The sequence below is a fragment of the Agrobacterium tumefaciens genome (assembly GCA_025559845.1).
Lineage (GTDB): Bacteria > Pseudomonadota > Alphaproteobacteria > Rhizobiales > Rhizobiaceae > Agrobacterium.
The window spans coordinates 977,672-1,035,342 of sequence record CP048470.1; the positions used below are offsets into that span (position 1 = coordinate 977,672).

Consider the following 57,671-nt stretch of genomic DNA (forward strand, 5'->3'; position numbering starts at 1 on the left):
AGGTTGAGGCGAAGCACTTCCTCGATCTGGAAGCCGACCGTGAAAGAAGGATTGAGCGAGGCAATCGGCTCCTGGAAGATCATTGTGATCTCCCGGCCGATCAGCTTGCGGCGCTCCTGCGGCGACAGGGCCAGAAGATTCTTGCCGTCGAAGGTCATTTCGTCGGCAGTGATCATCGCCGTATCGGGCAGCAGGCCCATGACGGCCAGCATCGACACCGATTTGCCCGAACCGGATTCACCGACGATCGCCAGCACTTCGTGCTTGTCGACCGAGACGTCAATGCCGTCAACGGCAGTAAAAGAACCGGTCGCGGTGGCGAACTTGACCGTGAGGTTTTTGATTTTCAGCAGGCTCATTCGTTAGCTCCGCTTCAATTTCGGGTCGAGCGCATCACGCAGCCCGTCGCCCATGAGGTTGATCGCGAGCACGGAAATCAGGATCGCGAGACCGGGAAGGGTTACAACCCACCATGCGCGCAGAATGAATTCACGCGCTTCGGCAAGCATCGTGCCCCATTCGGACGACGGCGGCTGCGCACCCATGCCAAGGAAACCGAGTGCCGCCGCATCCAGAACCGCCGACGAGAAAGACAGCGTTGCCTGAACGATCAAGGGCGCGAGGCAGTTCGGCAAGATGGTCTTGAACATCAGACGCATATTGCCGGCACCGGCCACACGCGCTGCTGTAACATACTCACGACGAAGCTCGCTCATCACCGCCGCGCGCGTCAGACGCGCAAAGTGCGGCTGGTAGACGATGGCAATCGCAATCATCGCGTTGGTGAGGCCTGGCCCGAGGATCGCAACCAGAACCAGCGCCAGAAGCAGCGAGGGGAACGCCAGGATGACGTCCATGACGCGCATTATAACGGCATCCACCCAACCACCGAAGAAACCGGCGATAAGACCAATGACAATACCGCCCACCAGCGCGATGGAAACAACGACGATACCAATGAACAGCGAATATTGGGCACCGTAGATCAGGCGCGAAAGCATGTCGCGGCCAACCGCATCGGTTCCGAAGAAGAAGCCGGCGCGACCACCTTCCTGCCAGAATGGCGGGATCAGAAGCGCGTCGCGGTACTGTTGGGTCGGATCATGCGGTGCAAGCAGCGGTGCAAAAACCGCAACCAGCACCAAAAGGATGAACACGGCAAGGCCGATGACGGCGCCGCGGTTCTGGCGGAAATAGAACCAGAAATCGGCGATCATCCGGCGGCGAATGGCGGCGTCAGAAAGCTTGACGCCCTGGGTCGTGGTCACATTGCTCATTTGTGACGGATCCTTGGATTGATGAGGCCATAGGTCAAATCGACGAGCAGGTTGACGACCATTACCATGCCCGCGATCAGAAGCAGGCCGCTCTGCACCACCGGATAGTCGCGGCGCGAGATGGAATCGATCATCCACTTGCCGATACCCGGCCAGGAGAAGATGGTTTCGGTCAGAATGGCACCCGCCATCAGCACGCCAATCTGCAGGCCGATGGTGGTGATGACCGGGATCATGGCATTGCGTAATGCGTGAATGCCGACGACGCGTGCAGGCGACATGCCCTTGGCACGAGCCGTGCGGACGTAGTCTTCACCCATCACTTCCAGCATTGCCGAACGCGTCTGGCGCGCAATGACCGCAAGCGGGATCGTGGCAAGCACGACCGATGGCAGGATCAGGTGCGACAACGCCGAGATAAAGGCGCCTTTCTGCCCGGAAATCAGACTGTCGATCAGCATGAAGCCGGTGACAGACGGGAAGAAATACATCAGCGAGATGCGTCCTGACACCGGCGTCCACTGAAGAATACCGGAGAACATGATGATGAGCAGAAGCCCCCACCAGAAGATCGGCATCGAAAACCCGACCAAAGCCGTCGTCATGGAGATCTGGTCGAACCAGGAACCGCGACGGATTGCAGCAAGAACGCCGACAGGAACGCCGATTGCGGTTGCGATGATGATGGCGACGAGGCCAAGCTCGACCGTCGCAGGAAACAGCGACAGGAACTCGGTCAGAACGGGTTTCTTCGTGACAAGCGAATTACCAAGATCGCCCTGCAGGAGACGCCCTAGAAACTGAAGGTACTGTTGCCAGACAGGCTGGCTGAAGCCGAGCTGTTCGGCAAGCTGTGCATGCCGTTCGGGCGTAATACCACGCTCGCCTGCCATCAGCAGCACGGGATCGCCCGGCAGCACGCGCACAAAGGCGAAAGCGACAATGGTAATCCCGAGGAACGTCGGAACGAGATAGAGAAGTTTGCCGAGAATGAACCGGATCATGGTCTTTTTCCTGAAAAGACGCGCGGAAGAACATGGTTCTCCCGCGCGTCCTGTTGTTTGGGATTACTCCGTGATGTCAACGGTGTCGAAAACGAAGTCGCCAAGCGGGCTCATCTGGAAGCCCGTTACGTTCTTGCGCATCGGCACGTACTGAGTGGAGTGGTCGAGGGTTGCCCAAGGAGCCTGGTCCTTGAAGACGACCTGCGCCTGCTCATAGAGCTTCGTACGTTCAGCAACGTCGCTCGTCTGCTTTGCCTTGGTCAGGAGATCGGAGAACTCCTTGTTGCACCAGAAAGCGCGGTTTGCACCGCCCGGCTGAGCCGAAGCGCAAGACAGCAGAACGCTGAGGAAGTTGTCCGGGTCACCATTGTCGCCCGTCCAGCCGAGGATGACGGCGCCGTCACGGCCCGGTTCCATCGACTTCTTCAGGTATTCGCCCCACTCGTAGGAAACGATCTCGACCTTGACGCCAACCTTGGCGAAGTCCGACTGCAGAAGCTCGGCGGTACGACGGGCGTTCGGCATGTAAGGACGCTGTACCGGCATCGCCCAGATCTTCATCGACAGATCCTTGACGCCTGCTTCTTCGAGAAGCTTCTTGGAGGCTTCCGGATCGTATGCGTCATCCTTGACGCTGTCGTTGTACGACCACATTGTCGGCGGGATCGGGTTCTTTGCGACCTGACCGTTGCCCTGGAACACGGCGTCAATGATCGCCTGCTTGTTCATGGCCATGTTGAGGGCCTTACGAACCTTCGGATCGTCGAACGGCTTAACCGTGGTGTTGTAGGCAAGGTAACCAACGTTAAGGCCGGACTGCTCGTCAAGCTTCAGGTTGGTATCGGCGCGGATGGCGTCGAGGTCAGCCGGTGCCGGGTAAGGCATCAGGTGGCATTCGCCAGCCTTAAGCTTCTGAAGACGAACAGCAGCGTCCGGCGTGATTGCGAAGATCAGGTCGTCGATCTTCGGTGCGGTGCCCCAGTAGTCGGCGTTCTTCTGGTAGCGGATAACCGCGTCCTTCTGGTAAGCGACGAACTTGAATGGACCCGTACCGATCGGCAGGTTGTTGAAGTCTTCCTTCGTGCCGGCCTTGTCGAGCGTATCGGCATATTCCTTCGAGACGATCGAAGCGAAAGGCATGGCGATGTTCGCGAGGAACGGAGCTTCCGGGTGCTTCAGGACGAACTTGACGGTGTAGTCGTCGACCTTGGTCACTTCCTTGATCAGCGACGGCATTTCCATCGAGGAATAATACTCGTAGGTGATGCCGGCGATGTACTGATGCCACGGGTTCTTGTCGTTGCCCTGGCGGTCATAGCTGAAGATCACGTCATCAGCGTTGAAGTCGCGGCTCGGCGTGAACTTGTCGTTGGAATGCCACTTCACGCCCTTGCGCAGGTGGAAGGTGTATTCCAGGCCGTCAGCGGAAACTTCCCACTTTTCAGCAAGTGCAGGCTCGATTTCGGTCGTGCCCTTCTTGAATTCAACAAGACGGTTGAAGACCGGGTGCGCCGACGCATCGAAGGTACCGCCGCCAGTGTAAGGCGCCGGATCGAAGCCCTCGGGCGAAGCCTCGGAGCAATAAACGAAGGTTTTCGCCATGGCGGGCATGGCGGAAGTGATCGCAATCGCAGAAGCGATCAGCAAACTGCGGGTCAGCGTTTTCATCTGGTGGTCCTTTCCCTCTTTATCTGAGTCCTGTTTCGGCCCGTTGACGGGCCTTTTTGCCTGGTCAGCGACAACACGTGATGCGCGTTGCCGATCGGACTTATTGCCTCCCGACCAATTACCTTGCGTCCGGCTGAAAGAGCCGGTCGAGGTTCGTTTCCGGAGCGCAGAACCACCGTGGCCCGGCCTCCGTCATATATGCGATATCTTCGAGGCGGACACCGCACTCCCCATAAACGCACAGCATCGGCTCAATGGAGAAGCACATGCCAGGTTCAAGCGGCGTCTCATTGCCTGTAACGATATATGGTTCTTCGTGAATATCCAGTCCAAGTCCGTGCCCGGTGCGATGGGGCAGTCCTGGAACGGTGTAACCGGGGCCAAAGCCCGCATCCGTCAGCGACTGACGCGCAGCCGCATCCACCTGCGAACAGGCAACACCATTTTTTGCTGCAGCAAAAGCCGCAGCCTGCGCATCGCGTTCGGCGTTCCAGATGAAACGCTGGCGGCCGGTGGCCTGACCGAAGACATATGTGCGTGTGATATCAGAGCGATAGCCGTGCAGTATTCCGCCGAGATCGACCAGAACCATATCGCCGTCATTCAGCGTCTGGGCATAAGGAACACCGTGCGGATAGGCAGTCGCCTCACCAAACTGAACAGCAACGAAAAGCGGCTTGAGGCCAAGCGCGATGTGGGCAGCATTAACGAAGTCAGCGACTTCGGTGGTTGAAACACCGGCGCGCAGGTTCTCAAAAACGGCCTTTTGCACGCCGTAGCTGGCGTCCATCGCGGTCTGGATGATGGCGATTTCCGCTGCAGACTTGATCTGCCGCTGCCTGACGATCATCGGCTGGGCTGAAATCACACGCCCTTCCAGGCGCTGCATCAAGGCAGAAGCAAAAACGAAGGGCGTTGCCGGATCGATTGCGAGCAAGCTGCCGGGACAAACCAAAGCCTGAAAGCGGTCTGCCATCAGGTCGAACGGGCTCTCGTCTTCTTCCCATACGGCAACGTTACCCGGAATACGGATCAGCGTTTGCAGCTTGGGCTCTTCGAAAGTCGGGCTGACGTAGGTCAATTCACCGTCAGCCGGCACCAGAGCACCATGAATTCGTTCAGACAATCCGAGCGACAGGCCAGTGTAATAGGTCAACGATGACGAAGCATCGAGCCAAACGGCCTTTACGTTGTTCTGGATCATTTGCATTTGCAGATTGCGGACGCGCAATCTCAATTCGTCTTCAGCGATCGGCGCAACCGCGACCGGCTGAAAGCGCTTTAGCGCTTCTATAAAGTCTGCCATTCTCTCCCCGTCGCTTTTGGGCACACAAACACCAACGTGCTGGCAACCTCCCAAGCGTTCTTTTGCACATGCATAACACACGCAATTGGCGAGGCAATGGGCCGGGAACACGGCCAGCCACAAAACTGTGCATATTTATCTAGACATAACGAAAACGTGATCGCCAGACTTCAATCCAAATGAAAGCTCGCCTTGACGACACGACAAAAATCTCAACCCCAGCCGGCGCACTACCGAAGCCGGCAGGGACAGAGTGGCTGGAGCAACCACGACAGCAAAGAGCCGGATGACTTGAGATCGCCATCCAGGCCGTAACCAAGCAAGAATTTTGGAAAGCCCTAAAAAGGAAAAAGCCTGCCGCGGGAGGAGGTGCGGCAGGCTTCAAACTTGATCGACGATTGGGAGGAGGAGTACCGTCGATCCACATCTAACGACGCTGGGAGGAGGAGTGCGCCGTTTCGATGATTTAAATATAGTCGAATTTGCGAATTTTAACAGAGCAACTCTCGCAATGCAGCAATGCATTTCTGCATGGCTGCAAAATCGCTGCACGGTTTTTCATCAACTACGTGGCGAACTGCGTCGCTCAGCTCTCGCGATAGACTTGAAAACCGGCAAAAGATTGATTGACCGGCATCAATTCGAGGCTGTTGATATTGATGTGCTTGGGCTGCGAGGCAACCCAGTGGATCGTATTGGCGATATCGTCCGCCGTGATCGGATTGACACCCTTGTAGAGATTGTCCGACGCTTCCTGATTGCCACCGGTACGCACAAGCGTGAACTCGGTTTCACACATGCCCGGTTCGATTGACGTCACGCGGACACCCTTACCGTGCAGATCGGAACGCAACCCCAGGGAAAACTGCCGCAGGAATGCTTTGGTCCCGCCATAGACGTTGCCGCCAAGGTAGGGATATGTCGCGGCGACGGAGGCAAGATTGACCACCATTCCCCGGCGCTCGATCAGCGTCGGCAGCAGATGATGGGTAATGTTCAAAAGGCCGGTGATGTTGGTGTTCACCATGGTGTGCCAGTCTTTCAGCGGCACCTGGGGTGCCGGTGAAGTGCCGAGTGCCAGGCCGGCATTGTTAACGAGGACATCGATGTCGCGGAAATCTGCCGGCAAGCTGGCAACTGCTTTCTGCATGGCATCTTCATCGGTAATGTCGAAGACTGCACCGTAAAAATTGGCACCGAGTTCTTCCGACAGTGCCGAGAGCCGTTCTGCTCGACGACCGGTGCCGACAACTTTCCAGCCTTCTGCGATGAAGCGCCGCGCTGTGGCCTGTCCGAAGCCCGATGTCGCGCCCGTGATGAAAATGGTTCCGGTCATGCAAGTGTCTCCGCTACATTCTTTCTGTCAGTATCGGGGGAATGAAGAAGCTTTTCCGCCGCGACTGCAAGACAGCGCTTGAAGGCTTCCACGTCCGTATACAATTCATCTTCCGGTGCCTGACCCACAATCACCACGCCGCCACGTCTCAAGATGCCGCCATGCAACATGAGGTTGTCCGCCATATCGAAATTCTCGATCGAAAACCCGTCCGGTCCACGAAAGCGGCCGGTTTCGTCCTGGCTCGCAACGCCGCCGTAATAAGCCGTGATGCGGCTGAAGTGACTGTCAGCGACATTCGTGTAGGCGAAGACCGGCTTTCCGAGAGCGCACATAAAGCCAAGTTCGTAGCTGGTTCCGGTATCGGCGGCGATGCCTCGAAACGGGGTCAGGTTGGCGATAACGGCATCGGCCTCAAGCATCATCTGCTCGTCGACATCGTTGATGTTGCAGCCATGCTGGATTTTCGTATCGGCAGGCGGAATCTGCAGATCCCCCGGCGAAAGTGGGATAAAACCTGCTTCCCGCGCGAGCGCGGCTTTGAGGTCGAGCATTTCACGGGCATTCGGCAGAAAGACTTCAGGCCCAGCAAGATAGATTTTTTTTGTCATCGAAAATTTCATAGGTTTGAAAAGGAAAGTGGCGGAGCCTAACCCGCGAAGGTTGCCAAAGGCAAGCATCCGGCACACGTGCGCGAATGATAAAACGGTATCGCCTTTGAGCCCTTTCGGTTATAGCCGGTACAGCAAACACGATATCTCTGGAGAAGCTAATGCCTGCGCCCATCCGTTATCACGAAGGCGATATTTCAGAAGCGGATGCCGCCCGTTACATCGGCGCAATCGCTGTTGATACGGAAACACTTGGGCTCGTACCGCGCCGCGATCGTCTTTGTGTCGTGCAGCTCTCGCCCGGAGACGGCACGGCGGATATCATCCGTATCGCGGCTGGACAGACGGAAGCTCCCAACCTCGTCGCCATGCTTGCCGATCCATCTCGGCAGAAGATCTTCCATTATGGCCGCTTCGATATTGCCGTGCTTTTCCATAGCTTTGGCGTTACCACCGAGTCGGTCTTCTGCACGAAGATCGCGTCCCGCCTTGCTCGTACCTATACCGATCGGCATGGTCTGAAAGACAATTTGAAAGAGATGCTCGAAGTCGACATCTCCAAGGCACAACAATCATCGGACTGGGCAGCAGAAAGGCTTTCTCCCGCGCAGCTTGAATACGCCGCTTCGGACGTGCTCTATCTGCACGCGTTGCGTGACAAGCTTACACAACGCCTTGTGCGTGATGGCCGCATCGAGCACGCAACGGCCTGCTTCGCGTTTTTGCCGACCCGCGCCAAACTCGACCTTCTCGGATGGGAAGACACCGACATTTTCGCCCACAGTTGATGAAGGCACACCTTAACGCCCGGTTTACCGCAATGGTCTAATCTCGGTCGCAACTTTACGTAGCGGCCGGAATTCATCGCGATGATTACCCCTCTTCAGCAGGCAACCGGGATCGGTGTCAGCGATCTCATGCGCTCCATGATCGAGACGATCGAGGACCGCCAGCGGGAAGAGCAGGAAAAAGCAAAAGGCACGAAGAAAGACGACACGGTCAGGGCCACACAACCGCAGCCGGACCAATCGCACCGTGCCGCCAACGAAAAGATCAGCTCCTATCTTTTCGGCGCCATGCGAGCCGATCCAGATGCCTTCGCCTCTTTGATGGCCCGGTTTTCCTCAGCTCTTGGCGTGACGCAGGAGAGCGACGAGACGAACCGCGCCTTCGCACAGAGGCTGAACGACGCCCTTGTTCTGACCGACAGCTTTGCGAAACGTGATTCACAGGGGAACGCCATCAAGATTTCCCTGACGTCGTTCGGTGTTTCCGAAGCTCAGGTTATCGATGTCATGAATGGCGCGGTGACCAGCGAAACAGACCCTATGGCTTCGCTCGCAGCACGCATTGCCAAAGGTGCAGGCCTTACCGGCCAGGAAGACGATTTTGGCGACCAGATGACAAAGGCCATCATGGCAGCCAGGGCAACTTTGCCCAAGAGCACCGATGACCTCGAAGAATCAACCGGCCTTAAAGCCCTTGGCATGAGCGCGAACGCAATGATTGCGGCCATCGCCAATCCCTGGGGAGACGAAGCGCGCGCTTTGAAAGACGCGCTCGATAGACAGGCCCAAAGCAATGGCCTTACCAGCCGCGAAACCTTGAAGGTCATTCAGCGCCTCGAAGATGTTGCCGACCCAAAAACCAGGGAAGTGCTGCAAGCCGAACGGGGCAGTAATCGCATCGGCGAAGTCAATGATGCGGAGGTCGCCGCCGAGCGGGAAGCCGACATCAAGACCCTTGATGCCAGCGGGAAGCTGGACGAGGTGCAGAAACTTCAGGATGCGGTGAAAGAACAGAACGAAACGGCGAAGGATGAAAATCCTGTCGAGACACAGCAGACCGGCGCTGCCAATACTGACGGCGAACTGGCGATGATTTCCATCCTGTCAGCCGTATCGAACGTCAGCGATGCCAATAAGCCTGCAGATGGCGAGGTGGATGATGCTCCAGCCGAAATCTCGGCCTCGACAGCAGCCGGCCAAGCTGACGAGACGGAACAGTTGCTCGACGCACAGGCGGTTATTACCGAAAGCCAAAAAAATATTCTGCCGATATCCATCGATGAAGATGGCCTCTATGAACTGTTGCGGAGGAAAGCCGCCTGACGGCACTTTGCCCGTGACATTTGAGCGAAACATGATGTGAGTTCAACAATGTCCCATACGCCCGGGGTATCCGGTGACGAAGGCCATGAGGCCGAAGAGAATACTGCAAGCGCCCTCCTCTCCCTGGCCGCGCCATCTTTGGCGCCGAACGACGATATGTTGACCGGAGAGGACCACCAAACCAGGACAACCGAAATGGCGTCTTTGCGGCCCGAAAGAAGCTTTCCCAAAGCAAGCTGGCTGGATGCGCTACCCTCACAAGTGACAGAGATCAATGGCTTTGAGCCAGATCGGATTTCGTCGGTCAACTCGGATGACAATGGCCTCTACCGCATGTTTATCGGCATTTCTCCGTAAACACCTGCTGAGATTGGATGGTTAGCTAAATCTTAACCTAGACGACGCAGTCTGGAGTTTGATGATTCTGTGTGCTGCAAGGCAACGGGCATTTTTCAACGTTGCGCACACAACGCTCCCGCATGAGCGGGCGAGATGACACCTGTGCATCACCGTCGCGACACTTGTGAACTCTGGCCATACCGCCAGCGCGTACTCCTCTGAATGATCAGCGGCGGTTATCGATACGAACGGAGCGCACCATGTTACCGCCTGTACCGAAAGTGCCTGCAGCAGATGCCTCGTATAATTCGACGACCTTGTCGGCCGGAAAAACGCAACCGGTCGTACGCTCTTTGGTCTCGACCACCCCTGTCGGCGATGAAAGCGGTGGCAGCCTCTTTGCCAAGACGACGATTGCGTCACTTGCCAGTGAATATCAGCTCTCTCGCAGTACCTTCATTCTGTCGGAAACTCTCGGCAAACTGATGAACCTTCCACGCAAGGATGGTGAGGCAATCGAAACCTATGTGGCACGCCTGACGGAAACTCTGCGCGCATTGCCTCCAGCCCAACGCGCAGCGCTTGAACAGCAGGTCAGTAAAGCGCTTCAGGGACTTACCCTCTCCATGCTGGCGGAGATTCTCAAAAATCCAGCCGGCCCGGATGCCGCCCGCCTGGCCCTGCTCATTGAAATGTCGCGCTACAAGGGCCTGGATCTCGCCGCAAAGGCGGTCGTCACCTCTTATCAGCAAAATAACAGGATCGACCAACCAGCTTCGCAGCCGCAACCGCCACGGATGCCAGATGCGGCAAGGCCCTCTCAAAGCGAGCAGTCAGGCAACGGTCCAGTGACCAGTCAGCCCGCGGCAAGCAGCCCGGTAAGCAGCCCGGCAAACCGCCTCGTCGCACAGGTCCTCAACCAATTCACACAACTTGCCGCTCCGATGAAGGAAGCGATCGTTGCGCGAATGGCCGCTGCGCCGGACTTGCCGTTAGTAATTGAGGCTCAGGAAGCAGACGGTCTCGAACAGCAGCCGCAATCTGGAAAAGCGGCTGCAGCAGCCGAAGTTGCAATAAGATCAGATCGGCAGCAGACACCGGCGGACGGTGTCAAAGCGGCTGCCGCACATCTGCGCCCCGACGACATCGCGAAAACGGAAACTCGGCAAACCCCGTCCCACACGCAGGCTCATGAGGCAGCAACACGGCAGCGTGTCGAAATTCGAAATGCGCTGAACGCCCTTCCAAACCAGATCGCACTCCCGATCAAGGAAACGGAAAGCTTGCTGTTCGCGGCACTGACCGGCAAGACGCTCATCGCATCGGCCGGCAACGAACAGCCCTTACCGGCTCCTCCCTCAAACGTCTTGGAACCGGCGGTAGAGCAATCCGGCGAAAAGCCCAAAGCTACGACACTCGCAGCGCAACAGCCAACAACAGAGCCAGAAACGCCGGCGCAACATTCTCATGCTCAGGTGGCAGCCAAAGCGGCGGCGGAGCTCGACGGCAAGGCCGCCTTTCTCGAACAGGCAGCTTCCCAACCGTTTGTTGCCTCTCTACTGGCAAAAGAGGGAACACCCCTGCCCTTCGTTTCCTACCCATTGGCAAAAGACGAGCCGGAATCGGAGACCCCGCATCGCGGCCACGGGCCTTTCTCGGAGGGCGAGGCGGAAGATGAACCACCGGGCCAGGGGACCGAGGATGATCTCGAAGAGCGCGCTGCGGCAAATGACGAAATGCAAGCGGCTCCCGAAGACGATGATTCCGGCGGAGTGCGCGACGAGACTGCCGAGGCCTACTATCTACGCATGGGCGGCATTGTATGAACTGGTTTTGAACCTGAAAATCGACCCAACAAAAAACCCGCCGGATTGCTCCGGCGGGTTCTTCATTTCAAGCGGTATGACGATTATTCGCCGCGGTTCTTCAGAGCCGCGCCGAGGATGTCGCCGAGCGAAGCGCCCGAATCGGACGAACCGAACTGAGCAACGGCTTCCTTCTCTTCCGCGATTTCCAGAGCCTTGATCGAAAGCATGACCTTGCGGTCTTTCTTCGAGAAGTTGACAACGCGAGCGTCGACAACCTGGCCAACGGAGAAGCGCTCAGGGCGCTGCTCGTCACGGTCACGGGAAAGGTCAGCGCGACGGATGAACGAGGTGAGGTCTTCGTGGTTTACGAGCTTCACTTCGATGCCGCCATCGTTGACGCCGATGACTTCAGCGGAAACAACTGCGTTCTTGCGCAGGTCGCCGGTAGCCGCGGCTTCGCCGACAGCATCCTTGCCGAGCTGCTTGATGCCGAGCGAGATACGCTCCTTCTCGACGTCAACGTCCAGAACGACAGCCTTGACGACGTCACCCTTGTTGAACTCTTCGATGACCTGTTCGCCCGGACGGTTCCAGTCCAGATCGGACAGGTGAACCATGCCGTCGACATCGCCTTCGAGGCCAATGAACAGGCCGAATTCGGTCTTGTTCTTGACTTCGCCTTCAACTTCAGTGCCGGCCGGATGGCTGTAGGCAAATGCCTGCCACGGGTTTTCCAGCGTCTGCTTCAGGCCAAGCGAGATACGGCGCTTGGACGGATCGACTTCGAGAACAACAACGTCAACTTCCTGGCTCGTGGACAGGATCTTGCCGGGATGTACGTTCTTCTTGGTCCAGGACATTTCGGAAATGTGGATCAGACCTTCGATGCCCGGCTCCAGCTCAACGAATGCACCGTAATCAGTGATGTTCGTGACGGTACCGGAGATCTTCTTGCCAACCGGGTACTTGGCGGAGATGCCATCCCACGGATCGGACTCGAGCTGCTTCATGCCGAGCGAGATACGGTGGGTTTCCTGGTTGATGCGGATGATCTGAACCTTGACCTGCTGGCCAATGTTGAGGATTTCCGAAGGATGGTTGACGCGGCGCCATGCCATGTCGGTGACGTGCAGCAGGCCGTCGATGCCGCCGAGGTCAACGAACGCACCGTAATCGGTGATGTTCTTGACGACGCCGTCAACAACCTGGCCTTCTTCGAGGTTCTGAACGATTTCAGAACGCTGCTCAGCACGGGACTCTTCGAGAACCGTACGGCGCGAAACAACGATGTTGCCGCGGCGCTTGTCCATCTTGAGGATTTCGAAGGGCTGCGGGTTGTGCATCAGCGGGGTTACGTCGCGGATAGGACGAATGTCGACCTGCGAACGCGGAAGGAAGGCAACAGCGCCATCCAGATCGACGGTGAAACCACCCTTGACCTGGTTGAAGATAACGCCTTCGACGCGCTCGCCAGCTTCGAACTTGGCTTCGAGCTTGACCCAGCTCTCTTCGCGGCGAGCCTTCTCGCGCGACAGAACGGCTTCGCCGAGAGCGTTTTCGATACGCTCAACGTAAACTTCGACTTCGTCGCCGACCTTCAGCGTGCCGTCCTTGGACTTCGCACCGAATTCCTTCAACGGAACGCGGCCTTCGACCTTGAGGCCGACGTCGACGATAGCAACGTCCTTCTCGATTGCCGTTACGATACCTTTGGCAACATAGCCTTCGGCGAGATCGTTAGAGGCAAAGGATTCTTCGAGGAGGGCTGCGAAATCCTCGCGCGTGGGGGTAGATACTGACATGAAATCTCCTGAGTGCATCCGATTTAACGGATACAGAAGCGCCGGTGGGCTAGTGTTGATAATACCCGAACCCATGCCCGCCTTATCAAAAGGCTTTCCGGCGCGAGGACATGTCTTCGGGCAATTCCGGTATGAACGCGAAACGAACGATGCGGTTCGCGAGGAATCTATTTCTTCAAAGCTACATCGATGATCGATTTCGCAGCTTGAAACGCCGCTTCTATACTCATTTCCGACGTATCTAGCAAGTGCGCGTCTTCAGCCGGTTTCATTGGGCTGTCGGCCCGCCCCATATCGCGTTCATCGCGCTTTTTGACGTCGGCGAAAACCCCGTCGTAATCAGCCGCGCCGCCATTGGCGATAATCTCGTCGTAACGTCGCTTCGCGCGCACTTCGGCAGAGGCGGTCACGTAGAGTTTGACGGGAGCGTCGGGACAAACAACCGTGCCGATATCACGGCCATCGAGCACCGTGCCAGGCTCGGTCTGCGCAAAACGCTGCTGCGCTTTGACCAGCGCACGCCTCACCGCCGTCATGACGGCCACCTTGGAAGCCGCCTCACCAATATCATGCCGCGACAGCACCGACCGATCGAGACCGCCGAGATCCAGTTCCAAAGCGATCTTTTCCGCCACAGCCTCGTTATCCAGCGGCAAACCCGCATCGATCAAGGCTTTCGCTGTGGCACGGTAGGTCAGACCGGTGTCGAGATGGTGGAAACCATAGGTCTCGGCAATCCGGCGCGAGAGCGTTCCCTTGCCTGCTGCTGCAGGGCCGTCAATGGCGATCGTAAAAGTCATGAAACTGCCTTGCCCAATCATGGATATATAAAGAATGTATCGAGATGCCTTCATGTCACATCCACGATTGCCTTGGCGGCAAAGGATGCGGCAAGATGAAAGCATCGGAAGTTTGTCTTTGACACGAAAGACCGCAACGATTAAGGGGACCGGCTATAAATTTTACCGTCTATGCCGGTTTTACGGCGTACACACCGAAACTCATCCGACAATTTGAGGCTTAGACAGTGGCAAAAGCGGAACTTGGTACCAAGCGTACAGACCCAGATACCGGCAAGAAGTTCTACGACCTGAACCGTAACCCGGTCGTTTCTCCCTACACCGGCAAGTCCTGGCCGCTCTCCTTCTTCGAGGAAAGCACCGCACAGGCAAAGCTCGAGCAGGCTGAAGAAGAGGACGTTGCAGAAGTCGACACCGAAAACACGGAAGTCGAACTCGTATCGCTCGAAGACGCTGATGGCGACAACAGCGGCGACGAGATCCCGGATATGGGCGATGACGACGACGTCGAAATGGACGACGACGACGACACCTTCCTCGAAACCGACGAAGACGATGACGATGACGACATGTCCGGCATCATCGGCGTAACGGGTGACGACGAAGAAGCTTGATTTTGTTAATAAAAACAGCCCGACGACAAAAAAATGACGTCGGGCTGTTTTTTTGGCTTGCGCTCTTCGGAAAGCCGAAGTACTAAGCCGCCACCGAACGGAACAACAACCGCTTCGGTTCCCGGAACCGGATGAAAATGCCGGAACCCTTATGGGGCTATAGCTCAGCTGGGAGAGCGCTTGCATGGCATGCAAGAGGTCAGCGGTTCGATCCCGCTTAGCTCCACCAATACCTTCATGACGATTGATAATTCTTTGGAAACAGAGCCTTATGGGCAACCAAGGAATTTTGAGTACTCATAAAAGCACCATCAATCTCAGCTGGATTTGCAGTAGTGGCCCAGATCGGGACGCCTCCTAACCTGTTGCGGGCGGGGCTGGTGAAAGTCAGAAATCGATTTCCCTTGCTATTCCACCGTAAAGAGCGGTTATCTCTTCCTTCAAAGAGGAGATTCGAATGGCCAAGGGACAAGTTAGAAGCAACAAAGAAATCCGCAAACCTAAGAAGGATAAGGTTGCACCGGTCGCAGCCGCTCCTACTCTAGGCGCAAAGGTTGTAGAGGCCATCAAGCAGAAGAAGCCCAAATAGCCATAAGCCGCCTTTCCAACACGGTAACGGAACCAGGCTTCCGCTATAACTGCTTTTCCATTTTTGCCAGTTTCTGCGAAAACTTCTGGTCCTACACTGACTCAAAAAAGCGTTAGAAGCCTCGCCCGGGCTTCTATTTCGGCGGCAACAAGAAAGAGATTTCTTTTGCCGGTTGGACTGACTGGAAAAAAGCCGGAACGGGGATTCTGCGTTCAACTGAGCCCGACGCAAGGCAACCTCGGCATGTACGCGGTGCGTCCTAATTCGCCTCAGTCTAAAATTCCGTTCCGGACACCTCGCTCCCAAAAAACGCCTGCGGCTCAAAAAGCTCGAAACCTTCAAACGACGCGGTAGTGACACCCGTTCGTTTATGAGTTGAAAGAGATCAGCCACCAGCACACGGGACGAAATGGCGAAGAACGCTCCTTCAATTTAAAATTCATCTCAACTGCTACCACCCAGCTAAAAGCGTGCCTTTTTTCACGGACTGCGCCCCGTTAGAAACACGATCTTTGATCAATGCGCTTGCCAACCGTGTAGACCTTGTCGGTTTTGGAATCTGCGTTGAAAACAACATAGCGACGCTGCGGGCAGAAAACTTCCATCGATGTTTTGGTACACTCGAGCACATTGGTCTTGCGGACGACGTTGTTGGATAGCACCGAAACGTTCTGCCGGATGTGCTCGTTGCATTCGAAGCCTTTTTGTTCGGCGACTGATCGGGCTTCTGTCAGGCCTGAACCGATAACATTCAGTTCGCTTATGTCTCTGGCATGGCCCTCATCGGAAACACGCGTCAGCGCGCATCCGTTGAGCGCCAAAGAGGTTATCACCAGCAATGAAATGCGACGCACGAAATTTTCCTTGGTGCCCTTAGGCGTGGGCGGAAGAGATAACGTTCCACACGCCAGCGCACAATGGGCTGTGCGGCACGAAATCTGGATGCTTTCGACGAAAGCAGTCGACAATTCATAACGCGCCCGCGCATGCCCTAGCCGCAATGGTGCATGGCCAAACGATCCCCAGCAGGAGCGGGAGCGCGCGCTGCCATGAACGGGCACCTGCTTATTTCAAATGGCCGAGACTCATCATCCCGGCGCTTTGCCTACACGAGTTGCAGGTCGAGCTGGGGATAGAGCTTCTTCAGGTTCGGAAGTGACTTCGTCTGCCAAGGATACTGGCTCGTCCCCTTGATCACCAACTGCACTTCGGGTCGCTTGCGAGCCTCGATCGTCAGCTTCGCAAGCAGGTTGATGCCGGAAGAGTTGAGGAACTCGAGGCCGGTGATGTCGAAGATCACACGATTATGTTGGCCAGCCAGAATGCCGGAAGCCAATGAATAGATCGGAGCATATGCGTCTGGTCCGGCCAGTCTCAAAACGCCGTCGAAGAAAACCTCGCCTTCTTCCGCCCAGACCCTGAAGTTCTCGTCGCTGATTTCCATTTTTAAACTCACGTGTTGGAGGCCATCGGAATTGAAATTGCCGCGGTGGTCGTCAGGATGACACTGCTGTCATCGATATCATTAAATTCCCACGCCATGCGTGCACCATAGTCACTGAGAAGCGTCAACAGCCCAAGACCGGACCCGTTGCCGTCGGAAATGGCATTTTCCTCGATCTGCTGTATCAGCAGCTCGCCTGGATCGCGGTCGAGTATGGTGCGGAGCTTCCGCTGGAATGCCGCTGACGTCTCGGCATCGACGGCGTTCTTGACACGCACGACCACAGTGGTTGCGGCCAGGCAAGCCTCGATAACGATCTCAGATGGAAGGCGGAATTTCACAGCGTTTTCAATAAGCTCGTTGGTGAGATAAGCGATGCTGTGATGCACGACGGCATAGTCGCTTTTTTTGACTGCGTAAGGCATCGACATGACTTCCGCGATGAAATCCGATGTGAGACCGGAATGCCGCCAACCGATCTGGAGGGGGCCGTCGCTCAGGACCAATTGAGCACCACGCTCGAGATTGGCGTCCACCAGGTCTTCAGCACCATAAACAGCTCTGGCCATAACTCACCTATGCCGCAATACAAGAAGGGTAATGTCGTCGTGAATTTTCTGCGTACCGACATATGCCATCAGGGCGTCTACTATGCCCGCAACAACACCATCGGCATTCTTGCCCTTTAGACGCGCCGCCTCAGCACACAGTCGATCAATGCCAAAGAGCTCTCCGGCACTGTTTTCCGCTTCCGTCACACCATCAGTGTGCAGGAGAATATAGTCCCCTTTCTCAAAGGGAATTCTGCGGGAATGCACGAAGGGGGCGATGTCCGGCTCAAGGCCGATCGGCAGCCCGAGATCGATGGTATCGATCCGCTCCAGCTTCCCGTTTGATCGCAGCACGATGACCTCTTCATGCTGACCGGACAGGATCATCTCTTTCCCATCATAGTCGAGGAACGCCAGGGTCATATGCTTGTCGATCTTGGTGCGCTCGATGTTCTTGAACAGGGCACTATTCAGATCGGTCAAAAACTTCAGCGGGTCTGTGTTTCCAGCTTCCTGCAGCGCGCGGGCGACAGACTGCACCATCAACATCAGCACACCACTCTCAAGGCCATGCCCGGTCACGTCACCAATGCCGATTTTCAGCCGGTTGCCACTCTCCAGAACATCGTAGTAATCGCCACCGACCTCTTCTGCAGCTCTCATATAGGCTGCCACTTCCAGCCTCTGCGCAGACTGCAGTTCTGAAGCCAGCGGAAGAACCATCATCTGTATCCGCTCAGCAACCGCCAGTTCAGTTCCCAGCCGCCGATTCTCTTGCTCAAGCTGGGCATTAAGCGCGGAAATCTCCTCCTTGGCCTCTTCGATCTCGGCAGTACGCTCCTTGACCAGTTTCTCGAGGTTCTCGGTATGATAACTGATGTCCTCGGCCATCTTGTTGAAGGCTTCACCCGCTTCACCAACTTCATCCCGGCTGGTGACCGCAACACGAACAGAATAATCCTTGTCCTGAATACGCTGCGCGGCGTTAGCAAGTGCACTAATCCCGCGCGTAATGCGCTTGGACGCGGCGAACACGGCCACAGCCACGATCAGCAATGAAGCGAGAATGGCAAGGATCTGGTAGGCAACGATGCGGTTGGTCGCCTCGCTGATTTTGCCCTGCGCCGCAAAAAGCGACGCATAAATTTCCTGCTCCGGCACGACGATCCCGAGCGACATGGTATCTGCCCGCACTGGCCCCATCGACCAGAGATTGCTTGGCGGCAGCTTCTTCATGATGACCAGGAACGGCACCTTGCTGCCTTCCATGTCGAGCATGATGTGCTTGATGCCTTCCTGCCCGTCGGCAAGCTTGGCGATTTCCGGCTGGCGGCTTGCCTTCAGCGACCGCTCAACACCCGTGACACCGCTACCTGTGCCCCCACTTGCTGAATTCAGCCCGATTGTGCTCTCACCCGCCTTGTTGATGGCTATGACATTACCATCGGACATGGCGAGAAAACCGAAGCCGGACTGGGCAACCTTTACGTTTTCAACGATTTCGGCCAGTTGGTCGAGCGTGATATCGGCGCCGACTGTTCCGGCCACGCCCTTGCGGTCCGCAGTCCAGAGCGGATGAAAGAAGCTGACGATCAGCTTGCCGGTAATGGCATCGGTGTAGGGCGCAGTCTGGGTGACATCTTCCGCGACCGGGCGCCGTGTCGGGTCTTCGGCCCAGCTTTGCCAGGATTCATAAACGCCGGGAAAAAAGAAGTCCCAGAAATTTGCGTCGTTGTGGCCCGGATAAAGCCGGTCGAATGTCTGCGCCTGATCGGTATAAGGTGCCGTTCTGAAAATCGGCCGCTCTTTGGGACCGATATAATACATCTGCAGCTTGGCAGAACCGCTCTTGAGCAAGCTAGGCGCCACGACATCCAGAATGGCGCTGGCTTCGATATCGGTCTGAACATCGGGTCTTGGCAGTTTGTCCGGCCCGAGCAGGTAACCCCAGGCGCTGACAACAGATGCACTGCCGGGCGCATTTTGCGCCCAGCGGCCGGTCGGATCGTAAGCGAGACTCACGCTGTTCGGCGAATGCCGCGCGACGGATGCGCCAATATCCGCGCCGCGAACAGGGTCATCGATCTCCGATTGCAGGACGCCCGCCAGCGTGCCCACATCGCTATGGACCTGCCCGAGAAGCAGGGAAACCTGCGCTGCCGTGGAATTCGCGTAGGTCTGAATATAGTCCTGGCTGGCAGTCTCCAGACCGTGACCGACCTCGGTGGCAGCATCACGTGACAACCGCTGTACGTTCCAGAGCGCCAGGCCGCCGCTGACAAGAAGATCAAACAGCACGGCTCCGCCGACGAGTAAAATAAACTTGGCTCGAAAGGAGCGCCAACCCATGGGTCGATTTGAGACGGTTTTCTCCATCAATATGGCTTCCGTCCCGATGCGGCCCAGATCGGCCAACCCGCATAACCCTTGGGATGCAAGGCCGCCAGCACATGATCCTTGAAGCCTTGGCGAAATTTGCGGATAAACTCTGGCGTGTCACCCCTGCGCACAGCCATCACGCCCGCATAGACATTTTCCCACGCCTCTATCACATCGGCAAAGTCGCGCGGGTCGCCATCCAGATTGGTGACCATGAAACACTCGACCTTGATGTCTTCAAAGCCCGCGTCGGTAATCAGACGGCGACTTTTCGGACCCAGTTCAACATCCATGTCAAAATGATCGAAGAGTTTGGCCACCTCATTATAGGTCCATTTGATCGTTTCCGAGTGCGGCTCACCAAGGCAATGGGAGTTCTTCTCGTTGGTGATGTAGACCCTGCCTCCCGGTTTGCAGATACGTTTGAGTTCGGACAGCAACACATCAGGCCTGTCGAAAATCTGCAGTGAGTGCCGGCAGGTGACGAAATCGAAGTGATTGTCCTCAAGCAGCATCTGCGAGGCGTCGCCATAGGTATATTCGATGGATTTCAGCCCGAAATCGTCGGCCACGCGCCGCGCATATTCAAGGCTGCGCTTCGAATGATCCAGGGCTACCAATCGTGTCGGACTGAACTCCTTCTGGATCAGGGTGGCAAAATCCCCGATCCCGCAGCAAATATCGGCAACCGCGACGCCACTCTTCAACCCATGGCGACGCAGAATTTCCTGCTCATGCCGCCAGGTCATCTTCGTCTGCGTTCGCAGGATCGGAATGAAGCTTTCATCTTCCACGAAGGTTTGTCCGGGGTAGAACGCGGAATCATAGACCTGCACGTCGAGGTTCGGCGCTCGCGTCGTCAGGGTTTCGAACAGCTTGACCGACCAGGCAATGACGCTCGATGTCACGATGACAACCTTGAGGTCGGGCCGCTCACGGCAGCCGGAAAGGAGCACATCGCTCAACGCATCGAATGCCGTACGGTTGATATGGGTTAATCGCTTGACGTTCAGATAGACCACACCGTTGCAGCCGATGAGGCTGTCTTTCACGACGGTCAGGACTTTTCCCAAATCCGATGAGAGGCGCGGCCTCATTCTGCCAACCAGGGCGATTTCCTGGTTTGTCGGGTCGAATTGCGCGGTCAACTGGCTCACTGCAGCTCCTCGGTCCGGCGAAATGCTGCCGAGATAACGATGCGATCAGACAATTCCGTTCGTGCACTCAAGCCCACACGGCATATTTCAGCAAGTTCCACGACTCGGGAAACATCGTCCATGACATGGCCCACAGGAAGGTGCGGCTCTTTTTGCCTCACGCCTCTGCGAATCGTGTGGATCATCGCTTCGCGGAGCGCGTCGACACAGGAAAAGCTCATGTCGACACGGACATGCTCATCATTCTGATGGACCTCAAACTTAACCGCCCCTGAATCGGGAGAGGTGCGATAGGCAAGCTCTATGAGTTCGTTCACCGTCACGGATACAAAGTTTGCGTACCGCGCCGCATCAGAATGCGATTGACCAGCAATACTCGACAGATACTCAGCCACCCTGTCGCACAGCGACCATTCGGATTTCAGCAGGGTGGCATTGATCTCCAGCGCCGCCATAGGTTCGAATGCATTGTCCTGAGGACTGACCGCCGCAACATCCATATATGACTCCGACCATAAAAGACCACTCAGCCCGTCGACCGCTTTCGCGTGACGCGCATATTCACCTCATCATCACAAAAAGAGAAGTCCCTGTTGCGTTTTTGGAACTTTCAGGAAGGTCTTGATGGCATCCCCTGTCAATGGCTCACTGATAAGATATCCCTGGAGCCGGTCACACCCAAGGTTTCGAAGCCATTTCGCCTGGGCATCCGTTTCGACACCTTCTGCCGTTATCTGCATGCCGAGATCATGCGCGAGTGTGATAACGGACCGGATGATCGCCCGGCTTTTCGGATTGGCTTCAAGATCGAGGATGAAATATTTGTCGATCTTCAACGTGTCGAATGGGAAATTCTTCAGATAACTCAAGGAGGAATACTGCGTTCCGAAGTCGTCGAGCGCGATGCGAATCCCCAGAACGCTCAGCGTGTTGAGCGTGTCCAGGTTGTTCACGGTCCGCTCGAGAAGAACGCTCTCGGTTATCTCCAGTTCAAGGCGGTCTGCTGGGAGGCCTACTTCGTCAAGCGTCTGCGATATCCGGTCCGTGAGACCATTGGACAGGAACTCGGCAGGAGACACGTTGACCGCAACGATGAAATCCGACGGCCAGTTCAAGGCTTCCCGGCAGGCATGCTCCAGAACCCACAAGCCGATCTCGGGCATCAGGCCGTCGGCCTCTGCCATGGGAATGAAGACTGATGGTGGAATGGTGCCGAGCAGCGGATGCTCCCACCTTAAAAGCGCTTCGAAGCCGACAACACCGCTGGGTTCGACAATTGGCTGATACTCGATCAGGAATTGCCGGGTTTCCAACGCCATCCTCAAGCTGCGTCTTAAAAGCTCGCGCTGCTCGATGATGTAGAGCATCTTCGCATCGAAGGTACTGGCGCGCCCCCTGCCCTCGGTCTTCGCAGCATAAAGCGCGATGTCAGACGCCTTCATCAGCTTTTCCGGATCGGCCCCGTCACGCGGCGCAATCGAAATCCCCACACTGATACCCACGAAAACGGCAATTCCGTCCAGCGTGAACGGTTCCTTGAAGGCGTGGACCAGTCGGTCTCCAAGCTCCCTGCTGCGTGCAGGATGACCTTCTCCGCGTGAAATGACAGCGAACTCATCGCCGGCGAGGCGATAGGCCTGGTCCTCACCGGTGATGCAGCTTTTTATACGGCTGGCGGCGAGTTGAAGAAGCTTGTCTCCTGCCGGGTGGCCAAGCGTGTCATTGACAGGTTTGAAATCATCAAGGTCCAGTTGCATCAAAGAAATGACATCATCACCCGCCTCGATATCCCATAAGGCATCCGAGAGATCGCTGCTGAACTGACGACGGTTGGGCAGACCGGTCAGGGGGTCGTGGGTCGCCTGATGCAGCAGCGTTGCACGTTCGTGATCGTCAGGGCTCCGGTAGGATTGCACCATCCCCAGCATGTCGCCGATCGAATAAAATGTCAGAACCGTAAAATGGCCATTGCCGAGGTCATGGGTGAGCCGCAAAGGGTCCGGGTCGCCAGACCAGGCGTGGTTCATGACGATCGAAAGATCCAGATAAGGGTGCAATTGCCCGAGAGAGATACCCTCATTCAAAACATGCGCGCCCGCGACGGAACGGGGCTCGATCAGATTGAAATATCGGTCGAAGAGGAAGAGCTTGTCTGTCGAAACCTCAGGCGCTGGCGGGGCACGCTTTGAACTGTGCAACGTAGATTGGGGACTTCTCATGCTTCAGGCCCTCTGGTCGGCTCCAAGCTTGAATCAGAATCTCAAGGCAATCGCGTAGCAAATATTAGTACCGGCTTTTTAAGAATGTGAAAACGAAAATTCACAAATGCCTCCGTTGAGAAATCATCGTTGATTTTCATGGATAATTGGCATTTCCGAATGTTTCTGCCGCTCCCACATCAACCGTCCGGCAATCAGCCGGAGAGCATGATGACATGCGCCTATTCAGCGCTTGCTAGAGTGAACGCAAAACAACGAATAGAGTTGCAAACCTGAAACCTATCGTTGTTCTCTGGTCATTGCCAACAGGCAAAAAATAGGCGGAGAAAACCGCTATCAAAGACAACGCCAGTGGCAGCTATCGTAGGCGCCCCGATCGCGTCCCGCAGATCGTCATAGAAACCGATACGGTCAGAAGGCATGTCATCTGCGGCAAGCTGCCCAGCCGCGCGAAACAGGTAATAGTCCTCGACCATCGTCCGCAATGGCAGTGACGCAACTTGCGGCCATTTCTCCAATACGCCAATTGCCAAGGCAGCACCGCCGAGAACTTTTTCAATCGGCTCGCCGAGATTTGCCAAGAATTCCGTAGGCCAGTCGTTCGGCAGGTGTTTTGCGACGATCAGGTTTTGCAGATGTGCCAGCAGGAATTCGGGATATGTTTTTGCAGCCAGGGATGGCAAAAATCGATTGCCTTCGCATTCCAGGCTCTGCGCGTGATAGGCATGAAAGGCGACATCGAAACCCTGAACGATGCCTAACCGTACAGTCTCGATAACAATCTCATCGCTGTCTGCCGACACCACGACGTATCCGCCAGGATAGGCAACCGGCGACGGAACCGCGACATTGACGAGACCGGAATGTTCAACTTTCCCGGCAATATGCATGTGCCCACTGAAATGCCATTTCAGGCCGGCTGCCGCCAGGCAACGGCTACTTTCCGGAGACGGCATGCGCTTTTGCCAGTCGGGCGTACAGGCGGCACTGATCTCTCCGTCCGCTCTGGTAAATGCCAAAGGCAATGCAGGGTAATGGGAAAAGGCAAGCAACGTCTTCCTGCTTGCGGTAGCCCGCCGGGCAACATCCTCTATCCAGTCAATCAGATAATCTCTGTTTGCGATTATGTGATCCCAGGCTGCATCCGCTTTCAATTGCCAGCGATCGTCCGCAGGTTCGAAGTGATTGGCATCGAGCAGCAGCAACCACAGTCCGTCCTGTGGCTCGACCAGATAGGATGCATCGAGTCCCGCCATGGCATCGCCTCTCCTTCGACGCGCATCCAGCCTGGGGCGGTCACCAAACGGCGTTTCCCAATGCAGCACATTCTCTGGACGGTCGACACCGTAGGGCGCCATGGCATTCATCGCCTCGAGCGTCGACATTCCCTGCATATCCCTGCAAACAACAGTGTGCTGCGACACACCACCATCGCTTGAAACCCAAACCGGGTTCAGCCCATCTGCTTCCGTCAGATGCTTGCCCTGATGAAGCGGCTGCGGTCCGAAACTATCGTGATTGCCGAACGTCGTGAAAAACCGGAGGCCATACATGTTCTCATAGGATGACAGGACGGCTTTGACCGCGTCCACCGCACCGGGCTGCCCGTCGTCGGAATAATCTCCCAACAACACAACATCGCGAATGCCGCGCTGGACGATATCGTCCAGCACCGCCAGAAACGCAGCATGGCTTTCGTTGAAGACACGCGTGGAAGCCATAGTGTCCACAAGCGTGCGAAGGGCAAGTTCACCACTGCCCTTCTCCACAAAGCCGTAGCCGCCATAAAGATCGTGCAGGTGGATATCGGCGACTACGGCGATTTGCATTAGGCAGCAACCCCGCGCAAGGCGTTACGGGCTACATTGAACAGGTCGGGGCGATCGAGATTGATGTAGTCGACACCGGCATGCGCGATCTCGCGGTGAACTGCCATGTCGTCGCCGCCATAATAAACCATCACCTCCAGCCCGGCCTTGCGGCATGCATCCAACAGACCGGGGCGGCGCATCTGCTCCGGTGTGATCTCGATGAGCGAAGCATGGTGAACGGCACCAACAAGCGACGGTGACTTGGCGATGTTGAGCGTCATCATCTTGCGAAATTCCGGGGCGATGAGTTGCAAGTCACGGCGCATATCTTCGGAAAACGAGAAATAAAACGTGTCGCGGACCATACCGAGGCTACGCACAAGCGCAACCACTTTGGCCGGGTCGCAATATTTCAGTTCAATGTAGACACCGCAGCGACCGCGCAGATGGTCGAGATAAGCATCGAGCCATCGGCTGACCGAACGCTACACACTCACGAATTGACTGAGATAACCCCGGAAACAAATTTGCCAGCGCCCCGCTTACACGAGACGCTGGCAAAAAAGTTTCAGACCTGCCAGTCGATCAGTGCATCTTCACCGGTGTGCTGAAGCGACTGGAGTCGATGACAACGGCACCGGGCTTGAAGCTCGCCGCGGTCGCAGAAGCCGTATCGTGGCTCAGCATACGGTTGGCGACGACACGCGGTGCCTTGACGGAACGTGCTGTTGCGCCCTTGCTCTGGTTAAGCGCCCAGTCGGAAATCAGGTCCTGTGTCAGGCGACCGCCACCAACCATGGCCTGCTGGGAAACCGCAGCATCTTCCTTGTTGGGACGACCACCCTTGGCAGGCAGACCTGCACTCAGACCACCCGCATTGGCTGGCTTCGGATCGAAAGCATCGCCAAAGCCCTTGGCAGGTTCAGCCTTGGCTACATGCGCTGGAGCAGCAGAAGGCTTGTGGCTGTTTGCGGTCGGGAATGCCGCAGCGGTCGGAACCGATGCAGACTGGATCTGTGTGCGGGCAGCCTGGCTGCTCTGCTCGAGAGCGGCAACAACCGTCGGCGACAGCGTATCCTCTGTCGTTTCAGCGAGATCGTCCTGACCTTCCGGATCGGCGTTCGCGGCAGCAAGCAGTGCTTCTGCGACGGCAGGGCGATTGGCCGGAACTGGCACAGCCGCAAGCTCGCCGGTCGTCGCCGGCGTCGCGCCATCGGCGGACGCCGTCATCACACCTTCCGCATCACCCTTCATGGCACGTGGGCCAAGAAGGGTCGGAACGGGAACAGAGACCGCAGCAAGATCAGCAAACTGCTGACGATCGGCCGGAGCCGAGGTCGGGGTCGGCGTGGTCGCAGCCTGCAGAGCATCCTGCGCGGCATTACGCGCCGGAGAATAGAGCGCTGTTGCAAGACCATTATTGGTCGGTTCGTTGCCAAAGGCAGGACGTGCGGTCGGCAGCGGTGCACTCACACCTGGAAGCTGCTCGGCAGACGCCACGGCAACGGGTGCCTCAACTGCTGGTGCTGCGGGTTCCGGAGCGGCCGGCCGGGCAACGGCCGGACGTTCTGCCGGAGCAGGCGTTGCGATGCTATCGGGATCTTCATCCTCGTCGCCGCCACCAAACAGTGTCTGAAGCAGGTTCTTGCGTTTGCCGCCACCGGAGGATTCAGCCGGTCCGGCACCGGCACTGGATGCGACCTGAACGGAAGAAGAGCTGACGCGCTTCTTGTAATCGGCAAGCGCCTGCTCGTAGCCCGGCAACGGTTTGCCGTCAGAGGGAACGTGCAGCGTATTGCCTTTCGGGAAGATGCGAACAAGTTCCTGGCGGCTCATGCGTGGCCAGGCGCGAACCCCACCGACATCCATGTGCACGAAAGGAGAACCGGAGGTCGGATAAAAGCCGACGCCACCAATCTGCATCTGCATGCCGACTTCACGCAGGCGAGAAAGCTTCACGCCCGGAATGTAGAAGTCCATGGCCTTACCGAGCATGTGCTGGCTTTTTTCTGCCACACCCTTGGTGCGCGAACGCAGCAGACCGTTGGTTTCAGGAGAACGGAAGGCGGAAACGACGTGGATGTAGTCCGTCGCGCCACTACGGCGATAGACTTCCCAAACAAGGTCAAAAAGGCGAGGGTCCATGCGCGTTGGCTGATTGCGACGCCAGTCACGCAGGAATCGGTTGAGTTCCTGCAAGCCCTTTTGATCATATTTGCCATTGCGCTTGAAGGTGATGACCGCCTTCTCGCGTGTATGGATGTAGTAGAGTTTGAGGCTACGCGTCTCGGCGGCGGCTTCCGTCGCCGAAACTCCTACGACAGGCATTGCGGCGAGCATCAGGCAGGCAAAGGTGACAGCGCGTGCCGACAGCTTCGTGCATATATCCTTGATCAAGCCGCGCGCGATCTTGCCTGAAAGCGCGATATTCCGATGCAGATATGGCAATTCGATCCCCGCCTGGAAGACAATTTCTGTCACATTGCCTCAAATGAACGTCAAATACGGTGACACGATGGCAAAATTGCCACACATAGACAACCTTCCTCTATATAGTGAATCGCTCACTAACAAGTGGTTTATAGACGGTAAGCGGATATCCTTGACCAGAAGTTAACGAATCTGCCGTTCAGCCCGCAAACGCAAGTTTTGCGGGATCAAGCGACATCTCGTAGCGGATCATCGGGGTCAATGCCATAATCCTTCAACTTTCGGTAGAGAGTCGAACGGCCGATACCCAATTTTCTTGCCACCTGGCTCATCTGGCCTCGGTAGAAGCGCAGCGCGAAACGAATCAGCTCTTCCTCGATTTCCGCCAGCTTGCGGACGTTGCCCGTATCATCGGTACTGGAGATGAGCGTTCCACCGCGATAGATCGTGGTTGATGCTTCTGCTTCATCGATATTGTCGTCCTGGGGCATGTGGTGACTTTCAGCGACGGCCGTTGTCTGGGCAGAACGTGCATCTCTCAACGATGAACTGGGTACGAGACGCAAAGGCTCGTCGAACTCGCTCTGGGACGCAAACTCGGGGACCTGGAAAGCGATCTGAGGGAAATCTGCATCCGTCAGCTCGTCGCCCTGAGAAAGGACGACAGCTCGGAAAACCGCATTTTCGAGCTGGCGGATGTTGCCGGGCCAATCGTAGGCGGTCAGCAGTGCCAAGGCACTGGCGCTGAGACCAATCGGACGTGACAGCTTCTGTTCGATCGAGAAACGCTCTGCAAAAACACGCGCCAGGTGCGGAATATCTTCCTTGCGACGGCGCAGCGCCGGAATGGTGATGGGGAAGACGTTCAGGCGATAATAGAGGTCCTCGCGGAACCTGCCTTCTTTCACCTCGTCAATGAGGTTCTTGTTCGTCGCCGAAATCAGCCGAACATTCACCTTCTGGACCCGTGCCGATCCGACCGTTTCGATTTCACCTTGCTGAACGGCGCGCAAAAGCTTGACCTGAACCTCAAGCGGCAGATCGCCAATCTCATCGAGAAACAATGTACCGCCATCGGCTTCCATGAATTTGCCGACATGCTTTTCGGTCGCGCCGGTGAAGGCACCTTTTTCGTGGCCGAACAGAATGCTCTCGACCAGATTGTGCGGGATCGCTCCGCAATTGACCGTAATGAACGGCTTGTTGGCACGGTCGCCAGCCGACTGGATGGCGCGTGCCACCATTTCCTTGCCAACACCGGATTCACCTTCGAGAACAACCGGAATGTTCGATTGGGACGCACGATGCGCCAACTCGATCACCCGCAGCATTTCCGGGCTGGCGGAGACGATATCGGTAAAATTCACGGCATGGCTCCGGCTGCGACGACCGCTGCGGGCTTTCGCCTCGCGCTGGTCGAGCTTCAGCGCGTTGGCGATGGCCGCGCCTATTCTCTCCGGAGAAACAGGTTTGACGACGAAATCGAAGGCGCCGGCGCGCATGGCCTGAACAACCGTGTCGATACCACCCTGGCCCGTCTGGACTATAACCGGGACATCGGAGCCAAGCTCACCGATTGCTTTGAGAAAGCCGAGGCCATCCATTTCCGGCATCATCAGGTCGAGAACAACGACGTTGATCTCACCGCTATGCTGCTTGAGAAGTTCAAGCCCCACCTTGCCGTTTTCGGCCAGCATGGGAGCGTGTCCATAACGTTCCACCGCATTCTTGAGCAGGCGGCGCTGAACGGGATCATCGTCTATAACGAGAACATGCGCGGTCATTTTTGGCTCCGGTTTCCGGTTTATGGCCCTGCTTCATGCAGTCCCTTGTGCCGCACACTGGCACACGAGACTTGAACATCCAGTTTTGAGAATTGCTTGCATTTTAGTCATCGCTGCGGGAAACAAGAGGCCCATATGCTTTGCAGGCATGACAAGAAGGACATAAGCCAATGACCCTCGACCATCCGATCCGCCAACCGCTCTTTTCCATTGCGGAAACCTCCAATCCGGCGCTTGGCGACCTGCCCGGCTGGAAGCTCTCGGACCTTTATCCGTCTGCGGAGTCGGCAGAGTACAAGGGGGATCTGGAGAAGGCCGAGGCTCTGGCAAAAACTTTCGAAAGCAAATGGAAGGGCAAACTCGAGGCTGCAGCCAAGACATCGGGAAATGACGGCATCGGCGCGGCCCTGAAAGAGTACGAAGCGCTGGACGATCTGCTTGGTCGCATCGGCTCGTTCGCCGGCCTCACATATTTTTCCGACACATCCAATCCTGCGAACGGCAAGCTTTATGGTGACGCACAGGCAAAGCTGACCGACATTTCCGCCCACCTGCTGTTTTTTGCACTGGAACTCAATCGTATTGACGACACGGTGATGGACACCTGCATGACAAACGATCCGCTGGCGGGGCATTACCGGCCGTGGATCGTCGACCTCAGGAAAGACAAGCCGCACCAGCTCGACGATCAACTCGAGCAGCTCTTCCTCGAAAAATCGATGACGAGCGCCGCCGCCTTCAATCGTCTGTTCGATGAAACGATGGCAGATCTTCGTTTCGACATCGATGGTGCGAGCCTGCCGCTGGAAGCAACGCTCAACATGTTGCAGGACCCGGAGACGGACATCCGTAAAAAAGCGGCTGAAGCTTTGACCGCGACGTTCAAGGACAATCTGCGGGTTTTCACCCTCATCACCAACACGCTTGCCAAGGATAAGGATATTTCCGACCGCTGGCGCAAGTTCGAAGACATTGCCGACAGCCGCCACCTGGCAAACCGTGTTGAGCGCGAGGTCGTCGACGCCCTCGCCGCCGCAGTGAAGAATGCCTATCCGCGCCTCTCCCACCGTTATTATGCGATGAAGGCGAAGTGGCTGGGTATGGAGCAGATGGAATTCTGGGATCGCAATGCGCCGCTTCCGGATACCTCGAACACGGTCATTCCATGGGAAGAAGCCAAAGACACGGTTCTTTCCGCTTATGGCGCATTCGCACCTGAAATGGCCGATATCGCCCGTCGCTTCTTCGACGAACAATGGATCGATGCACCGGCCCGTCCAGGCAAGGCACCCGGCGCTTTTGCGCATCCGACAGTGCCATCGGCGCACCCCTACGTACTCGTCAATTATCTCGGTAAACCCCGTGATGTCATGACGCTCGCCCATGAACTTGGCCATGGGGTTCATCAGGTGCTTGCCGGCAGCCAGGGCGCGTTGATGTGCGCGACGCCGCTGACACTTGCCGAGACCGCCTCGGTGTTCGGCGAGATGCTCACCTTCCGAAAACTGCTTGATGACACGAAGGACCGGAAAGAACGCAAAGCCATGCTCGCCCGCAAGGTCGAAGACATGATCAATACCGTTGTCCGTCAGATCGCGTTCTATGAATTCGAGCGCAAGGTTCATACTGCCCGCAAGCAGGGCGAACTGACGTCAGAACAGATCGGAGAGCTGTGGCTCTCCGTTCAGGCCGAAAGCCTGGGGCCCGCCATCCGCATTTCCGAAGGTTACGAAAGCTGGTGGACCTATATTCCCCACTTTATTCACTCGCCCTTCTACGTCTATGCCTATGCCTTTGGCGACTGCCTCGTGAACTCGCTCTATGCGGTTTACCAGAACGCCGAGACCGGTTTTCAGGCCAAGTATTTCGAACTGCTGAAGGCTGGTGGCACCAAACATCACTCCGAGCTTTTGAAGCCGTTCGGCCTTGACGCCACCGACCCGTCCTTCTGGGACAAGGGGCTTTCCATGATCGAAGGTCTGATCGACGAACTCGAGGCTCTGGACAAGCAGGACTGAGCGCCAAATTGCGAACCGGCAAGGCTATCCTATTTCGGACAAGCTTTGCGGGTTCAAATAGCGGCAATACCACCTGACATGGACGCCGAGCCAACGGATGAAGCGCAAACCTGCTGATCTGACTTTGAGAGAAACGATACGATGGGAACCGCAAAGCGGGTTTCAGCGCATCGACCAGCATATGCGCCGCCTCCTACGCTCCGCCGATGCGCTCGGTTTTCGCCCGCCTGCCAACGCGATCAAGGCGCTGGAAAAAGAGGTGAGCGGAGAAATACCGCTCTGCGTCAGGATCGTCATGAACTACAAGGGCGAACTCGATATCGCCACCACCCCGTTCGAGCCTTTGCCTGCCGATACAGTCTGGCGGGTGCGCATTGCCCAAAGCATCCGTCTCGACTCCACCGACACGTTCTATCGGCACAAATCATCCCGCCGTGAGCCTTATGACGCGGCACGTGCCGAATTCTTGGCGACGGACGCGGACGAGGTTCTGCTTCTCAATGAACGCGGAGAACTTTGCGAAGGGTCGTCAACAAGCCTTTTCGTGGAGATGCCGGGTGGGCAATTGCTGACACCACCCCTCGATAGCGGCATATTGCCGGGCGTCCTGCGCGCCGACCTCATCCGAGAACGCAAGGCGCGTGGACAGGTCCTGAAGGCCGATGACCTCGTCGGCAAACGCCTCTTTGTCGGAAACTCTCTCAACGGCCTCATTGCGGCTGAGCTTGTCTAGGCCGCAATGATCGTGCGGCGTTGCCAGCGTTACGCCGGAGTGGACAAGAGACGGTTACGGCCTTTCTGTTTTGCCTCGTAAAGAGCCCTGTCCGCACGCACGAAAACATCGTCAGCCGTATCGCCTGGCCTGGACACAGTCATGCCAGCCGAACAACTATAGGAAAACTCGGGGACAGCGGCAAAGGGGCGCGAAGCCCGCACCCTCTCCAGCAGTCTTTCAACGATCGCATTACCTTCAACAATCGAACAGCGCGGCATGACGAGCATGAATTCTTCACCGCCGATCCGGCCAAAGCAGTCGACCCGTCGTATGACCGAATGCGCTGAACGAACGAAATCGCGCAGTACCGTGTCCCCGGCCTGGTGCCCGAAGCGGTCATTGATCTGCTTGAAGAAATCGATGTCCATCGTGCAGAGACAGAACGAACCTTCAAGTCCTGCCCGGAAACGCTCGATCTGCATATCCAGTTTGGCGAAAACGAAGCGCCGGTTTGCCGTACCGGTCAATTCATCGGTCTGTGACGCTCGGACCGCCAGATCGCGATCCTGCCGCAGGGTACGATATCCCTGCCGCAATTCGGTAACATCGCTGGCCACGCACAGCATCCAGCCGTCCGTCTGCACCGTCTCTGTCATCCAGAACCAACGGCCATCATAGAGATCCATTTCGAATGCCCGGTAAGACAACTTACCGCGCCGCGATTGCGCGGAAAGCAACCATCCTTCGAAATTGGCATTCTTGATAACGACACCAGATCGCATGCGATGGTTCATCCGCATGATCTCCGCCCAAGTGGGAAAATCCTCTGCTTCAAGCTGGAAGGTGTCGCGGAACGCAGGATTGGCGTGCCTCAGCCGATCTTCGGCATCGTACAAAGCAATGAGAACAGGGGTCGTGTCCTGAAGCGCGGCAACACGCTCAATAAGACTATCCAATCGGCAAGTCTCCAATGAAGAGGCACTCGAAGACACCTCCTGATTTGTCCCCACCCCCAGTTCGGTGACATCTCATGGCCGTATCCGCTTCTGATTATAAACGTAGCGTCTAAAATGCGAAGCGCCAGAATGACTTCCAAACCACAAAAACATCCATCGTCATATCGCCGTCATCCCTCTCCCCTTTATTGTGGCGGAATTGTATGATCTAGCTTACCCATTGGCTGAAAAGGAAAAATCACGAATGGCGGAACCAGCTTACCCGATCTATGGCGATATTAGCGGCCCCATCATCATGATCGGCTTTGGCTCTATCGGCCGCGGCACGCTTCCCCTGATCGAACGCCATTTCAATTTTGACCGATCACGTCTTGTCGTCATTGACCCCCGCGAAGACATTGCCGGCTTTCTGGCCGAAAAAGGCATCCGTCATATCCGCACCCATTTGACCAAGAAGAACTACAAGGAAGTTCTCCTTCCCCTCGTCAAGGACGTCGAAGGACAGGGGTTCTGCGTCAACCTCTCCGTCGATGCCTCGTCCATCGATCTCATGAAGCTCTGCCGCAAACACGGAATGCTTTATGTCGATACGGTCGTAGAACCGTGGCCCGGCTTCTACTTCGACAAAAATGCCGATAACGCATCGCGCACCAACTATTCCCTGCGCGAAACCATGCTGAAGGAAAAAGCGGCCAAACCGGGCGGCACGACAGCCATTTCCACCTGCGGCGCAAACCCTGGTATGGTGTCATGGTTCGTCAAACAGGCGCTCGTCAATCTGGCAGCGAATATCGGCCTCGATTTCGACGAGCCTGAGGCAACCGACCGGGAAGGCTGGGCAAGGCTCATGAAACGCATCGGCGTTAAAGGCGTACACGTTGCCGAACGCGACACGCAACGCGCCAGAGAGCCTAAACCGTTCGGCGCCTTCTGGAATACCTGGTCGGTGGAAGGGTTTATCTCCGAAGGTCTGCAGCCGGCTGAACTCGGTTGGGGAACGCACGAAAGATGGGCACCCAAAAACGCCAGGAAACATAAGAAGGGCACCAAGGCAGCGATCTACCTCGATCAGCCGGGGGCCGCAACGCGGGTGCGGACATGGTGCCCGACGCTTGGCGCCCAGTACGGTTTTCTCGTCACCCACAATGAAGCCATTTCTATTTCGGACTACTTCACTGTCCGCAACAGCGATGGCGATGTCGTTTACCGTCCGACGTGTCACTACGCCTACCATCCGTGCAACGATGCAGTCCTTTCACTGCATGAAATGTTCGGTAATGGCAGCAAGCCGCAGGCTGTTCAGCATGTGCTTGGTGAAGATGAACTGGTCGATGGTGCCGATGAGCTCGGTGTTCTGCTGTTTGGCCATGAAAAGAACGCCTACTGGTATGGCTCTCGGTTGACCCTCGAAGAAGCGCGAACTCTTGCGCCGTACCAGAATGCGACCGGCTTGCAGGTGAGCTCGGCGGTGCTGGCCGGCATGGTCTGGGCGCTTGAAAATCCAGCCGTTGGCATCGTTGAAGCGGACGAAATGGACTATCGCCGCTGCCTGGAAATTCAGCGCCCGTATCTCGGCCCGGTCGAAGGACACTATACGAACTGGACACCGCTCGACGGCCGCCCTGGTCTGTTTCCCGACAATATCGACATGTCCGATCCTTGGCAGTTCAAGAACATCCTTGTCCGCTGAAAAAGGTATTTCTCGTGATCGTGACCGTCGAGCTTTCGGATTCGTCTGTGGAACCTGTGCGATACATCAGCGTTGCCTTGAAATAACAAAAACTTCACGGCATGGTCGAACAACACCGGCTTTACCGAATCGCAGGAGAACAGGCCCATGAACTTCAAGACGAGCGCTGCTTTGCTTTGTGCCGCAATTGCGGTGTCATCGTGTGTTGCGCCGGGACCCTCCTCGCAATCACCGAGCATGCCATCCGTTTCGCGGGGACCTGCGGTGGACGGCCGATGGATTGACCGTAACGGCATTATCTCGACATTCCAGAACGGCTCGTTCTCCACGCGTTCAAGCGACACGAATACACTTCTGGCATCTGGTACGTATGTCACGATCTCGCCGACGCTTTATGAGATCAACATGACATCGCTGGTGCGCAACACACAGTCGCGCGTCAACTGCGCACTGGTCTCACCGTCGCAGTTGAACTGCACGACGGACACCAACAGTCAGTTTACCCTGAACCGCGAGGGCTGACCCTACTTCCATTTCTGAATATTCGAAAATGCACGCTTAACGCGTGCATTTTCTTTATTTCATCCCTGTCACATTTTCTCTTGCCGTCCCGCGCCGCAGATGAAAACATCGCTCGCGGAAAGACTGACATACTTTCGCGTTAGACAATGAGCACGAACATGCGCGGACAGTGATCGAGCCGCCTCGTTCCGCGTGAAAAACAGGAGAGGGACTATGAAGCGATTTTTGAGACTGGGGATGCTGAGCGTATCGGCGATGACGCTTTCGGCCGGAGCTGCTTTTGCCGATTACGAACTCAATATTCTTCATATCAACGATTTCCACTCCCGTATCGAAGCGATCAACAAGTTCGACTCGACCTGCTCGGCGGAAGAAGCAGGCAAAAACGAGTGCTTCGGCGGCGCTGCGCGCCTGCTGACCGCGATCAACAAGACACGCGACGCGCTCAAGGCTGACGGCAAGAACGTTTTGCTTCTGAACGCCGGTGACAATTTCCAGGGATCGCTGTTTTACACCACCTATAAGGGTACGGTGGAAGCAGAAATGCTGAACGCCATGAAGTTCGACGCCATGACCGTCGGCAACCATGAATTTGACGATAGCGAGGACGGCCTCGCAGGCTTCCTCGACAAGGTTCAGTTCCCCGTCGTAACTGCCAACGTGGTTGCCAGCGCCGCTTCGAAAATTGGCGATCGGGTCAAGCCCTTCATCGTTCTCGATGTTGGTGGTCAGAAGATCGGCATCGTCGGCGCCGTCGCAAACGACACACCGGAACTTGCAACACCCGGTCCAAACATCACCATCGCCGATGACGTGGCGAAAATCACCGAAGAAGTGGTGAAGCTCAAGGAACAGGGCGTCAACAAGATCATCGCTCTGACCCATGTCGGCTATCCGCGTGATCTGGAATATATCGCCAAAATCCCCGACATTGACGTTGTTGTCGGTGGCCACTCCCACACGTTGCTGTCAAACACCGATAGCAAGGCGGAAGGCCCCTACCCGACCCTGGTCGACAATCCCGGCGGCTACAAGGTTCCAGTCGTTCAAGCTGGCCAGTACAGCAAATATCTTGGTGACCTCCGCGTTCTCTTCGATGACAACGGCGTCGTGAAAGAAGCCAAGGGCGACCCGATCCTGGTCGACGCCTCCTTCACGCCTGACGAAGCCATTACCAAGCGGATCGATGAGCTGAAAGCACCGATTGAAGAGCTGAAGGCCAAGGTTGTCGGCTCCTCCGAAGGCGCAATTGAAGGCGACCGCAAGATTTGCCGCGTCAAGGAATGCTCGATGGGCAACCTCGTTGCCGATGCGACCCTGGACCGCGTCAAGGATCAGGGCGTCACGATTGCTTTTGCCAATGCAGGCGGGTTGCGCTCGTCCATTGACGCGGGCGACGTGACCATGGGCGAAGTTCTGACGGTTCTGCCCTTCCAGAACACCGTCGCAACTTTCCAGTTGAAAGGCGAAGACATCAAGGCCGCACTTGAAAACGGCGTCAGCCAGATCGACGACGTCGCAGGACGCTTCATGCAGGTTTCTGGCATGAAATATTCATTCGACCGCTCGAAGCCGGTCGGTGAACGCGTCACCGACATTCAGGTCAAGGACGGCGAAGGCTTTGTAGCGCTCGACCCGGCCAAAACCTACACCGTTGCGGCCAACAATTACGTCCGCACCGGCGGCGACGGCTTCAAGGTCTTTAACGATAAGGCCATCAATGCCTATGATTTCGGACCAAATCTCGAAGAAGCCGTTGCGGCTTACGTGGGCAAGAACAGCCCTTACAAGCCTTACACGGACGCTCGCATTGCTGAAGTAACACCGGCCGGCTACGTCGCTCCCGCCAAACCGGCGGCACCCGCCGCCGCTCCTGCGGCAACGGCGCCTGCGCCCGCAGCAACGGCGCCAGCTGCAACCGCACCGGCTCCTTCCGCTCCAGCAGCAGCACAGGCCGCGGCGAAGTATGTCGTCGAAAAGGGCGACTCGCTGTGGAAGATCGCGACCGAAAAATATGGCAACGGCGCTCTCTGGACGAAGATTGCCGGTGCAAACGCGCTGAAACGTCCAAACCACATCGAAATCGGCGAGGAGCTGGAGATTCCGGCGAACTAAGCCGAACCTTACTCACAGGGCAATTTGCCGCAGACAAGAAAGCCAGTCCCAAGCGGGGCTGGCTTTTTTATTTTATCATAAAAATCATTATCTTACGCAGCACACCTCGGCGAGGATCAGCCCACCCGCCGTGCAACCCGAGGAAATCGCAGCCGCAGATGGTTCAATCCTGAAAAATTTAGTCTAGAACACGATGAACCATTCGACGGCAAAAACGTAGTGCCATGCAATTCGAGTTTCAGGGTATTCTTCATGGTGGCAAACATATCCGCACTTCCCGCAAACCATCCTGCTGTTTCGTTCGGCAAGGTCGGTGTCCTCATCGTCAATCTGGGAACACCTGACGGCACCGATTACAAATCGATGCGGCGTTATCTGGCGGAGTTTCTGAGCGATAAGCGGGTTATCGAATGGTCACGACTGTACTGGTATCCAATACTTTACGGCATCGTCCTCAACAAGCGTCCGCAGAAGGTTGGCAAGGCTTATGAAGAGATCTGGAACCACGATCTGAATGAAAGCTATCTCCGGACCTATACGCGCAATCAGTCCGATCTGATGGTCGATCTCCTCAAGGATCTGCCGAATGTGGTCGTCGACTGGGCGATGCGCTACGGCCAGCCGTCCATCGCGTCCAAGATCGATGCGCTGAAGGAACAGGGCTGCGAAAAAATCCTGCTTTTCCCGCTATATCCGCAATATGCGGCATCGACGACGGCGACCGTCAACGACAAGGCATTCGAACATCTCATGAAGCTGCGCTGGCAGCCGGCACTCCGCACCGTGCCGCCTTATCATGATGACCCGGCCTATATCGACGCCCTCGCAACCTCCGTGAAAAAACATCTGGCGACGCTCGACTGGGAGCCCGAGATGTTGATCACCTCGTTCCACGGCATTCCCCAGTCCTATTTCCAGAAGGGCGATCCCTATTATTGCCACTGTCAGAAAACTGCCCGCCTGCTGCGCGAGGCATTGGGACTGACGGACAAGAACTTCATGATTACCTTCCAGTCGCGCTTCGGACCGGAAGAGTGGCTGCAGCCTTACACCGACAAAACCGTCGAGAAACTGGCCTCGGAGGGCATCAAACGCATCGCCGTCATGAACCCCGGCTTCGTTTCCGATTGTCTTGAGACACTCGAAGAAATCGCTGGTGAGGCCGGTGAGATTTTCCTGCACAATGGCGGCGAAAAGTTCACGCATGTCCCTTGCCTCAACGACAGTGTGGAAGGCATGAATGTTCTCGAAAAGGTTGTGCGCCGGGAGTTGCAAGGCTGGGTATAATCCTGCCATAAGCAATCAAGGGTGCGAACTCCGAACGAAACGGATCGCGGAGGAAATGCGATGATTGAATTGGGCGGTTTCGATATCGTCGTTCTGGCGGCGGTGGTGCTGGTTATTCTTGTGCTGTTTGCCGGCATCAAGACCGTGCCGCAGGGTTATCGCTACACCGTCGAACGGTTTGGCCGTTATACGCGGACACTGGAGCCCGGCCTCAACCTGATCGTACCGTTCTTCGAGCGCATCGGTGCGCGCATGAACGTCATGGAGCAGGTTCTGGACATTCCGACCCAGGAAGTCATCACGCGCGACAATGCCAGTATCGCGGCCGATGCCATTGCTTTCTACCAGGTTCTGAATGCCGCTCAGGCAGCCTATCAGATTTCCAACCTGCAGATCGCTATCCAGAACCTCACCATGACCAACATCCGCTCGGTGATGGGTTCGATGGATCTCGACGAATTGCTGTCAAACCGCGATACCATCAACGAACGGCTGCTGCGCGTTGTTGACGAGGCCGTCGGACCGTGGGGTATCAAGGTCACGCGTGTCGAGATCAAGGATATTGCTCCACCCAAGGATCTTGTCGATGCCATGGCGCGACAGATGAAAGCCGAGCGTGAAAAGCGCGCGCAGGTGCTGGAAGCGGAAGGCTCGCGCAACGCGCAGATCCTGCGCGCTGAAGGCGCCAAACAATCGGCCATCCTCGAAGCGGAAGGACAGCGAGAAGCTGCGTTCCGTGACGCAGAAGCCCGCGAACGTCTGGCTGAGGCTGAAGCAAAAGCAACTCGTGTGGTGTCCGAAGCCATTGCTGCCGGCAATGTTCACGCCATCAACTACTTCATCGCACAGAAATACACCGAAGCTCTTTCCGATATCGGCACGGCAAAGAATGCCAAGATCGTCTTGATGCCGATGGAGGCGTCCTCCCTGATCGGCTCGCTTGGTGGCATTGGCGCGGTTGCGAAGGAAGTGTTCGGCGACAAGAGTGACGCCGCTGCAACACCTTCAACTCCGGCTCCATCGCGCTCCGTTCCGCCAAGCGGAAGACCGGCCGGCCACACCATCAATGTGAGCGTGCCGGGCAATCCGTTCGGCTCGTCATCGGAGAAGTAAAATGCTGCAACGGCTTGCCGCAGAGCTTGGTCCCTGGAGCTGGTGGATCGTCGCCTTCATCCTGCTCGCGGCGGAGCTGATTGCGCCGGGTGTGTTCCTGATCTGGATCGGTCTAGCGGCACTGGTGATTGGCGCGCTCTCGCTGTTTCTGTGGGACGCGGCTGTCTGGGCATGGCAATTGCAGTTTGTGCTGTTTGCAGGTCTGTCGGTCGCGTTTGCCCTGCTGGGCAGACGCTATTTCGGCAAGAACCGTGACACCAGCGACGAACCATTCCTCAATCAGCGCGAAGCAAGTCTTGTCGGCCGTACGGCCACATTGCAGGAGCCGATCGTCGAAGGTCGAGGCCGTATTCGTCTCGATGACACCTGGTGGCCGGTAGACGGCAAGGACATGCCGGCAGGAACACGGGTTCGGATCGCCTCCGCCCGTGGGCGGACCCTGACGGTGGAAGCCATCGAATCCTAGTTAGCTGTTGTTAAGCCACGCCGATCCGCAAAAGATCGTGGAAGTGCACTAGGCCGACAGGGCGATTTTCTTCGTCGACGACAATAAGCGCGCCGATATGAAATTTCTCGAGGACCGCGAGAGCGCTCGTCGCCAACACCGATTTTTTGACCGTTTTTGGCGTACGGGTCATGATGTCGTCAACGGTCAGTTCGGCGAGATTGCGCGAAAGATTGCGCGCCATATCGCCCTCCGTCACGATGCCGCAGAGCCGTCCATCCTCATCCAGAACGCCAACACAGCCGAAGTGTTTGCGCGACAAGACGCTGACGGCATCGGGCATTGGCGTGCCCTTATTGACGAGCGGCACACGTTCACCGGTGTGCATGATGTCGCTGACAAGCGTCAGGCTCGCGCCGAGCTTTCCACCCGGATGGAATACCTTGAAATCGCCTGCGGTAAAACTGCGTGCTTCCAGAAGTGCCACGGCAAGCGCATCACCGAGCGCCAGTTGCATCAAGGTCGACGTCGTCGGCGCAAGTCCGAGCGGACATGCTTCTTGCTCATTAGGAACAAGCAGCACGATATCCGATGCCTTTGCCAGAGATGACGTTTCCGAGCAAGTCAGGGCAACAAGCGGGATCGAGAAACGACGGGTATAATTGATGATGCTGCGCAGCTCCGCGCTCTCACCACCCTTGGAAATTGCCAGCACGACATCATTGCCGCCGATCATTCCAAGATCGCCGTGATTGGCTTCAGCCGCATGCACGAAAAAAGCAGGTGTTCCGGTCGATGCAAAGGTCGCTGCAAGCTTCGCGCCGATATGCCCGCTTTTGCCGACGCCGGTGATGATAAGGCGTCCTTCTGACTGGCCGATTATCTCGATGACCTTGCAGAAGGGTTCAGCCAATCCGTTGGTCAGAGCCCGCTCAAGGGCGGCAAGGCCTTCACGCTCCATGGAAATCGTCCGCAGCGCGGATTCGATCGCATTGTCTTCGACCAGGTTCACAGCTCTCGTAATCATGGCCGACTGTTACTCTTTCCCCCGAAATATGTCCACTGCCTCGAAGATAACCGCAGGGTGGCGTTGTCGACACGAAAGGTCAGTGGCGCAGCACAGGTGGAGACAGTTCCTCGATCGTACCCAGACGCTTGAACGGAACCTTCTCTTCATCGAGCAGATATCGCCCGACTGTCCGCACGCGGGAGCGCGAGCCGTCATCGTGCCGTACCGAATATTCCTGCGAATAGAAGGCCCCTGTTTTCAGCGTCGTCAGTGCTGTTTCAATGACACGATTTCGATCCGCCAGGTCTATTCTCTCAAGCATCTTGAAGATGCTGACGCCTTGCTTGGCTTCAGCCAGCGGGATGCCGAATATATCTGCGCAGACATCATCCAGGTAGAATTTGTCGTTGGTGATGTCCCAACAATAGAAGCCGATCCGGTTCATATTCGACATGGGAGTCATAAAAGCACGGTCACTCAGAGGAAAACAAACGGGTTTTCAAATTCTTCAAACAAAATCGGCCTGGCGTTTTCGAAACATTGGCGACCCCTTGAAAGCGTCCCATCCATACACGCAAGCATAGAGTTACCGCGTTGGGCGATCGCGACCCTCATCTGTCGCAAAAACGTCATGTCGGCCCTTAGTTGGAATGTCGTTATTATTCCAGCCATTCGCCCAGAAAAAGAGTTCCCTTCCCGATATTTATCAAGTGTTAACCATAAAAACCCTATTGTTTAACCAATGTTAAACATGCGTCGCGTGAGTGAGTCTGCCAATTCCAGTAAATGCCCATAATGCTCGGCTTGCCGGCATGGGAAACGGAAATGACGGACCTTGGAGCGCGCCGCGATCGAAACTCGCCGGGTGAAAGAAGCATGGTCTTGAGAGGCACCGCAAAACGTCCGCTGACGTCGCGGAAAGCAGCAGCAATGCTGCTTGCCTGCACCGTTCTTTTCACGGCGGAAGTAGCGTTGGCGCAGGACGCTGTGACACCCGTACCCGTTACGGCTCCTCAAGGCACTGCCCTATCTGCCGGCACTACAGACACCGATACGCCGGCGAACACGGCGACTGCCGCGACCCCGGCACCACTATGGCGCCCCTCCAATAATCCAGGCGATCCGATATACGAGCAACAGGACGACAATGAGCGTCCTTATTCCGAGACAGAAAATCCCTATGAACCCACTGTCGACGGAGGTGAGAATCCACCCCCGACCGGTGAGCCTGGACAAACGCCAGGCATCCGTCTTGGAACATTTCTGCTGCGTCCGTCGCTCAGCCAGACGATCAACACGGAGAAACAGAGCAATACGGGCGGCCCTTCGCGCCGCAACTATCTGACGACCGGCATTCGCGGCACGCTGACCAGCGATTGGTCGAGGCATGCGTTGACGGTAACGGGTGACGGCGCTTGGGAGAAAAATTTCGGAAGCAAGGACGGAGAAGAACCCCGGGCAAAAATCGATGCGGATCTTCGCCTTGACCTTGGCGGTGACACCACAGCCAATCTCAAGGCTGGATATGAATTCAGTCGCGAAGACACAACCGACCCGAACGCGTTGACCGGCGCGTCCGTCCAGGGCGGCGAACATCAGTTTACGACTGGCGCATCCATCGAACGAGATTTCGGGAAATTGCGCGGTCTGGCGGCGCTCGATCTTTCCAGAACCGTCTACACCGACGCCAAGGGCCTGGATGGCAACGCGATCAGCCTGAGTGACCGGGACCGCAATTCCGCCAACCTGCGTGGACGTGTGGGTTACGAACTGTCACCTGCCCTCATCCCCTTCCTCGAATTGAATGCCGGAGCAAGCCGGTATGACGAAGACCGGGACAGCTCGGGCTATGCGCGCTCGTCGAATTCCTACGGAGCGAAAGTCGGTGCGGAGATCGATCTGGGCGAAAAGACCCGAGGCGAAGCGGCGATTGGCTATCTGCGCAAACAATATGACGACGATCGTCTGGCCTCCATTGGCGCATTGACCCTGGACGGGGATCTGAACTGGTCGCCGCAGCGCGGCACCAACGTCAACTTGGGCTTGAGAACAACGATCGAAGATTTTGCCGGCGGCCCACAGGGCGGCTGGATTTCCTACCAGCTCGATACCAGCCTGACCCACGAGTTGCGCAACAATCTCGTTGCCCGTCTGACAGGCCAGATTGTCCGCCGGACGTTCCCGTCATCGTCCGACATGGAGGACGTCATGGAATACACCGCTGGGGCAGGACTGACCTGGGGCATCAACCGCTACCTCGATCTGACGGCCGACGTCAGCTATCAGTGGACTCCGGTTTACGACAGCGACGAGTTGCGCGTTGGCGCTGGGCTTGTGCTCAAGCGCTAGATCGGACGCTGCCGGCACCAAAATCTCAAACAAAAATCCCGGCACAAGGCCGGGATTTTCATGTCGTGTTCCGTGAGATTACTTCAGGCCGCCGATCAAGGCCTTGATTGGGTCCTCAATCGAAGAGCGGATGTCGGCACGTTCCAGAGCAAAAGCGACGTTTGCAAGAATGAAGCCGTCCTTTGCGCCGCAATCGAACGTCTGGCCACGGAAGTGATAACCCGCAAATTCCTGCGAATCCGCCAGCGTCAGCATGCCGTCCGTCAACTGAATTTCGTTGCCTGCACCGCGTTCCTGATTTTCGAGAATGTCGAAAATCTCCGGCTGCAGAATGTAGCGACCGTTGATGTAGAAGTTCGACGGCGCGGTACCCTTGGCAGGCTTCTCGACCATCTGGGTGATCTTGAATCCTTCGCCGACAGCGTCGCCAACACCGACGATGCCGTATTTGTGGGTCTGATCCGGTTCGCATTCCTGCACCGCAATCACGTTGCCACCGGTCTGGTCGTAAAGATCAACCATGCCTTTGAGGCAGCTTTTCTGCGAGTGCATGATCATGTCAGGCAGCAGAACCGCAAAAGGCTCGTCGCCGACGATATCGCGTGCGCACCAGACCGCGTGGCCAAGACCAAGCGGAACCTGCTGACGGGTAAAGCTTGCCGTACCCGCCTTTGGCAGAAGGCCGGCCAGCAATGTCAGCTCGGCATTCTTGTTGCGCTCGCGCAGCATCTGTTCGAGTTCAAATTGAATATCGAAATAGTCTTCGATCACCGCCTTGCCGCGGCCGGTGACAAATACAAAGTGCTCGATGCCCGCTTCCGCCGCTTCATCAACGACGTACTGAATGACCGGCTTGTCTACGACAGTGAGCATTTCTTTCGGAACCGCCTTAGTAGCGGGCAGGAAACGTGTACCGAGGCCTGCAACCGGAAATACGGCTTTCCGAATTTTCTTCTGTTCTACCACATATCCCTCCTGAGAGATAACAACTGGGTCCCATTCCCTCACGCAGTTGTTATTTCAAAAACAACAACGTTTTGTAAAGGTCGACGCTACCATCTATTAATGGTAAAGAATTTGTTGACGTTCTTTTGGTATCCATCGTGAAGCCCGATGCGTATCTCGCTATCGAAATGACATTCGAGAGAACGAAAGACCGACGATGACAAAGATGATCCTTTCAGATGTCCGCAAATTCGGCTGCATGGTGTTTGCAGGTTTGGCAATCACCCTGACGCCATTCTCGGCACATGCCGATGCTGGCTTCAGACAGTGGATCAACCAGTTTTATTCAACAGCCGCCAAAGAAGGCATCAGCAAGGCGACCTACCAGAAAGCGTTCGCCGGCGTGACCGAGCCCGATCCTGACGCGCTGCGCAAGGCCACCTATCAGCCGGAATTCACGACACAGGTCTGGGACTATATCGACTCGCGTGTCAATCCGTACACGGTCCGGATCGGCCGTGAAATGAAGGCACGCCACGCCACGACCCTGAACTGGATCGAGCGCAACTTCAACGTCGACAAGCATATCATCCTCGCCATCTGGTCGATGGAATCGAACTATGGTGCGGTACTCGAAAAACCGGAGCGCCTGCATAATATCCCGCAGGCCCTGGCAACCCTTGCCTATTCTGATCCAAAGCGTGGAAAGTTCGCCCGTACGCAATTGATTGCCGCCCTGAAGATCCTTCAATCGGGTGACGTGACGCCGAAACAGCTCACCGGGTCCTGGGCGGGCGCCATGGGCCACACGCAATTCATTCCGACCAGCTATCTGCTCTACGCCGTCGACGCGGATGGCAACGGCAAGCGCGACATCTGGCACTCTGTGCCGGACGCACTGGCAACGGCCGCCAATCTGCTGGCAAAGAATGGCTGGGAACCCGGCCGGACCTGGGGTTACGAAACCGCGGTTCCGCGCGGCGGCGCCCGATATGAAGGTCAAACAAAGACCATTGCGGAATGGGCAAAGCTCGGCTTCACCCGTCCAAACGGCAAGAATTTCACCCGTGGTTCTGACCGCGCCATGCTCAAATTGCAGGGGGGTGCCAATGGTCCGGGCTTCCTGATGATGAAAAACTTCTTCACCATCAAGAAATACAACGCATCCGACAGCTACGCGCTGGCCGTTGGTCTGCTGGCAGACGAGATCGCCGGTTACGGTGGTATGCAGCAGAAGTGGCCGCGTCCTGACGGTACGCTGGACATCAAGGAAAAATTCGAGCTCCAGACCCGGATGAAAGAGCTCGGTTATTATGATGGCGAAATCGATGGTAACTTCGGCTCCGGTTCGAAAGCGGCAATCAGCGCAATCCAGTCCCGTATGGGAATGGAAAACGATGGCGAACCATCGCAGAGACTGCTGAGAGCCTTGCGTAACTGATAAGATGTGCCGGTCGGTTCAGGCAGTCGCGAAGACTGCCGGCGGACCGCCCGGAAAGGTCGATGTCATGAGTAAGAAGCCCGCATCGCAAAACGGAATCATCGGACGGCGCATCTGCGCCGTCATTTTGTCCGTTGCGATCTGCGTGCCACTCGCCCCATCTGGCGCCATCGCGCAGGAGCAGCGTCGGACCCTGTTCGAAATGTTGTTCGGCAGACCTGTTGGTAGAGAAGCACCGGCTGACCGTGAATATCAGCCGCGCAACCGACGCGATTTCCCCTCAGCGCCCTCGTCGCGCAACCGATCAGTCAGCAGACCGCAACCGGCGCGCAAGACACCATCCGTTGTCCAGATGCGTACCACAAAACCGGAACCGGCCGCAAAACTCGAAAATGCGCGGCGCGTTCTCGTCGTCGGCGACTTTCTGGCCGGAGGCATGGGTGAGGAGCTTGTCAACGCTTTCGCCAGTTCCCCGGCCATCACCGTCGACGTGCGTGCAAATGGCTCGTCGGGCCTGGTGCGAACAGACTATTACGATTGGTTTGCCACACTTCCCGAATTCATCAAGGAGACGAGCCCGGCAACAATCGTCATCATGATGGGGTCCAATGACCGCCAGCAGATGCAGATCGGCGATATCAAGGAAAAATTCGGTACAGATGTCTGGTACAAGGAGTATGAGCGTCGGATTGATGCGCTGCTGGCCATCGCCGAGCGCCAGAAAGTTCCACTGTTGTGGGTTGGCGTGCCCGCGTTTCAATCCCCGTCATTGACGGCCGATCTTGCTGGCTTCAACCGCCTTTACCGCAGCCACGTCGAAAAGCACGGTGGTGAGTTCGTCGATGTCTGGGACGGTTTCGTCGATGAAGCAGGCAAGTTCGTTATCACCGGTTACGACATGAACGGTCAGCAAGCCCGTCTTCGCGAAGCCGATGGCATCGGCATGACGCAGGCCGGCAAGCGAAAACTCGCATTTTACGTCGAAAAATTCGTGCGCCGGCATCTGGACAGCGCCGGCCCCGATCTGGTGAAGCTGGACGGTAGCAATCTGCCTTCACTGACCTCGCTGCCGGCACTTGGTATCGATGCCGGACAGGTCCGAACGCAGCCTATCAGCCTTACAGATCCCGATCTCGATGGCGGCGAAAGACTGCTGGGCGACCAGCCTGTCAGAACATCTGTCGTCGAAACGCCGCGTGAGCGGCTGACAAAACGCGGTGAAATGAGCGACGCACCACGGGGACGCGTCGATGATTATCGCGTGTCCACACCGGACGAAACGGCAACGAAGTAGCCTTCTCATGACGCTCGTTCGAGCACCCTCATCATCACGATATGTTAAAGTCGGAACGCGCTTCGACCTTGGTGGTTAACGCGGAGTGCGGAGCAGGAACGCATCCGCTAATAACGATGATATGAGGAGTAAACATCATGCCCCACCAAGGTGGTACACACGACCCGCATATGAAGACGGGTCAAAAATCCGGCAAGGGCGGCAACGACAAAACCCGCAGCGCGTCATCAATGGAAAACAAGGCCCCCATGAAGGACACCACGCGGGATAAGTCGATGAAGGGTGGCCAACAGGGCCATAAAAACAAACACTAACGCGCTGTTTTACCCCAGGTCTGGAACAAAAAAGGCGACCAGATGGCCGCCTTTTCAGTGATTAGCGTGGCAGCACCGAACTGCCCATCAAAGCTTCGTCGATGGCGCGTGCAGCCTGACGACCCTCGCGGATAGCCCAGACAACCAGAGACTGACCACGACGAACGTCGCCAGCTGTCCAGAGCTTGTCGACCGAGGTCTTGTAGTCCTGGTCGTTGGCAACAACGTTGGTCGAACCACGGCGGTCGGTGTTGAGCTCCAGCTTACCTTCCAGGTCCTTCAGGACGCTGTCGGTGAACGGGCCGGAGAAACCGATCGCGATGAAAGCAAGGTCAGCCTTGATGATGAATTCCGTGCCGGCGATCGGCTTGCGCTTCTCATCGACCTGGCAGCACTTAACACCGGTCAGAACGCCGTCTTCACCGACAAATTCCAGCGTCGCAACCTGAAATTCGCGCACAGCGCCTTCAGCCTGTGACGAGGAGGTGCGCATCTTGGTTGCCCAGAATGGCCAGACTGCGAGCTTGTCTTCCTTTTCCGGCGGCATCGGACGAATGTCGAGCTGCGTGACCTTCACGGCACCCTGACGGAATGCAGTGCCGACGCAATCCGATGCCGTGTCACCACCGCCGACGACAACAACGTGCTTGCCACCGGCCAGGATCGGATCGGCAGGCCAGCCAACGCTGTCGATGTTTTCGCGACCGACGCGGCGGTTCTGCTGAACGAGGTAAGGCATGGCATCATAAACGCCGTGGAAATCCGCGCCGCCGATACCTGCCGGACGCGGCGTTTCGGAGCCACCGCAATAAAGAACCGCATCGTGGTCGGCGATCAGCTTCTCAGCAGAAATGTCGACACCGACGTTGACGCCATAATGGAAAGTGACACCTTCGCCCTTGATCTGCTCGACACGACGATCAATGAAGTTCTTCTCCATCTTGAAGTCCGGAATGCCGTAACGCAACAGGCCGCCTGCCTTGGATTCGCGCTCATAGACGTGAACCTCGTGACCGGCGCGGCCGAGCTGCTGGGCAGCGGCGAGACCAGACGGACCGGACCCGATGATCGCGACCTTCTTGCCTGTGTGAACCGTGGCCGGCTTTGGCACGATAAAGCCCAGTTCGTAGGCCTTGTCGGCAATTGCCTGTTCGACCGTCTTGATCGCAACCGGCGTATCCTCAAGGTTCAGCGTGCAAGCCTCCTCGCAAGGCGCGGGACAGACGCGACCGGTAAATTCCGGGAAGTTGTTGGTGGAGTGAAGATTGCTGATCGCCTGTTCCCAGCCGCCGTTATAAACCAGATCGTTCCAGTCGGGGATCTGGTTATGGACGGGACAGCCCGTCGGACCATGACAGTAAGGAATGCCACAGTCCATGCAGCGTGCCGCCTGCTTCTGCACTTCGGCATCCGACATGGGAATGGTGAATTCCCGGAAGTGACGGATACGGTCTGAGGCGGGCTGGTACTTGCCAACTTGCCGGTCGATCTCCAGAAAACCTGTTACCTTACCCACGTTTATATCCTCATATCAAAGCGGAGCGCCGGTCGGGCCCCAGTACCAGTAGGCGAAACCAAAAACCGCCCCCAGCACGATGAACTCAAACCCGATCTCGCCGTTTGCGCAGTAAACCGCCGTTGGAACGGCGATTGCGACGATCAGCGAGATCAGTCGATGAAATTTCCCCACGCGGCGGATTACTCCGCCGCCACACCCATGCGCATCCGTTCCATTTCCTCAAGCGCACGTCGGTATTCAACCGGCATGACCTTGCGGAATTTCGGACGGAACTCACTCCAGCGATCAAGGATGTCCTTGGCACGGGACGAGTTGGTGTAGTGGAAGTGGTTCGAAATCATCTGGTAGAGGCGCTCTTCATCATGGCGCGTCATGTCTTCGGAAACGTCCACGCGTCCCTTGTGCATGAGGTCACCGCCGTGATGATGCAGCTTTTCAAGCATGTCGTCTTCTTCCGGAACCGGCTCGAGCTCGACCATGGCCATGTTGCAGCGCTTGGCGAAGTCACCCTGTTCATCGAGAACGTAGGCCACACCACCGGACATGCCGGCTGCGAAGTTACGGCCGGTTTCACCGAGAACGACGACAATGCCTCCCGTCATGTATTCGCAGCCATGGTCACCCACGCCTTCGACAACGGCAACAGCACCGGAGTTGCGCACAGCAAACCGTTCGCCTGCAACGCCACGGAAGTAGCACTCACCGGTAATGGCGCCGTAAAGCACCGTGTTGCCGACGATGATCGAGTTTTCCGCGACGATGCGGGTGTTCTCCGGCGGACGCACGATGATGCGGCCACCCGAAAGACCCTTGCCAACGTAGTCGTTACCGTCACCCACCAGATCGAAGGTGATACCGCGTGCCAGGAACGCGCCGAAAGACTGACCGGCCGTGCCGCGCAGCGTCACGTGGATCGTATCGTCCTTCAGGCCCTTGTGGCCCCAGCGCTTGGCGAGCGCACCCGACAGCATCGCACCTGCCGAACGGTCGACGTTCTTGATCGGAACTTCAAAGACAACCGGTTCGCGGTTTTCGAGCGACGGCATCGACTTTTCTATCAGCTTGCGGTCGAGAACGTCTTCGATCGGATGGTGCTGCCGCTGGGTCCAGAAAGTTGCTTCCTTCGGCGCATCGACCTTATGGAAGATACGGCTGAAATCGAGACCCTTGGCCTTCCAGTGCGCCAGCATTTCTTCCTTTTCGAGCAGTTCGGAAGCACCGATGATCTCGTCCAGCTTGGTAACGCCAAGCGAAGCAAGAATTTCTCGGACTTCCTCGGCTACGAAGAAGAAGTAGTTGATGACGTGTTCAGGCGTGCCCTTGAAGCGCTTGCGCAGAACAGGGTCCTGCGTAGCAACGCCGACCGGGCAGGTGTTCAGGTGGCACTTGCGCATCATGATGCAACCGGCAGCGATCAGCGGCGCGGTCGCAAAGCCGAACTCGTCCGCACCGAGCAGTGCGCCGATAATGACGTCGCGGCCAGTTTTCAGACCACCATCGACCTGCAGCGCAACGCGTGAGCGAAGGCCGTTCAGCACCAGCGTCTGCTGTGTTTCGGCGAGGCCGATTTCCCACGGAGAACCGGCATGCTTGAGCGAGGTCAAGGGCGACGCACCCGTTCCACCATCGAAACCGGCAACGGTAATATGGTCGGCGCGTGCCTTGGCAACACCGGCAGCAACCGTGCCAACGCCGACTTCGGAAACGAGTTTCACGGAAACATCGGCTTCCGGGTTGACGTTCTTCAGATCGTAGATGAGTTGCGCCAGATCTTCGATCGAATAGATATCATGATGCGGCGGCGGCGAGATGAGACCGACACCCGGGGTCGAATGGCGGGTCTTGGCAACCGTGGCATCGACCTTGTGACCGGGCAACTGACCACCTTCGCCGGGCTTGGCGCCCTGCGCGACCTTGATCTGCAGCATGTCGGCATTAACGAGATATTCCGTCGTCACACCAAAGCGGCCGGAGGCAATCTGCTTGATTGCAGACCGTTCCGGATTTGGCTGGCCGTTCAGAAGCGGCATGTAACGGTCGGATTCTTCGCCGCCTTCACCGGTGTTCGACTTGCCGCCGATCCGGTTCATGGCGATTGCAAGCGTTGTATGCGCTTCGCGGCTGATGGAGCCGAACGACATCGCACCTGTCGAGAAACGTTTGACGATTTCAGCAGCGGGCTCGACATCATCCACGGAAACAGGCTTGCGGCCAAGCGCTTCCGCACCCTTGATCTTGAACAGACCACGGATGGTGTTCATGCGCAGCGCGGTGTCGTTCACCATGCCGGCAAACTCGCGGTAGCGATCCTGGCTGTTACCACGAACCGCGTGCTGCAGAGAGGCTACGGCGTCAGGCGTCCAGGCGTGGCTTTCGCCGCGCATACGATAGGCGTATTCGCCGCCGATATCGAGCGTGTTGGCGAGGATCGGGTCCTTGCCGAAAGCCGCCGTGTGACGGGTCACGGTTTCCTCGGCGATTTCCGTCAAACCGACACCTTCGATGGAGGTCGCTGTACCGAAGAAATACTGTGCGACGAATTCCGACGACAGGCCGATGGCGTCAAAAATCTGCGCGCCGCAATAGGACTGGTAGGTGGAAATGCCCATCTTGGACATGACCTTGAGGATGCCCTTACCGACCGCCTTGATATAACGGTAGACAACTTCGTCTTCCGACACTTCCTTCGGGAAGGCGTTGTGCTTGTGCATATCAAGCAGCGTGTCGAAGGCGAGATAAGGGTTGATCGCTTCCGCACCGTAACCTGCCAGCAGACAGAAGTGATGGATTTCGCGTGGCTCGCCGGTTTCGACAACGAGACCGACCGAGGTACGAAGGCCCTTGCGGATCAGGTGATGGTGCACGGCAGCGGTTGCAAGCAGAGCCGGGATAGCAATGCGATCCGGTCCAAGCTGACGATCCGACAGCACGATGATGTTGTAGCCGCCACGCACGGCGGATTCGGCACGCTCGCACAGGCGGTCCAGCATGTCAGGCATGCCTTCGGCGCCACGCTCCACATCGTATGTGAAGTCGAGTGTCTTGGTATCGAAACGGTCTTCCGTATGACCGATGGAGCGGATCTTTTCCAGATCGCCATTGGTCAGGATCGGCTGGCGAACTTCGAGACGCTTGGCGCGGGCTGCGCCTTCGTGATCAAGGATGTTCGGGCGCGGACCGATGAAGGACACTAGGCTCATCACCAGCTCCTCGCGGATCGGATCGATCGGCGGGTTGGTGACCTGTGCGAAGTTCTGCTTGAAATAGGTGTAAAGCAGCTTCGACTTTTCCGACATTGCCGAAATCGGCGTGTCCGTACCCATCGAACCGATCGCTTCCTGACCGGTTGTCGCCATCGGCGACATCAGGAGCTTGGTGTCTTCGCTGGTGTAACCAAAGGCCTGCTGACGGTCGAGAAGCGATACGTCGCGGCGCAGCGCACGCGGCTCTACCGGCTTCAGCTCTTCCAGAATGAGCTGCGTGCGATCCAGCCAGGTGCGGTAAGGATGCTTGGCAGCCAGCTCGTGCTTCACTTCCTCGTCGGAAATGATCGAGCCCTTTTCCATATCGATCAGCAGCATCTTGCCGGGCTGCAGGCGCCATTTCTTGACGATGCGCTCTTCCGGAACCGGCAAGGTGCCAGCTTCCGAAGCCATGATGATGCGGTCGTCATCGGTCACGAGATAACGGGCTGGACGCAGGCCGTTACGGTCAAGCGTCGCGCCGATCTGCTTGCCATCCGTAAAGGCCACGGCGGCCGGGCCATCCCATGGCTCCATCAGAGCGGCATGATATTCGTAGAATGCCTTGCGTTCAGCCGACATGGACTGGTTGCCCGCCCATGCTTCCGGGATCAGCATCATCACGGCATGCGCCATGGAATAGCCGCCACGCACGAGGAACTCGAGCGCGTTGTCGAAGCAGGCGGTGTCCGACTGGCCTTCATAAGAGATCGGCCAGAGCTTGGAGATGTCGTCGCCGAACAGAACGGAAGAAACCGACGCCTGACGCGCAGCCATCCAGTTGACGTTACCGCGCAGCGTGTTGATTTCGCCGTTATGGGCGACCATGCGGTACGGGTGAGCCAGCTTCCACGACGGGAAGGTGTTGGTCGAGAAACGCTGATGGACGAGCGCCACGGCGGATTCGAAACGCGGGTCCGAAAGATCCTTGTAGTAGGCGCCAACCTGATAGGCCAGGAACATGCCCTTGTAGACGATCGTCGAAGACGACAGCGATACAGGGTAGAAGTCCTGCGCTTCCTTGCCACCGCCCTCATCATAGATGCGGTTGGAAATGACCTTGCGGATCAGGAAGAGCTGGCGTTCGAACTCTGCGTTCGTCGCAGCGTCGCGGCCAGCGCCGATGAACACCTGAACATGGTGCGGTTCGGTCGCAGCGATATCGGGCGCTTTGGAGAGGGAGGAATTGTCGACCGGGACATCGCGGAAACCGATGAACTGCTGGCCTTCCTCACCGATGACGTCGATGATGACTTTCTTGTAGTGTTCGATACGCGATGGGTCGCGCGGCATGAAGATATGACCGACGGCGTATTCACCCGCCTTTGGCAGGGTGACGCCCTGCTTGGCCATTTCTTCACGGAAAAAGCGGTCGGGGATCTGCACCAGAATACCGGCACCATCGCCCATCAGCGGATCGGCGCCGACAGCGCCGCGATGAGTGAGGTTTTCGAGGATAAACAGGCCGTCCTTGACGATCTGATGGGATTTCTGCCCCTTCATATGCGCGACAAAACCGACGCCACAGGCATCGTGCTCATTTGCCGGGTCGTAGAGACCCTGCTTTTCCGGCAGACCACGCGGAGTGACCTTCGTCACTGCAACGGAAGCGGCCCCGGCCGCGGTGGGACAGTCAGTGGTCATGATGGCGGCAGCGTTATCCGCCAGCGTCTTGTTCGTCATTGTTCGTCCCTCCTGCAAAGCACTTGCACGGTCTCGCACAAAGAACCGGTTCGACGCGGATTTTCACTGAACATGAAACCCGCCGTCATTCCGGCTCGTTAAAATTTAGGACAGCATAGCTGTCTCAATTCTCAAGAATTTTGGCAGAAATGGGCTCGTTTAGCAAGGCGCATGTTCAATTTATAAAACCGGACTTTTGCAGCGAAGTTTCCAGAGACGTCGATCCCGCGAAATTTTCTTTTGAGAAACAGCCCCTCACTGTTGCTTTCATTACCCTATTTGCCATTTGCGAAGTGAGGTCATAAAACTTTGCGAGTCATCCCGCAGACTGCCCGCACAAACAGATACCATCCATCGGAAAGCCCCAAAGATGTTTTTTGCTTCAGACAATTGGGCTGGTGCCCACCCTGCCATCAACGACCGGCTCTCGAAGGAGTCCACCCGTTTTGCCGCAGCCTACGGCACGAGCGAATTGGACCGCTCTATCGAAAGCCGCTTCAACGAGTTGTTCGAACGTGAGGTGGCCGTCTTCTTTGTTGCCACAGGCACTGCGGCAAATTCTCTTTCCCTCGCCAGCATTGCACGCCCGGGCGGTCTGACCTTCTGTCACTCGGAAGCCCACATCATTGAAGACGAATGCGGCGCACCGGATTTTTTCAGCGGCATGCGCATGGTCGCCGTCGAGGGCCCGAACGGTAAAATGCTGCCGGAGAATCTTGTCGAGCGCATCGCACGCTATCCACAGGACGCCATCCATCACGGACGCGCAGCTGCCGTCAGCATGACGCAGGCAACCGAGGTGGGAACCGTCTACACGCTGGATGAAATCGACGCCATTTCCAAGATCGCCAAAAACAACGGCCTGCCATTGCACATGGATGGGGCCCGCTTTGCAAACGCTCTCGTTTCGCTGGGAACAACACCCGCAGAAATGACCTGGAAACGCGGCGTCGACGTGCTGTCATTCGGTGGCACGAAAAACGGCTGCTGGTGCGCAGAGGCAATTGTGTTCTTTGATCCGACGCTTGCAAAAGACTTCGCGTTTCTGCGCAAACGGACTGCCCAGCTTTTCTCCAAGTCGCGATTCATTGCCGCCCAGTTCGACGCCTATTTGCAGGACGATCTCTGGCTCGGTCTCGCCAGCCACGCCAACGCCATGGCCGACCGGCTGCGCGCCGGCTTTGGCTCGCTCAACAGCGCGCGTCTGGCATGGCCGACATCGGCCAACGAGGTCTTCGCCATTCTTCCCAAGGCATCGGCAGATGCCGCGACTGAAAAAGGCGCAAAGTTCTACGACTGGCTTGTTCCACGCGATATGCCGGAAAAAGTCGCAGACGACGAAATGCTGATCCGCATGGTGACGAGCTTTGCAACGACAGAGGCCGACGTCAACGAGTTCCTGTCGATCTGCGGCGCAGCCTGACATCACCAAACCCCTCAGCCGTCATTCGCGTTTTGCACGGAATGACGGCCGAAGGCTTTAATTTGCCTCGCCCTCATCCGAAGACGGAAAGAAACGATTGGCGGGACGGCGAAGACCGAGATGGTCGCGCAGTGTCGTGCCGTCATATTCGGTGCGGAACAAGTTACGTCTTTGCAACTCCGGTACCACCAGTCTGGTGAAATCATCCAGTCCGGCCGGCAGGAAGGGAAACGAGACGTTGAACCCGTCCGAGCCTTCCTCATGGAGCCAGCGCTCCATATCATCGGCGATCGTCGCCGGCGTGCCGACGAAAGCCAGCCCCGCATAACCGCCAAGACGCTGGGCCAGTTGGCGCACCGTAAGCCCCTCGGTCCGGGCCAGTTCAATCACCCTTTCCCGGCTTGATTTGCTGGCGTTTGTCTCAGGGATATCCGGCAACGGCCCATCTGGATCGAATGTCGAGGCATCATGGCCGAGGGCTATGGAAAGCGAGGCGATGGCGCTGTCATAGTGGACGAGACTGTCCAGCCTCGCACGCTTCGCGCGCGCTTCTTCGACGGTGTCGCCAACGACGACGAATGCACCCGGCAGAATGACGATATCATCGTAAGAGCGGCCCGCCGCAACGGCGCGATCCTTGACGTCCTTGTAGAAGGACTTGCCGGCAGCAAGATGGGCAGGCGCTGCGAACACAACCTCAGCCGTTTCCGCCGCCAGTTGGCGACCAGGCTCGGACGCGCCAGCCTGCACAATGACAGGCCATCCCTGAACGGGACGTGCGATATTGAGCGGACCCTGCACGGAAAACTCACGCCCCTTGTGATGCACCGCATGCATCCGGTCAGGATCGAAGAAAATTCCGCTTTCGGTATCACGAATAAAAGCGTCATCGGCAAAAGAGTCCCAGAGACCGGTGACGACGTCATAAAACTCGCGTGCCCGCGAATATCGCTGCGAATGGTCGGGCTGCGTTTCGCGTCCGAAATTCAATGCTGCATCCGGGTTGGCCGTGGTCACGATATTCCATCCCGCCCTTCCACCGCTCAAATGGTCGAGCGAGGCGAAACGCCGTGCAACGTGATAGGGCTCGTCAAATGTTGTCGAGGCTGTTGCCACCAGTCCGATGCGGCTGGTGACAGCCGCAAGCGCCGATAGCAGGGTGAATGGCTCGAACGATGTGACCGTATGGCTTCGTCGCAAAGCCTCGACCGGCATGTTGAGGACAGCAAGGTGATCGGCCATGAAAAAGGCGTCGAACTTGGCAGCCTCAAGCTGTTGGGCAAAACGGGTGAGATGGGCAAAATTGAAATTGGCATCCGGCCATGCGCCCGGATAACGCCAGGCACCGGTGTGAAGGCTTACGGGTCGCATGAATGCACCGAGGTGCAGTTTGCGTTCAATTCCCATCAAGGATTCCTTTCGTCCTGAAATACATGATCGCAAAACAGACCGCTGCTGACCTTGGTCATGACGTAGCGGTGGAACCGGACCTGAAAATTTGTGACGCATCTCGCGTCAGGACCGGCTCCTTTAGCTATATGGAACGGCCGGGCGGAAATACCAGTCCTCGAGACGATCGCAAGAGCGTGGATCGAATGACGGGTTGAGATAGGGCCCGGCAGGAGGTATCAGGTGCTTCAATTCAAGGCGGACCAACCGCAAACCTGCCTCTCAAAACCCAAAAGGCTTATCCCGACATGATCCCGGATTTCCTCGTCACCCATTCCGGTGGCTTCCATGCCGATGAACTGCTGTCCAGCGTCATCCTCACCCGGCTCTTTCCAGAAGCCCGCCTTGTTCGCAGCAGAGCACCGGAATGGATCACGCCCGGCGAAGACCGGATCATCTACGACGTCGGCGGCGCCTATGATGAGGCGAAGGGAATATTCGATCACCACCAGCGTGGCGCGCCGCTCAGGGACGATGGCCAGCCCTACAGCTCCTTCGGCCTGATCTGGAAGCACTATGGTCGGAATTATCTCGCAGCATTGGCGATCCCGGCAGAGCACATCGAAGCCGTCCATGCCTCTTTCGACAGCGGCTTCGTGCTGCCGGTCGATCTGGTCGACAATGGTGCGCTGAGCCCCTCCACCGCGGGACAGTTGGCGGGACTGACGCTGCCCGCACTTCTCGAAATCCTGAAACCGGTTTTCGATGAGACCGATCCCGAAGCAGAAACGCGGGCATTCCATGCAGCGCTCGACATCGCCCGCAGCTTCGTCGAAGCCAAGATCGCGAAAAGTGCCGCAAAGCTTCGTGCCGAAGCACTTGTGAACAAGGCTATCGTCGACGCCGGTGCAGGGTATATTCTGGAACTGCCCCTCGGCATGCCGTTCCGGCCGGCGATTGTCAAAGCAGGCGCAGATCATCTTCTGTTCGTGGTCCATCCACGCGGCAACGACTGGTGCCTGACCGGAATTCGACGTGCAGACGAAGGGTTCGAGTTGCGGGCTGACCTGCCTTTGGCATGGGCAGGCCTGACCAATGAGGATCTTGAAGCCGCCTCCGGCGTTAAAGGAGCAAGCTTCTGTCACAATGGTCGGTTCATCGC

General features: G+C 56.9%; 45 protein-coding genes, 1 tRNA gene and 2 pseudogenes (2 of these 48 running past the window's edge). 20 read left to right on the forward strand and 28 right to left on the reverse strand.

Annotation, left to right across the window (positions count from 1 at the left end; genetic code table 11):
• The 7 genes from FY156_20860 to FY156_20890 all read right to left on the reverse strand — a co-directional run.
• A protein-coding gene (locus FY156_20860) for an ABC transporter ATP-binding protein (GenBank protein ID UXS03971.1) crosses the window boundary here: on the reverse strand, window positions 1-359 show its beginning. 481 nt of this gene lie to the left of the window's left edge; 359 of the gene's 840 nt are visible here — the first part of the coding sequence; the start codon lies at window positions 357-359; its stop codon lies off the left edge, out of view.
• A gap of 3 nt (window positions 360-362) precedes the next feature.
• Window positions 363-1,277: an ABC transporter permease subunit gene (locus FY156_20865; protein ID UXS03972.1), complete on the reverse strand. Its 915-nt coding sequence runs from the start codon at window positions 1,275-1,277 to the stop codon at window positions 363-365.
• On the reverse strand, window positions 1,274-2,281 hold the full coding sequence (locus tag FY156_20870) for an ABC transporter permease subunit (GenBank protein ID UXS03973.1): 1,008 nt from the start codon (window positions 2,279-2,281) through the stop codon (window positions 1,274-1,276). The genes FY156_20865 and FY156_20870 overlap by 4 nt, the downstream gene beginning before the upstream one ends.
• A 63-nt stretch (window positions 2,282-2,344) precedes the next feature.
• Window positions 2,345-3,949, reverse strand: a complete 1,605-nt coding sequence (locus tag FY156_20875; GenBank protein UXS03974.1) for an ABC transporter substrate-binding protein — start codon at window positions 3,947-3,949, stop codon at window positions 2,345-2,347.
• Between the two features lie 118 nt (window positions 3,950-4,067).
• Window positions 4,068-5,255 carry an aminopeptidase P family protein gene (locus FY156_20880; protein UXS03975.1) on the reverse strand — a complete coding sequence of 396 codons (1,188 nt, stop codon included), beginning with the start codon at window positions 5,253-5,255 and terminating at the stop codon, window positions 4,068-4,070.
• Window positions 5,256-5,841: 586 nt separating this feature from the next.
• Window positions 5,842-6,591, reverse strand: coding sequence for an SDR family oxidoreductase (locus FY156_20885; protein ID UXS03976.1), 750 nt, complete (start codon window positions 6,589-6,591; stop codon window positions 5,842-5,844).
• A complete protein-coding gene (locus FY156_20890; GenBank protein ID UXS03977.1) occupies window positions 6,588-7,202 on the reverse strand; it encodes a nucleoside 2-deoxyribosyltransferase in 615 nt (204 codons plus the stop codon). The genes FY156_20885 and FY156_20890 overlap by 4 nt, the downstream gene beginning before the upstream one ends.
• 161 nt (window positions 7,203-7,363) lie before the next feature.
• Here FY156_20890 and FY156_20895 point away from each other — a divergent pair, with 161 nt between their 5' ends.
• From FY156_20895 to FY156_20910, 4 genes are all read left to right on the forward strand, one after another.
• Window positions 7,364-7,990: a ribonuclease D gene (locus FY156_20895; GenBank protein ID UXS03978.1), complete on the forward strand. Its 627-nt coding sequence runs from the start codon at window positions 7,364-7,366 to the stop codon at window positions 7,988-7,990.
• Between the two features lie 81 nt (window positions 7,991-8,071).
• Entirely contained in the window at window positions 8,072-9,313 is a 1,242-nt protein-coding gene (locus tag FY156_20900) for a hypothetical protein (protein UXS03979.1), read from the forward strand.
• Between the two features lie 48 nt (window positions 9,314-9,361).
• A complete protein-coding gene (locus tag FY156_20905) occupies window positions 9,362-9,670 on the forward strand; it encodes a hypothetical protein (GenBank protein UXS03980.1) in 309 nt (102 codons plus the stop codon).
• Between the two features lie 242 nt (window positions 9,671-9,912).
• Window positions 9,913-11,478, forward strand: a complete 1,566-nt coding sequence (locus FY156_20910) for a hypothetical protein (protein ID UXS03981.1) — start codon at window positions 9,913-9,915, stop codon at window positions 11,476-11,478.
• Between the two features lie 83 nt (window positions 11,479-11,561).
• Here the strand turns inward: FY156_20910 and rpsA are convergent, their stop codons facing one another.
• Both rpsA and FY156_20920 read right to left on the reverse strand, forming a co-directional pair.
• Entirely contained in the window at window positions 11,562-13,262 is a 1,701-nt protein-coding gene (rpsA, locus tag FY156_20915) for a 30S ribosomal protein S1 (protein UXS03982.1), read from the reverse strand.
• A gap of 167 nt (window positions 13,263-13,429) precedes the next feature.
• A complete protein-coding gene (locus FY156_20920) occupies window positions 13,430-14,062 on the reverse strand; it encodes a (d)CMP kinase (protein UXS03983.1) in 633 nt (210 codons plus the stop codon).
• Between the two features lie 227 nt (window positions 14,063-14,289).
• Between FY156_20920 and FY156_20925 the strand changes: the two genes are divergently transcribed.
• Together FY156_20925 and FY156_20930 are read left to right on the forward strand one after the other, a co-directional pair.
• Window positions 14,290-14,676, forward strand: coding sequence for a TIGR02300 family protein (locus FY156_20925; protein UXS03984.1), 387 nt, complete (start codon window positions 14,290-14,292; stop codon window positions 14,674-14,676).
• 153 nt (window positions 14,677-14,829) lie between these two features.
• Window positions 14,830-14,905, forward strand: a tRNA-Ala gene (locus tag FY156_20930).
• An 857-nt stretch (window positions 14,906-15,762) separates the two neighbouring features.
• Here the strand turns inward: FY156_20930 and FY156_20935 are convergent.
• From FY156_20935 to FY156_20985, 11 genes and pseudogenes are all read right to left on the reverse strand, one after another.
• Entirely contained in the window at window positions 15,763-16,119 is a 357-nt protein-coding gene (locus FY156_20935) for a hypothetical protein (GenBank protein UXS03985.1), read from the reverse strand.
• Between the two features lie 251 nt (window positions 16,120-16,370).
• Window positions 16,371-16,709, reverse strand: a complete 339-nt coding sequence (locus FY156_20940; GenBank protein UXS03986.1) for a hypothetical protein — start codon at window positions 16,707-16,709, stop codon at window positions 16,371-16,373.
• An 8-nt stretch (window positions 16,710-16,717) separates the two neighbouring features.
• Window positions 16,718-17,278 (reverse strand): hypothetical protein, encoded by a 561-nt coding sequence (locus FY156_20945; protein UXS03987.1) that lies wholly within the window; start codon window positions 17,276-17,278, stop codon window positions 16,718-16,720.
• A gap of 3 nt (window positions 17,279-17,281) precedes the next feature.
• Window positions 17,282-19,639, reverse strand: a complete 2,358-nt coding sequence (locus FY156_20950; protein UXS03988.1) for a SpoIIE family protein phosphatase — start codon at window positions 19,637-19,639, stop codon at window positions 17,282-17,284.
• Complete coding sequence (locus tag FY156_20955; protein UXS05180.1) at window positions 19,636-20,736, reverse strand: methyltransferase domain-containing protein; 1,101 nt, start codon at window positions 20,734-20,736, stop codon at window positions 19,636-19,638. The genes FY156_20950 and FY156_20955 overlap by 4 nt, the downstream gene beginning before the upstream one ends.
• A gap of 56 nt (window positions 20,737-20,792) precedes the next feature.
• Complete coding sequence (locus FY156_20960; protein ID UXS03989.1) at window positions 20,793-21,296, reverse strand: hypothetical protein; 504 nt, start codon at window positions 21,294-21,296, stop codon at window positions 20,793-20,795.
• A 72-nt stretch (window positions 21,297-21,368) separates the two neighbouring features.
• Entirely contained in the window at window positions 21,369-23,015 is a 1,647-nt protein-coding gene (locus tag FY156_20965) for a bifunctional diguanylate cyclase/phosphodiesterase (protein UXS03990.1), read from the reverse strand.
• A gap of 296 nt (window positions 23,016-23,311) precedes the next feature.
• On the reverse strand, window positions 23,312-24,844 hold the full coding sequence (locus FY156_20970) for a metallophosphoesterase (protein ID UXS03991.1): 1,533 nt from the start codon (window positions 24,842-24,844) through the stop codon (window positions 23,312-23,314).
• Window positions 24,844-25,293, reverse strand: a pseudogene (locus FY156_20975) (glycerophosphodiester phosphodiesterase). The gene FY156_20970 and the pseudogene FY156_20975 overlap by 1 nt, the downstream one beginning before the upstream one ends.
• A 118-nt stretch (window positions 25,294-25,411) precedes the next feature.
• On the reverse strand, window positions 25,412-27,307 hold the full coding sequence (locus FY156_20980) for a DUF882 domain-containing protein (protein ID UXS03992.1): 1,896 nt from the start codon (window positions 27,305-27,307) through the stop codon (window positions 25,412-25,414).
• 176 nt (window positions 27,308-27,483) lie between these two features.
• Window positions 27,484-29,040, reverse strand: coding sequence for a sigma-54-dependent Fis family transcriptional regulator (locus tag FY156_20985; GenBank protein ID UXS03993.1), 1,557 nt, complete (start codon window positions 29,038-29,040; stop codon window positions 27,484-27,486).
• A gap of 170 nt (window positions 29,041-29,210) precedes the next feature.
• Between FY156_20985 and FY156_20990 the strand changes: the two genes are divergently transcribed.
• The gene (locus FY156_20990) at window positions 29,211-31,058 is read left to right on the forward strand and encodes a M3 family oligoendopeptidase (protein UXS03994.1); all 1,848 of its coding nucleotides are present in this window, start codon (window positions 29,211-29,213) and stop codon (window positions 31,056-31,058) included.
• 97 nt (window positions 31,059-31,155) lie between these two features.
• Window positions 31,156-31,791 carry a hypothetical protein gene (locus FY156_20995; GenBank protein UXS03995.1) on the forward strand — a complete coding sequence of 212 codons (636 nt, stop codon included), beginning with the start codon at window positions 31,156-31,158 and terminating at the stop codon, window positions 31,789-31,791.
• 29 nt (window positions 31,792-31,820) lie between these two features.
• On the opposite strand, the gene FY156_21000 is transcribed toward FY156_20995, so the two are convergent.
• Window positions 31,821-32,729 (reverse strand): diguanylate cyclase, encoded by a 909-nt coding sequence (locus tag FY156_21000; GenBank protein ID UXS03996.1) that lies wholly within the window; start codon window positions 32,727-32,729, stop codon window positions 31,821-31,823.
• A gap of 244 nt (window positions 32,730-32,973) precedes the next feature.
• On the opposite strand from FY156_21000, the gene FY156_21005 reads away from it, so the two are divergent.
• From FY156_21005 to FY156_21030, 6 genes are all read left to right on the forward strand, one after another.
• On the forward strand, window positions 32,974-34,419 hold the full coding sequence (locus FY156_21005; GenBank protein UXS03997.1) for a homospermidine synthase: 1,446 nt from the start codon (window positions 32,974-32,976) through the stop codon (window positions 34,417-34,419).
• Window positions 34,420-34,566: 147 nt separating this feature from the next.
• On the forward strand, window positions 34,567-34,941 hold the full coding sequence (locus tag FY156_21010; GenBank protein UXS03998.1) for a hypothetical protein: 375 nt from the start codon (window positions 34,567-34,569) through the stop codon (window positions 34,939-34,941).
• A 213-nt stretch (window positions 34,942-35,154) separates the two neighbouring features.
• The gene (locus FY156_21015; protein ID UXS03999.1) at window positions 35,155-37,056 is read left to right on the forward strand and encodes a LysM peptidoglycan-binding domain-containing protein; all 1,902 of its coding nucleotides are present in this window, start codon (window positions 35,155-35,157) and stop codon (window positions 37,054-37,056) included.
• Between the two features lie 252 nt (window positions 37,057-37,308).
• Window positions 37,309-38,343 (forward strand): ferrochelatase, encoded by a 1,035-nt coding sequence (locus tag FY156_21020; GenBank protein ID UXS04000.1) that lies wholly within the window; start codon window positions 37,309-37,311, stop codon window positions 38,341-38,343.
• 60 nt (window positions 38,344-38,403) lie between these two features.
• Complete coding sequence (locus FY156_21025; GenBank protein ID UXS04001.1) at window positions 38,404-39,456, forward strand: SPFH/Band 7/PHB domain protein; 1,053 nt, start codon at window positions 38,404-38,406, stop codon at window positions 39,454-39,456.
• A 1-nt stretch (window position 39,457) separates the two neighbouring features.
• The gene (locus tag FY156_21030; GenBank protein ID UXS04002.1) at window positions 39,458-39,922 is read left to right on the forward strand and encodes an NfeD family protein; all 465 of its coding nucleotides are present in this window, start codon (window positions 39,458-39,460) and stop codon (window positions 39,920-39,922) included.
• A 10-nt stretch (window positions 39,923-39,932) separates the two neighbouring features.
• Here the strand turns inward: FY156_21030 and FY156_21035 are convergent, their stop codons facing one another.
• Together FY156_21035 and FY156_21040 are read right to left on the reverse strand one after the other, a co-directional pair.
• Window positions 39,933-40,928, reverse strand: coding sequence for a KpsF/GutQ family sugar-phosphate isomerase (locus FY156_21035; GenBank protein UXS04003.1), 996 nt, complete (start codon window positions 40,926-40,928; stop codon window positions 39,933-39,935).
• A gap of 79 nt (window positions 40,929-41,007) precedes the next feature.
• Entirely contained in the window at window positions 41,008-41,373 is a 366-nt protein-coding gene (locus FY156_21040; protein ID UXS04004.1) for a PAS domain-containing protein, read from the reverse strand.
• A 413-nt stretch (window positions 41,374-41,786) separates the two neighbouring features.
• Between FY156_21040 and FY156_21045 the strand changes: the two genes are divergently transcribed.
• Entirely contained in the window at window positions 41,787-43,259 is a 1,473-nt protein-coding gene (locus FY156_21045; GenBank protein ID UXS05181.1) for an outer membrane beta-barrel protein, read from the forward strand.
• Between the two features lie 78 nt (window positions 43,260-43,337).
• On the opposite strand, the gene galU is transcribed toward FY156_21045, so the two are convergent.
• Complete coding sequence (galU, locus tag FY156_21050; GenBank protein UXS04005.1) at window positions 43,338-44,225, reverse strand: UTP--glucose-1-phosphate uridylyltransferase GalU; 888 nt, start codon at window positions 44,223-44,225, stop codon at window positions 43,338-43,340.
• A gap of 196 nt (window positions 44,226-44,421) precedes the next feature.
• Here galU and FY156_21055 point away from each other — a divergent pair, with 196 nt between their 5' ends.
• From FY156_21055 to FY156_21065, 3 genes and pseudogenes are all read left to right on the forward strand, one after another.
• Window positions 44,422-45,645 (forward strand): lytic murein transglycosylase, encoded by a 1,224-nt coding sequence (locus tag FY156_21055; protein UXS04006.1) that lies wholly within the window; start codon window positions 44,422-44,424, stop codon window positions 45,643-45,645.
• Window positions 45,646-45,712: 67 nt separating this feature from the next.
• Window positions 45,713-46,939: a DUF459 domain-containing protein gene (locus FY156_21060; protein UXS04007.1), complete on the forward strand. Its 1,227-nt coding sequence runs from the start codon at window positions 45,713-45,715 to the stop codon at window positions 46,937-46,939.
• A gap of 131 nt (window positions 46,940-47,070) precedes the next feature.
• Window positions 47,071-47,253, forward strand: a pseudogene (locus FY156_21065) (hypothetical protein).
• A 61-nt stretch (window positions 47,254-47,314) separates the two neighbouring features.
• Here the strand turns inward: FY156_21065 and FY156_21070 are convergent.
• The 3 genes from FY156_21070 to gltB are packed head-to-tail and all read right to left on the reverse strand — an operon-like array spanning window position 47,315 to window position 53,697.
• A complete protein-coding gene (locus tag FY156_21070; protein UXS04008.1) occupies window positions 47,315-48,769 on the reverse strand; it encodes a glutamate synthase subunit beta in 1,455 nt (484 codons plus the stop codon).
• Window positions 48,770-48,784: 15 nt separating this feature from the next.
• Window positions 48,785-48,943 carry a hypothetical protein gene (locus FY156_21075; GenBank protein ID UXS03186.1) on the reverse strand — a complete coding sequence of 53 codons (159 nt, stop codon included), beginning with the start codon at window positions 48,941-48,943 and terminating at the stop codon, window positions 48,785-48,787.
• 8 nt (window positions 48,944-48,951) lie between these two features.
• A complete protein-coding gene (gltB, locus tag FY156_21080) occupies window positions 48,952-53,697 on the reverse strand; it encodes a glutamate synthase large subunit (GenBank protein UXS04009.1) in 4,746 nt (1,581 codons plus the stop codon).
• 370 nt (window positions 53,698-54,067) lie between these two features.
• Between gltB and FY156_21085 the strand changes: the two genes are divergently transcribed.
• The gene (locus FY156_21085; GenBank protein ID UXS04010.1) at window positions 54,068-55,120 is read left to right on the forward strand and encodes a low specificity L-threonine aldolase; all 1,053 of its coding nucleotides are present in this window, start codon (window positions 54,068-54,070) and stop codon (window positions 55,118-55,120) included.
• 57 nt (window positions 55,121-55,177) lie between these two features.
• On the opposite strand, the gene FY156_21090 is transcribed toward FY156_21085, so the two are convergent.
• Window positions 55,178-56,527, reverse strand: coding sequence for an LLM class flavin-dependent oxidoreductase (locus FY156_21090; protein UXS04011.1), 1,350 nt, complete (start codon window positions 56,525-56,527; stop codon window positions 55,178-55,180).
• Between the two features lie 290 nt (window positions 56,528-56,817).
• Here FY156_21090 and FY156_21095 point away from each other — a divergent pair, with 290 nt between their 5' ends.
• On the forward strand, window positions 56,818-57,671 hold the 5' portion of the coding sequence (locus tag FY156_21095) for an MYG1 family protein (protein ID UXS04012.1). The gene runs 91 nt beyond the window's last position; 854 of the gene's 945 nt are visible here — the first part of the coding sequence; it begins with the start codon at window positions 56,818-56,820; its stop codon lies beyond the right edge, outside the window.

Coding starts and splice junctions, on each gene's coding strand:
- FY156_20865 (UXS03972.1), bottom strand. CDS start 1,277: ATGAGCAATGTGACCACGACCCAGGGCGTCAAGCTTTCTGACGCCGCC.
- FY156_20870 (UXS03973.1), bottom strand. CDS start 2,281: ATGATCCGGTTCATTCTCGGCAAACTTCTCTATCTCGTTCCGACGTTC.
- FY156_20875 (UXS03974.1), bottom strand. CDS start 3,949: ATGAAAACGCTGACCCGCAGTTTGCTGATCGCTTCTGCGATTGCGATC.
- FY156_20880 (UXS03975.1), bottom strand. CDS start 5,255: ATGGCAGACTTTATAGAAGCGCTAAAGCGCTTTCAGCCGGTCGCGGTT.
- FY156_20885 (UXS03976.1), bottom strand. CDS start 6,591: ATGACCGGAACCATTTTCATCACGGGCGCGACATCGGGCTTCGGACAG.
- FY156_20890 (UXS03977.1), bottom strand. CDS start 7,202: ATGACAAAAAAAATCTATCTTGCTGGGCCTGAAGTCTTTCTGCCGAAT.
- FY156_20895 (UXS03978.1), top strand. CDS start 7,364: ATGCCTGCGCCCATCCGTTATCACGAAGGCGATATTTCAGAAGCGGAT.
- FY156_20900 (UXS03979.1), top strand. CDS start 8,072: ATGATTACCCCTCTTCAGCAGGCAACCGGGATCGGTGTCAGCGATCTC.
- FY156_20905 (UXS03980.1), top strand. CDS start 9,362: ATGTCCCATACGCCCGGGGTATCCGGTGACGAAGGCCATGAGGCCGAA.
- FY156_20910 (UXS03981.1), top strand. CDS start 9,913: ATGTTACCGCCTGTACCGAAAGTGCCTGCAGCAGATGCCTCGTATAAT.
- rpsA (UXS03982.1), bottom strand. CDS start 13,262: ATGTCAGTATCTACCCCCACGCGCGAGGATTTCGCAGCCCTCCTCGAA.
- FY156_20920 (UXS03983.1), bottom strand. CDS start 14,062: ATGACTTTTACGATCGCCATTGACGGCCCTGCAGCAGCAGGCAAGGGA.
- FY156_20940 (UXS03986.1), bottom strand. CDS start 16,709: ATGGAAATCAGCGACGAGAACTTCAGGGTCTGGGCGGAAGAAGGCGAG.
- FY156_20945 (UXS03987.1), bottom strand. CDS start 17,278: ATGGCCAGAGCTGTTTATGGTGCTGAAGACCTGGTGGACGCCAATCTC.
- FY156_20955 (UXS05180.1), bottom strand. CDS start 20,736: ATGAGGCCGCGCCTCTCATCGGATTTGGGAAAAGTCCTGACCGTCGTG.
- FY156_20960 (UXS03989.1), bottom strand. CDS start 21,296: ATGGATGTTGCGGCGGTCAGTCCTCAGGACAATGCATTCGAACCTATG.
- FY156_20965 (UXS03990.1), bottom strand. CDS start 23,015: ATGAGAAGTCCCCAATCTACGTTGCACAGTTCAAAGCGTGCCCCGCCA.
- FY156_20970 (UXS03991.1), bottom strand. CDS start 24,844: ATGCAAATCGCCGTAGTCGCCGATATCCACCTGCACGATCTTTATGGC.
- FY156_20985 (UXS03993.1), bottom strand. CDS start 29,040: ATGACCGCGCATGTTCTCGTTATAGACGATGATCCCGTTCAGCGCCGC.
- FY156_20990 (UXS03994.1), top strand. CDS start 29,211: ATGACCCTCGACCATCCGATCCGCCAACCGCTCTTTTCCATTGCGGAA.
- FY156_20995 (UXS03995.1), top strand. CDS start 31,156: ATGAAGCGCAAACCTGCTGATCTGACTTTGAGAGAAACGATACGATGG.
- FY156_21005 (UXS03997.1), top strand. CDS start 32,974: ATGGCGGAACCAGCTTACCCGATCTATGGCGATATTAGCGGCCCCATC.
- FY156_21010 (UXS03998.1), top strand. CDS start 34,567: ATGAACTTCAAGACGAGCGCTGCTTTGCTTTGTGCCGCAATTGCGGTG.
- FY156_21015 (UXS03999.1), top strand. CDS start 35,155: ATGAAGCGATTTTTGAGACTGGGGATGCTGAGCGTATCGGCGATGACG.
- FY156_21020 (UXS04000.1), top strand. CDS start 37,309: ATGGTGGCAAACATATCCGCACTTCCCGCAAACCATCCTGCTGTTTCG.
- FY156_21025 (UXS04001.1), top strand. CDS start 38,404: ATGATTGAATTGGGCGGTTTCGATATCGTCGTTCTGGCGGCGGTGGTG.
- FY156_21030 (UXS04002.1), top strand. CDS start 39,458: ATGCTGCAACGGCTTGCCGCAGAGCTTGGTCCCTGGAGCTGGTGGATC.
- FY156_21035 (UXS04003.1), bottom strand. CDS start 40,928: ATGATTACGAGAGCTGTGAACCTGGTCGAAGACAATGCGATCGAATCC.
- FY156_21040 (UXS04004.1), bottom strand. CDS start 41,373: ATGACTCCCATGTCGAATATGAACCGGATCGGCTTCTATTGTTGGGAC.
- FY156_21045 (UXS05181.1), top strand. CDS start 41,787: ATGGTCTTGAGAGGCACCGCAAAACGTCCGCTGACGTCGCGGAAAGCA.
- FY156_21055 (UXS04006.1), top strand. CDS start 44,422: ATGACAAAGATGATCCTTTCAGATGTCCGCAAATTCGGCTGCATGGTG.
- FY156_21060 (UXS04007.1), top strand. CDS start 45,713: ATGAGTAAGAAGCCCGCATCGCAAAACGGAATCATCGGACGGCGCATC.
- gltB (UXS04009.1), bottom strand. CDS start 53,697: ATGACGAACAAGACGCTGGCGGATAACGCTGCCGCCATCATGACCACT.
- FY156_21085 (UXS04010.1), top strand. CDS start 54,068: ATGTTTTTTGCTTCAGACAATTGGGCTGGTGCCCACCCTGCCATCAAC.
- FY156_21090 (UXS04011.1), bottom strand. CDS start 56,527: ATGGGAATTGAACGCAAACTGCACCTCGGTGCATTCATGCGACCCGTA.